Annotated in this window: 54 protein-coding genes (2 of these 54 running past the window's edge); 39 read left to right on the top strand and 15 right to left on the bottom strand. The window is 61.5% G+C overall.

Annotation, left to right across the window (positions count from 1 at the left end):
- The 5 genes from KUG85_RS16775 to KUG85_RS16755 all read right to left on the bottom strand — a co-directional run.
- A protein-coding gene (locus KUG85_RS16775) for an ABC transporter ATP-binding protein (RefSeq protein WP_223006145.1) crosses the window boundary here: on the bottom strand, window positions 1-626 show its 5' portion. It extends 463 nt beyond the left edge of the window; only the first 626 of its 1089 coding nucleotides appear in the window; its start codon is at window positions 624-626; its stop codon lies beyond the left edge, outside the window.
- On the bottom strand, window positions 623-2311 hold the full coding sequence (gene bglA / locus KUG85_RS16770; protein ID WP_223006144.1) for a beta-galactosidase BglA: 1689 nt from the start codon (window positions 2309-2311) through the stop codon (window positions 623-625). Before bglA ends, KUG85_RS16775 begins: the two co-directional genes overlap by 4 nt.
- Window positions 2312-2319: 8 nt before the next feature.
- Window positions 2320-3456 carry a carbohydrate ABC transporter permease gene (locus KUG85_RS16765; RefSeq protein ID WP_223006143.1) on the bottom strand — a complete coding sequence of 379 codons (1137 nt, stop codon included), beginning with the start codon at window positions 3454-3456 and terminating at the stop codon, window positions 2320-2322.
- A complete protein-coding gene (locus KUG85_RS16760) occupies window positions 3453-4607 on the bottom strand; it encodes a carbohydrate ABC transporter permease (protein ID WP_255606461.1) in 1155 nt (384 codons plus the stop codon). Before KUG85_RS16760 ends, KUG85_RS16765 begins: the two co-directional genes overlap by 4 nt.
- A gap of 79 nt (window positions 4608-4686) precedes the next feature.
- A complete protein-coding gene (locus tag KUG85_RS16755; protein ID WP_223006142.1) occupies window positions 4687-6057 on the bottom strand; it encodes an ABC transporter substrate-binding protein in 1371 nt (456 codons plus the stop codon).
- Window positions 6058-6338: 281 nt separating this feature from the next.
- Here KUG85_RS16755 and KUG85_RS16750 point away from each other — a divergent pair, with 281 nt between their 5' ends.
- Window positions 6339-7397: a LacI family DNA-binding transcriptional regulator gene (locus tag KUG85_RS16750; protein ID WP_223006141.1), complete on the top strand. Its 1059-nt coding sequence runs from the start codon at window positions 6339-6341 to the stop codon at window positions 7395-7397.
- Window positions 7398-7436: 39 nt separating this feature from the next.
- Complete coding sequence (locus KUG85_RS16745; RefSeq protein ID WP_223006140.1) at window positions 7437-8792, top strand: GH1 family beta-glucosidase; 1356 nt, start codon at window positions 7437-7439, stop codon at window positions 8790-8792.
- A 20-nt stretch (window positions 8793-8812) separates the two neighbouring features.
- On the opposite strand, the gene KUG85_RS16740 is transcribed toward KUG85_RS16745, so the two are convergent.
- Complete coding sequence (locus KUG85_RS16740; RefSeq protein WP_223006139.1) at window positions 8813-9589, bottom strand: SDR family oxidoreductase; 777 nt, start codon at window positions 9587-9589, stop codon at window positions 8813-8815.
- A gap of 347 nt (window positions 9590-9936) precedes the next feature.
- On the opposite strand from KUG85_RS16740, the gene KUG85_RS16735 reads away from it, so the two are divergent.
- The 9 genes from KUG85_RS16735 to KUG85_RS16695 all read left to right on the top strand — a co-directional run bounded on the left by KUG85_RS16735 (window position 9937) and on the right by KUG85_RS16695 (window position 18719).
- Entirely contained in the window at window positions 9937-11493 is a 1557-nt protein-coding gene (locus KUG85_RS16735; protein WP_255606460.1) for a glucan biosynthesis protein, read from the top strand.
- Entirely contained in the window at window positions 11477-11632 is a 156-nt protein-coding gene (locus KUG85_RS16730; RefSeq protein ID WP_155983348.1) for a hypothetical protein, read from the top strand. The genes KUG85_RS16735 and KUG85_RS16730 overlap by 17 nt, the downstream gene beginning before the upstream one ends.
- Before the next feature lie 57 nt (window positions 11633-11689).
- The gene (gene mdoH, locus KUG85_RS16725) at window positions 11690-13486 is read left to right on the top strand and encodes a glucans biosynthesis glucosyltransferase MdoH (RefSeq protein WP_223006364.1); all 1797 of its coding nucleotides are present in this window, start codon (window positions 11690-11692) and stop codon (window positions 13484-13486) included.
- A 9-nt stretch (window positions 13487-13495) separates the two neighbouring features.
- A complete protein-coding gene (locus KUG85_RS16720; RefSeq protein WP_223006137.1) occupies window positions 13496-14674 on the top strand; it encodes an OpgC family protein in 1179 nt (392 codons plus the stop codon).
- Window positions 14675-14905: 231 nt separating this feature from the next.
- Entirely contained in the window at window positions 14906-15580 is a 675-nt protein-coding gene (locus tag KUG85_RS16715; RefSeq protein WP_222473790.1) for an amino acid ABC transporter permease, read from the top strand.
- Window positions 15577-16248 carry an ABC transporter permease subunit gene (locus tag KUG85_RS16710; RefSeq protein WP_223006136.1) on the top strand — a complete coding sequence of 224 codons (672 nt, stop codon included), beginning with the start codon at window positions 15577-15579 and terminating at the stop codon, window positions 16246-16248. The genes KUG85_RS16715 and KUG85_RS16710 overlap by 4 nt, the downstream gene beginning before the upstream one ends.
- Before the next feature lies 1 nt (window position 16249).
- Window positions 16250-16984, top strand: coding sequence for an amino acid ABC transporter ATP-binding protein (locus KUG85_RS16705; protein WP_223006135.1), 735 nt, complete (start codon window positions 16250-16252; stop codon window positions 16982-16984).
- A gap of 3 nt (window positions 16985-16987) precedes the next feature.
- On the top strand, window positions 16988-17905 hold the full coding sequence (locus KUG85_RS16700; protein ID WP_223006134.1) for an isoaspartyl peptidase/L-asparaginase: 918 nt from the start codon (window positions 16988-16990) through the stop codon (window positions 17903-17905).
- Window positions 17906-17924: 19 nt separating this feature from the next.
- Window positions 17925-18719: a transporter substrate-binding domain-containing protein gene (locus tag KUG85_RS16695; RefSeq protein ID WP_223006133.1), complete on the top strand. Its 795-nt coding sequence runs from the start codon at window positions 17925-17927 to the stop codon at window positions 18717-18719.
- 65 nt (window positions 18720-18784) lie between these two features.
- Here KUG85_RS16695 and KUG85_RS16690 read toward each other — a convergent pair whose 3' ends face one another.
- Window positions 18785-19786, bottom strand: coding sequence for a LacI family DNA-binding transcriptional regulator (locus KUG85_RS16690; protein WP_223006132.1), 1002 nt, complete (start codon window positions 19784-19786; stop codon window positions 18785-18787).
- A 22-nt stretch (window positions 19787-19808) separates the two neighbouring features.
- On the opposite strand from KUG85_RS16690, the gene KUG85_RS16685 reads away from it, so the two are divergent.
- Both KUG85_RS16685 and KUG85_RS16680 read left to right on the top strand, forming a co-directional pair.
- Entirely contained in the window at window positions 19809-20759 is a 951-nt protein-coding gene (locus tag KUG85_RS16685) for an ROK family protein (protein WP_322098569.1), read from the top strand.
- Window positions 20743-21480: a copper homeostasis protein CutC gene (locus tag KUG85_RS16680; RefSeq protein ID WP_223006130.1), complete on the top strand. Its 738-nt coding sequence runs from the start codon at window positions 20743-20745 to the stop codon at window positions 21478-21480. Before KUG85_RS16685 ends, KUG85_RS16680 begins: the two co-directional genes overlap by 17 nt.
- Before the next feature lie 24 nt (window positions 21481-21504).
- On the opposite strand, the gene KUG85_RS16675 is transcribed toward KUG85_RS16680, so the two are convergent.
- Together KUG85_RS16675 and KUG85_RS16670 are read right to left on the bottom strand one after the other, a co-directional pair.
- Window positions 21505-22155 (bottom strand): TetR/AcrR family transcriptional regulator, encoded by a 651-nt coding sequence (locus KUG85_RS16675; protein ID WP_223006129.1) that lies wholly within the window; start codon window positions 22153-22155, stop codon window positions 21505-21507.
- A 114-nt stretch (window positions 22156-22269) separates the two neighbouring features.
- Complete coding sequence (locus KUG85_RS16670; RefSeq protein ID WP_223006128.1) at window positions 22270-23214, bottom strand: nucleoside hydrolase; 945 nt, start codon at window positions 23212-23214, stop codon at window positions 22270-22272.
- A 98-nt stretch (window positions 23215-23312) separates the two neighbouring features.
- Between KUG85_RS16670 and KUG85_RS16665 the strand changes: the two genes are divergently transcribed.
- The 4 genes from KUG85_RS16665 (at window position 23313) to KUG85_RS16650 (ending at window position 27090) form a co-directional block, all read left to right on the top strand.
- Window positions 23313-24329, top strand: a complete 1017-nt coding sequence (locus KUG85_RS16665) for an isopenicillin N synthase family dioxygenase (RefSeq protein WP_223006127.1) — start codon at window positions 23313-23315, stop codon at window positions 24327-24329.
- Window positions 24330-24437: 108 nt separating this feature from the next.
- Complete coding sequence (locus KUG85_RS16660) at window positions 24438-25298, top strand: ABC transporter substrate-binding protein (RefSeq protein WP_223006126.1); 861 nt, start codon at window positions 24438-24440, stop codon at window positions 25296-25298.
- A gap of 38 nt (window positions 25299-25336) precedes the next feature.
- Entirely contained in the window at window positions 25337-26287 is a 951-nt protein-coding gene (locus KUG85_RS16655) for an amino acid ABC transporter permease (protein ID WP_065815694.1), read from the top strand.
- Window positions 26284-27090: an amino acid ABC transporter ATP-binding protein gene (locus KUG85_RS16650; protein WP_272491836.1), complete on the top strand. Its 807-nt coding sequence runs from the start codon at window positions 26284-26286 to the stop codon at window positions 27088-27090. Before KUG85_RS16655 ends, KUG85_RS16650 begins: the two co-directional genes overlap by 4 nt.
- A gap of 38 nt (window positions 27091-27128) precedes the next feature.
- Here the strand turns inward: KUG85_RS16650 and dgoD are convergent, their stop codons facing one another.
- Window positions 27129-28277, bottom strand: coding sequence for a galactonate dehydratase (dgoD, locus tag KUG85_RS16645; RefSeq protein ID WP_223006125.1), 1149 nt, complete (start codon window positions 28275-28277; stop codon window positions 27129-27131).
- Window positions 28278-28296: 19 nt separating this feature from the next.
- Window positions 28297-29019, bottom strand: coding sequence for a FadR/GntR family transcriptional regulator (locus KUG85_RS16640; protein ID WP_036539206.1), 723 nt, complete (start codon window positions 29017-29019; stop codon window positions 28297-28299).
- 214 nt (window positions 29020-29233) lie between these two features.
- On the opposite strand from KUG85_RS16640, the gene KUG85_RS16635 reads away from it, so the two are divergent.
- The 21 genes from KUG85_RS16635 (at window position 29234) to KUG85_RS16535 (ending at window position 52767) form a co-directional block, all read left to right on the top strand.
- Window positions 29234-30217 carry an arabinose ABC transporter substrate-binding protein gene (locus tag KUG85_RS16635; protein WP_065815691.1) on the top strand — a complete coding sequence of 328 codons (984 nt, stop codon included), beginning with the start codon at window positions 29234-29236 and terminating at the stop codon, window positions 30215-30217.
- A 105-nt stretch (window positions 30218-30322) separates the two neighbouring features.
- Window positions 30323-31834 carry an L-arabinose ABC transporter ATP-binding protein AraG gene (gene araG, locus KUG85_RS16630; RefSeq protein ID WP_223006124.1) on the top strand — a complete coding sequence of 504 codons (1512 nt, stop codon included), beginning with the start codon at window positions 30323-30325 and terminating at the stop codon, window positions 31832-31834.
- A gap of 11 nt (window positions 31835-31845) precedes the next feature.
- A complete protein-coding gene (araH, locus tag KUG85_RS16625) occupies window positions 31846-32796 on the top strand; it encodes an L-arabinose ABC transporter permease AraH (RefSeq protein ID WP_223006123.1) in 951 nt (316 codons plus the stop codon).
- A gap of 83 nt (window positions 32797-32879) precedes the next feature.
- Window positions 32880-33668: an SDR family oxidoreductase gene (locus KUG85_RS16620; RefSeq protein ID WP_065815688.1), complete on the top strand. Its 789-nt coding sequence runs from the start codon at window positions 32880-32882 to the stop codon at window positions 33666-33668.
- Between the two features lie 10 nt (window positions 33669-33678).
- Entirely contained in the window at window positions 33679-34599 is a 921-nt protein-coding gene (locus KUG85_RS16615) for a 2-dehydro-3-deoxygalactonokinase (RefSeq protein WP_223006122.1), read from the top strand.
- Window positions 34600-34601: 2 nt separating this feature from the next.
- The gene (locus tag KUG85_RS16610; RefSeq protein ID WP_223006121.1) at window positions 34602-35240 is read left to right on the top strand and encodes a 2-dehydro-3-deoxy-6-phosphogalactonate aldolase; all 639 of its coding nucleotides are present in this window, start codon (window positions 34602-34604) and stop codon (window positions 35238-35240) included.
- Window positions 35241-35514: 274 nt separating this feature from the next.
- The gene (locus KUG85_RS16605; RefSeq protein WP_223006120.1) at window positions 35515-36453 is read left to right on the top strand and encodes a DUF6963 family protein; all 939 of its coding nucleotides are present in this window, start codon (window positions 35515-35517) and stop codon (window positions 36451-36453) included.
- Window positions 36440-37096, top strand: coding sequence for a TetR/AcrR family transcriptional regulator (locus KUG85_RS16600; protein WP_065815684.1), 657 nt, complete (start codon window positions 36440-36442; stop codon window positions 37094-37096). Before KUG85_RS16605 ends, KUG85_RS16600 begins: the two co-directional genes overlap by 14 nt.
- Window positions 37097-37100: 4 nt before the next feature.
- Window positions 37101-38765, top strand: a complete 1665-nt coding sequence (locus tag KUG85_RS16595) for a thiamine pyrophosphate-dependent enzyme (protein ID WP_223006119.1) — start codon at window positions 37101-37103, stop codon at window positions 38763-38765.
- A complete protein-coding gene (locus KUG85_RS16590; protein ID WP_223006118.1) occupies window positions 38762-40027 on the top strand; it encodes a D-amino acid dehydrogenase in 1266 nt (421 codons plus the stop codon). The genes KUG85_RS16595 and KUG85_RS16590 overlap by 4 nt, the downstream gene beginning before the upstream one ends.
- Before the next feature lie 70 nt (window positions 40028-40097).
- Entirely contained in the window at window positions 40098-41696 is a 1599-nt protein-coding gene (locus KUG85_RS16585) for an ABC transporter substrate-binding protein (RefSeq protein ID WP_223006117.1), read from the top strand.
- Window positions 41697-41703: 7 nt separating this feature from the next.
- Window positions 41704-42645 carry an ABC transporter permease gene (locus KUG85_RS16580; protein WP_065815681.1) on the top strand — a complete coding sequence of 314 codons (942 nt, stop codon included), beginning with the start codon at window positions 41704-41706 and terminating at the stop codon, window positions 42643-42645.
- An 8-nt stretch (window positions 42646-42653) separates the two neighbouring features.
- Window positions 42654-43565 carry an ABC transporter permease gene (locus tag KUG85_RS16575; protein ID WP_223006116.1) on the top strand — a complete coding sequence of 304 codons (912 nt, stop codon included), beginning with the start codon at window positions 42654-42656 and terminating at the stop codon, window positions 43563-43565.
- Window positions 43562-45217, top strand: coding sequence for an ABC transporter ATP-binding protein (locus tag KUG85_RS16570; protein WP_223006115.1), 1656 nt, complete (start codon window positions 43562-43564; stop codon window positions 45215-45217). The genes KUG85_RS16575 and KUG85_RS16570 overlap by 4 nt, the downstream gene beginning before the upstream one ends.
- Window positions 45214-46698, top strand: coding sequence for an N-acyl-D-amino-acid deacylase family protein (locus KUG85_RS16565; protein ID WP_223006114.1), 1485 nt, complete (start codon window positions 45214-45216; stop codon window positions 46696-46698). The genes KUG85_RS16570 and KUG85_RS16565 overlap by 4 nt, the downstream gene beginning before the upstream one ends.
- Before the next feature lie 99 nt (window positions 46699-46797).
- Window positions 46798-47937 carry a M20 aminoacylase family protein gene (locus KUG85_RS16560; RefSeq protein WP_223006113.1) on the top strand — a complete coding sequence of 380 codons (1140 nt, stop codon included), beginning with the start codon at window positions 46798-46800 and terminating at the stop codon, window positions 47935-47937.
- A complete protein-coding gene (locus KUG85_RS16555; protein ID WP_223006112.1) occupies window positions 47937-48845 on the top strand; it encodes a LysR family transcriptional regulator in 909 nt (302 codons plus the stop codon). The genes KUG85_RS16560 and KUG85_RS16555 overlap by 1 nt, the downstream gene beginning before the upstream one ends.
- 107 nt (window positions 48846-48952) lie before the next feature.
- Window positions 48953-49840: an NAD(P)-dependent oxidoreductase gene (locus tag KUG85_RS16550; RefSeq protein ID WP_223006111.1), complete on the top strand. Its 888-nt coding sequence runs from the start codon at window positions 48953-48955 to the stop codon at window positions 49838-49840.
- Window positions 49833-51377 (top strand): aldehyde dehydrogenase family protein, encoded by a 1545-nt coding sequence (locus KUG85_RS16545; RefSeq protein ID WP_223006110.1) that lies wholly within the window; start codon window positions 49833-49835, stop codon window positions 51375-51377. Before KUG85_RS16550 ends, KUG85_RS16545 begins: the two co-directional genes overlap by 8 nt.
- A gap of 86 nt (window positions 51378-51463) precedes the next feature.
- Window positions 51464-52288, top strand: a complete 825-nt coding sequence (locus tag KUG85_RS16540) for a DUF3100 domain-containing protein (RefSeq protein ID WP_223006109.1) — start codon at window positions 51464-51466, stop codon at window positions 52286-52288.
- Between the two features lie 2 nt (window positions 52289-52290).
- Entirely contained in the window at window positions 52291-52767 is a 477-nt protein-coding gene (locus KUG85_RS16535; RefSeq protein ID WP_065815672.1) for a hypothetical protein, read from the top strand.
- Between the two features lie 197 nt (window positions 52768-52964).
- On the opposite strand, the gene KUG85_RS16530 is transcribed toward KUG85_RS16535, so the two are convergent.
- The 4 genes from KUG85_RS16530 to KUG85_RS16515 form a co-directional block, all read right to left on the bottom strand.
- A complete protein-coding gene (locus KUG85_RS16530) occupies window positions 52965-53750 on the bottom strand; it encodes an ABC transporter permease (protein ID WP_223006108.1) in 786 nt (261 codons plus the stop codon).
- Window positions 53750-54544, bottom strand: a complete 795-nt coding sequence (locus tag KUG85_RS16525; RefSeq protein WP_065815670.1) for an ABC transporter ATP-binding protein — start codon at window positions 54542-54544, stop codon at window positions 53750-53752. Before KUG85_RS16525 ends, KUG85_RS16530 begins: the two co-directional genes overlap by 1 nt.
- The gene (locus KUG85_RS16520; RefSeq protein WP_223006107.1) at window positions 54541-55545 is read right to left on the bottom strand and encodes an ABC transporter substrate-binding protein; all 1005 of its coding nucleotides are present in this window, start codon (window positions 55543-55545) and stop codon (window positions 54541-54543) included. Before KUG85_RS16520 ends, KUG85_RS16525 begins: the two co-directional genes overlap by 4 nt.
- 116 nt (window positions 55546-55661) lie before the next feature.
- On the bottom strand, window positions 55662-56492 hold the full coding sequence (locus KUG85_RS16515) for an IclR family transcriptional regulator (protein WP_223006106.1): 831 nt from the start codon (window positions 56490-56492) through the stop codon (window positions 55662-55664).
- 68 nt (window positions 56493-56560) lie between these two features.
- On the opposite strand from KUG85_RS16515, the gene KUG85_RS16510 reads away from it, so the two are divergent.
- A protein-coding gene (locus KUG85_RS16510) for a cupin domain-containing protein (RefSeq protein ID WP_223006105.1) crosses the window boundary here: on the top strand, window positions 56561-56746 show its 5' portion. Its footprint extends 762 nt past the window's final position; only the first 186 of its 948 coding nucleotides appear in the window; it begins with the start codon at window positions 56561-56563; its stop codon lies off the right edge, out of view.

The raw sequence follows: 56746 nt of genomic DNA, 5'->3' as shown, positions 1-56746 counted from the left end.
GACAGAACCACGATGCGGTCGGCAAGCGTCATGGCCTCCACCTGGTCATGCGTGACATAGATCATGGTGGTTTCAGGCATGGAGCTTTTCAGCTTGGCGATCTCGATGCGCGTGGCGACACGCAGCGCTGCATCCAGATTGGAGAGTGGCTCGTCGAACAGGAACACTTTCGGATTGCGCACGATGGCGCGTCCGATGGCGACCCGCTGGCGCTGACCGCCTGACAGCGCCTTTGGCAGCCGGTCAAGATAGGGTGTCAACTGGAGAATGTCGGCGGCCGCCTGCACGCGTTTGTCGAATTCCTCCTTCGGCGCTTTGGCAATCTTCATGCCGAAGGCCATGTTGTCGTAGACTGTCATATGCGGATATAGCGCGTAGGACTGAAACACCATGGCGATACCGCGCTGTGAGGGCGGTATGTCGTTGACGCGCTGGCCGCCTATGAACATATCACCGCCGGTGATGTTTTCCAGCCCGGCGATCATCCGCAGCAGGGTGGACTTGCCACAGCCCGACGGACCGACGAAGACGACGAACTCCCCATCCTCGATCTTCAGGTCGATGCCGTGAATGACACGGGTTGCGCCGTAGCTCTTGTGGATGTCTTTCAGGTCGAGCGCCGTCATTGTCCCACTCCCCTGCTGCCGAACCAGTATCCATAGGCCGGCAGCTTCAATATGCCGTTTTCCGCGGCTCCGCTGCTTTCCGCGTCCTGCATGGTCGCGTATGCTCCAGCATCGAACGCGAGCTCAACCGGATGACCGGCCATGTTGATGGCCACCAGTATCGAATGCGCAGCCATCGAGCGTTCGAAGACGATAACGTCCTCGCCGGCATCGCGAAACGCTATATCGCCCTTGGCGAAGACCGGGTGACGGGCGCGGAAGGCAAGCGCCCGGCGATAATGAGCGAGGAGGGAGTTCGGCCCGTCCTGTGCCGAGACTGCCAGGTGGAGGTGCTCCGGCGGGACTGGGAGCCAGGGCTTTGCCGCCGAAAAGCCTGCATTGACCTGTGTTTCCGACCAGACCATCGGCGTACGGCAGCCGTCACGCCCCTTGAAGGTCGGCCAGAACTGGATGCCGTAGGGATCCTGCAGATCCTTGAAGTCGAGCACCGCTTCCGTGAGACCGAGCTCTTCCCCCTGATAGAAGCAGACCGAGCCGCGCAGCGACAAAAGCAGTGTTGTCGTCATCTTCAGGAAAGCCGCGCGGTCGTGCACCTGGTCGGCCCAGCGCGAGGCGTGACGGACCACGTCATGATTGGAAAAACTCCAGCATGACCAGCCATCCGGAGCCTTCTCTTCAAAGGCCTCAAGGACGTCCCGCACGCGCTTCGGTGTGAGCGGTTCCTGCGAGAGGAAATCGAAGGAATAGCACATATGCACCTTGTCGCCGCCACTCGTATATTCGGCGACGATGTCGAGGCCACGCTGCGCGTCACCCACTTCGCCGACGGCCGTGGTGCCGGGGAATTCATCGAGCAGGGCGCGGAAGCGCTTCAGAAACTCCAGGTTTTCCGGCTGGTTCTTGTCGTAGAGATGTTCCTGGTAATTGTATGGATTGACCGCCGGTGCGATGGAGGCGTTGCGCTCGTTCTGTTCAAGCGGCGGATTGTCTTCCAGACCGGCCGAATGAACATAGAAATTGATCGTGTCGAGACGGAAGCCGTCGACGCCGCGCTCGAGCCAGAAGCGCACCGCGTCGAGCAGCGCATCCTGCACGTCCGGATTGTGAAAGTTGAGGTCGGGCTGGCTGGCCAGAAAATTGTGCAGATAGTACTGGCAGCGGCTCGTGTCCCACTGCCAGGCCGAGCCGCCGAAGATCGACAGCCAGTTGTTGGGCGGGCTGCCATCTGGCTTCGGGTCGGCCCAGACATACCAGTCGGCGCGCGGATTGGTGCGGTTCTGTCGACTCTCGATGAACCACGGGTGCTGGTCGGAGGAGTGGGAAATCACCTGGTCAATCATGACCTTGAGGCCGAGCCGGTGCGCTTCGGTGATCATGGCGTCGAAATCGGCCAGCGAGCCGAACATCGGGTCCACTTCCCTGTAGTCCGATACATCGTAGCCGAAGTCGAGCATGGGTGATTTGAAGAAGGGCGAAATCCAGATCGCGTCCACACCGAGCGAGGCGATGTAGGGGAGGCGCTGGGTGATCCCCTTCAGGTCTCCGATCCCGTCTCCGTTGGAATCCTGAAAGGAGCGCGGATAAATCTGGTAGATGACCGCGCCGCGCCACCAGTCGGTGTCTTCCGCATGGCGGCTGATGGCTCCAGGGGCATGTTCGAAGGGAACATCGTGCAGGACATTCATGGGAGCGGTCAGCCTCCTTTGACGGACCCGGCCAGAAGGCCGCGGACCAGGTAACGTTGCATTGCGAAGAAAACGAGAATGGGTACCACGATGGCCACGAAGGCCGAGGCGGTGAGGATTTCCCAGTTGCCACCGCGCGAGCCGAGCAGTTCGCGCAGGCGACCTGTCAGCACAAGCTGTTCCTCATTGTTGCCAAGGAAAACCGTGGCAACGAGCAGGTCGTTCCACACCCAGAGAAACTGGAAGATGGCGAAGGAGGCGAGTGCGGGGAAGGACAGCGGCAGAATGATCTTGCGAAAGATTTCGAAATCCGAGGCGCCATCGACGCGCGCGCTCTCGATGATTTCGCGCGGCAGGCCGGCCATGTAGTTGCGCAGGAGATAGATGGCGAGCGGCAGGCCGAAGCCGGTATGCGCGAGCCAGATGCCGATGAATGACTTGCCGATGCCGACCGTGTTGTAGAGGCGCAGGAGCGGGATGAGCGACATCTGAAGCGGCACGACAAGCAGGCCGACAATCGCGGCAAGCAGAAGCGCGCGGCCGGGGAATTCCATCCAGGCCAGGGCATAAGCCGCATAGGCGGCTATCAGAATCGGGATGACGGTGGCTGGAATGGTCACGGTCATCGTGTTGATGAAGCTCTTGCCGAGCCCTTCGGAGAACAGGACGTTCTCGTAATTCTCCGTGGTGAAGCGCGGCGGCTCGACGGAACTCACGAAAATGCGCTGGCCGCGCCCGGGTTCGGGCTCTTCGGCATAGGCAATCGTGTAGTCGCCATTGGCCTCGACGGTAAGTGTGGCGCCACCGCGCAGCTCGGCTTCCTCGCCGACTGCGAAGGCCGACGGGTCGCGTGAAGAAATGCCAAAGCCAGTGACCTCTCCGCTGCCGCCCTCGAACACGTTACCGGTCAGCACATAGCGGCCACCTTCCAGCGTGGCATTCTCCGGCGGTGCCGCGCGTGCGACCAGGTTGCGCTCGGATGAGGTCAGTGCCGTCCACCAGCCGCTGACGGCGAGTTGATCCTTGTCGCGCAGCGAAGAGACGAGAATGCCGAAGGTCGGCAGTGTCCAAAGGGCCACAAGCAGAATGACGGAAATGTTGACGACCCATGCGAGCGCGGGCCGGGAACCGACGGGCGTGCTCATTTCATGTCCTTCCGTGCTTCGCGGATGTTCCACACCATGATGGGGGTGACCATGGCCATGATGACCAGCGCGATGGTGGATGCGCGGCCGAAGTCCAACCCGCGGAACATCCAGTCGAACATGTAGTTGGCGAGCACCTGGCTGCCCCACTGGCCGTTGGTCATGGCCAGAACGATGTCGAACACCTTGAGAACCAGAATGGTGATCGTGGTCCAGACAACGGCGATGGTGCCCCAGATTTGCGGTACCTTGATCTTGTAGAAGATCTGAAAGGGAGAAGCGCCGTCGATGATGGCGGCTTCGATTGTTTCCTCCGGAATGCCGCGGAGGGCGGCGGAAAGAATGACCATGGCAAAACCGGTCTGGATCCAGATCAGGATGACCATCAGGAAGAAATTGTTCCAGAAGGGGATGGTGATCCACGCCTGCGGCTCTGCCCCGAAGAAAGTAACGATGGCGTTGAGGATGCCGATCTGATCGGAGCCTTCGGCGCGGTAGTCGTAGATAAATTTCCAGATCACGCTCGCGCCGACGAACGAGATCGCCATGGGCATGAAGATGAGACTTTTGGCGACGTTGCCCCAGCCGATGCGGTCGGTCAGGGCGGCTGCGATGAGCCCGAAGAAAGTGGCGGCGGCAGGCACGACGATGAGCCAGAGAATGTTGTTGCGCATGCTCTCGCGGAAGGCCGCGTCCTTGGCGAGCCAGGCGTAATTGGCCCCGCCGACCCAGGTCTCGCCGCTCGGTCCGTGGAAGGACAGGACGATCGAATTGATAACCGGATAGACCAGATAGATGCCGAGAATGACAACCGCGGGTCCAAGGAACAGCCACGGTCGGATGCCGTTGGCCGCGTTGATGTTTTCGGCCACCCGGCTGCCGCGGGGCGGGTAGATTACGTCGAGCAGCCGGTTGGAGCCCCAGAAATAGCCGAAACACGCCGCAACGCCGAGCACCATGACCAGCACCGCCTGGACAAGCTTGATGTCGGGGAGGACCGTGTTGAGCGCGGCAAAGACGGCGACGGCACACAGCACCGCGAAGACGATGCCAGCCACCATGATGACGAGCGCAATCGCCAGATTCAGAAAGAAACCACCGGGGCCGGGAGAGCCGGCGGGCGGGGCTGTTTCGGTCGAGGAAATTGCCATGACTGCCTCCTTGGGCGCATGTGCACGGTTTGGCCGTTTCCCGCCGCCTTCGGGCGGCGGGTTCGTCAGGTGTTCGCGCCTATTTGATGGCGTCCCATTCCTTCTGGATGTCGCCGGCGACATCCCCGGCCGACTTGCCGCCGACATAGTCGATCATCCCGGTCCAGAACGCGCCGGCGCCGATCTTGCCGGGCATCAGGTCCGAGCCGTCGAAACGGAAGGTGGTCGCACTGGTCAGGATTTCACCCTGTTTACGAAGGGCATCATTGGCGTAAGCCTCGGGGTTCACACCCTTGTGCGGGGTCAGGAAACCGGCCTGCGCCATCCATATTTCATGCGCGATGGGCGTTTTCAGGAACTCGATGAAGGCGCGCGCCACTTCCGATTCCTTCGTGATGGCAAACACCGTGCCCGCACCGAGCACCGGTTTGCCGAGGTCCTTGCCTGCATAGGCCGGCAGGTAGAAGAAGTCGGCATCGCGGCCAAGCTGTGTCCCTTCCGGGAAGAAGGACGGGATGAAAGATGCCTGCCGGTGCATGTAGCATTTGGGCGGTACGGCAAAGAGCCCCTTGGGGCTGTCGCGGAAGTCGGTTGAGGCGACAGCGCCCGCGCCGCCATCCACATAATCGTCGTTGCGGGCAAACGCGCCGAATTCCTCGATCGCAGCAACGACGCGCTCGTCGTTGAACGGAATTTCATTGGTCACCCACTGGTCGTAGACCTCGGGTGCCTGTGTGCGCAGCATCATGTCCTCCACCCAGTCGGTGGCAGGCCAGCCGGTCGCGCCACCGGAGCCGAGGCCAATGCACCAGGGTGTCTCGCCGTCGGCGACGATCTGCTCGGAGAGGGCCTTCAGCTCTTCCATGGTCTGCGGCACTTCATAGCCGGCATCCTCGAAATTCTCCGGGACGTACCAGACGAGGGACTTCACATCTGCCTTGTAGGGAAAAGCGAAAAAAGCTTTGGTCCCGTCCTGATTCTCATAGGTGCCAAGATCCACCCAGGATTGACCGGCTGCATAATTGTCCTTCATCCAGTCAGCGGTGTCGCTGCCGAGCGGCACGAGCAGGCCTTTGGAGGCAAGGTCGGCGGCGAGGCCCGGTTGCGGAAAGACGGCGACATTCGGCGCACTGCCGGCCTGTGTGTCGATGACGATCTGCTGCTCGAAGGAATCGGAACCCGAATAATTGACCTTCGCGCCCGTGGCCTCTTCGAAATAGGCGGTAACGGATTCGATCAGATCCTTGTCGGCGCTGAGCCAGGGGCCGAACAGGCTCATCTCCTGACCGGAGAGGTCGTTTGCGGCCTTGAAATCCTCAAAACTCTGCCAGTTGAAGCGGGCATCCTCGCCCGGAGCGAACTTCAGGTCGGCGGCCCGGGCTGTCGTGACGGCGGCGGCGGTGCCGGCCAGCGCCAGGGCAAGCGCGCCGATTAGCATGGACGTCTTCATGGTTCCTCCACTTTGCGGCGCAAGGCCGCTCCTCCTCGGGTCTCTGCAGGTCCGGCGCAATGACAACGATATAAACAAAATTCAAAGCGCTTTGGATATGTTCAGCATCAATCTGTGACGCTCGCGAGTCAAGAGGACAAGGCATCTGTCGACGAAATTTCGGAAAAATACCGATTTAATGGCGGTTGTTCTGGAAATTGTTGCTCCTTGAGAGAGAAGGGCTTGATCTGCCTGAAAGGCTATGACACCAATTTTTTAAAGCGCTTTGAAAAGGAAATGTGTTGCCTGCCCGTAAAGCGATCAATCTGAAGATGCTCTCGGAAGCTCTAGGACTGTCCCAGACGACCGTCTCTCGGGCGCTCAATGGCTTTCCGGAGGTGGCCGAGAAAACGCGCGTCCGGGTGATAGAGGCGGCGGAGCGGCTGAACTATCGCCCGAGCCCCAGCGCGGCGAGCCTGGCCACAGGCAAGTCGCGCATGATCGGCCATGTGGTAAGTCTGTCCGAACATATCATGATCAACCCGCATTTCGCCGACTTCATCGCCGGCGCGGGCGAGGTCTACGGCGAGAACGGTTACGACATTCTGCTGCGGCTTGCCTCACTTGAGGAGCAGGAGGGCGTCTATCGCGATCTGGTGGATGATCAGCGTGTGGACGGCGTGGTGGTCCATGGCCCGCTCACCGGTGACAGCCGCATCGGCCTTCTCAATGCCCTAGGGCTTCCGTTCGTCGTGCATGGGCGCAGCGACGAGGAGGGAGCGGACTATTGCTGGATGGACGTCAACAACCGCCGCGCCTTTCATCGCGCCACGAAGTTCCTGCTCGATCTGGGACATCAGCGCGTTGCGCTTGTCAACGGCCTTGAAACGATGAACTTCGCGGACCGGCGCAGGCAGGGCTATGAGGTGGCGCTCGAGGAGGCGGGTATCGTGCCTGATGAGCAACTGCTGCACAGTGCAGACATGGTTGAACCCTATGGCTATCACGCCACACGCGCACTGATGGACCTTGCAGAACCGCCGACAGCGATCCTCGTGGCGAGCGTTCTGCCCGCCATGGGCGTGACGCGGGCACTGGCCGATCTCGGCCTGCGTGCAGGCGAAGACGTGTCGATCATCGCCTTCGATGACTGCCTCTCCTTCCTGCAGTCCGGTTATAAGGGCAGGACGCCTGACATTCCTTATTTCACGGCGGTTCGATCCTCCATTCGCGACGCGGGCAAGCGCGTGGCCCAGATGCTGCTTGAGCGCATCGAGAATCCTGCGGGACCGTTGCAGAGCGAATTATGGGAAGCCGATTTTGTAATCGGCCAGACCACCGCACCGCCGCGTCGGCGCTGACGGCGAGCAAAACACTACGATAGAAACCGGGAGACCCTCATGTCCGCCACCGACACGGAAACCATGGAGCTTGAGTTCTCCCGCACGGATTTCCCGGACGATTTCGTCTTTGGAACGGCAACCTCGAGCTACCAGATCGAGGGTAGCCGGTTTGGCGGCTGTGGCACATCGCATTGGGATACCTTCGCCGCCACCCCCGGCAATACGGTGCGTGGTGAGGACGGGGCGACGGCCTGCGACCATTACCACCGTTGGGAGAGCGATCTGGACCTGGTGCGCGATGCCGGGTTTGACTGCTATCGTTTCTCGACGTCCTGGTCGCGTGTCCTCCCGGAAGGGCGCGGTGCGCCCAATGCTGAAGGGCTCGATTTCTACGATCGTCTCGTCGACGGCATGCTGGCACGGGGGCTGAAGCCTTTCGCCACGCTCTACCATTGGGATCTGCCGGCGCCGCTTGCCGATCTTGGCGGCTGGCGCAACCGCGACATTGCCGGCTGGTTTGCCGATTATGCAGAAGTGGTGATGAAGCGCATCGGTGACCGGGTGGCGACGGCGGCCACCGTCAACGAACCCTGGTGTGTGGCCTGGCTCAGCCATTTCATGGGCGAGCACGCGCCGGGCCTGCGCGATATTCGCGCCACCGCGCGTGCCATGCATCATGTGCTTCTGGCGCACGGGCGCGCGACGCAGGCCATGCGGGCGCTGGGCATGGGCAGTCTCGGCCTCGTCACCAATTTCGAGTATGCAGCACCTGCCGATGACAGCGAGGCGGCGAAAAAAGCAGCCCGCCTCTACGATGGAATCTACAATCGATGGTTCCTGGGCGGCGTGTTCGACGGGGCCTATCCGGAGGACGTGCTGGAAGGCCTTGGCCCCCACATGCCGGAAGGCTTCGAGAACGATTTCGACATCATCGGTACGCCGGTCGACTGGCTCGGTATCAATTACTATACGCGCAAGCTGATTGCGCCGGACGGCTCAGGCCAGTTCCCGGCGCTCAGGGAAATCGAGGGGCCGCTGCCCAAGACGCAGATGAACTGGGAAATCTATCCCGAAGGTCTGCACCATTTCATCACCTGGGTGCATGATACCTACACCAAGGGTCTGCCGATCTATGTGACGGAAAACGGCATGGCCTCGCCCGATCAGGTGCTGAACGGAAAGGTGGCGGACCCTTCCCGCATCGACTTCCTGAATCGACATCTCGGCGCGGTGCGGCGCGCGATGGCCGGGGGCGCTCCCGTGAAGGGCTATATCGTCTGGTCGCTTCTCGACAATTACGAGTGGGCGCTTGGCTATGAGAAACGCTTCGGTCTCGTGCATGTCGATTTTGAAACGCTGGAGCGCACGCCCAAGGCATCGTGGCATGCGCTCGGGCGTGCGCTGAGACGCTAGGTTCTGACCCAAAGGCCTGCTCAGACCGAACGGGTAGCGCCGCCGTCGATCCGAACCTTTGTTCCGGTGACATAGGAGGCGCGCTCGGAGGCGAGGAAAACGGCCATGTTGGCGAATTCCTCCGGATCGCCGTAGCGCCCTATCGGAATGGTTTCCGCTGCTGCCGCGGAAACTTCCTCCACCGGTTTGCCGGAGCGGCCGGCCGCGGCGGTGTCGAGTTCGACGACGCGCTGCGTGTGGATACGCCCGGGCATCAGGATGTTGACCGTCACGCCATCGCGGGCGACTTCCGTGGCCAGTGTCTTCGACCAGCCGACGATTGCCGAGCGGATGCCGTTCGACAGCGCCAGAACCGGAATCGGCTGCTCCACGCCAGACGAGGTAACCGTCAGAATGCGGCCCCATTTGCGCTCGCGCATGACCGGAAGGAGACGCCCGGTCAGGTGAAAGATATTGGCGGCCATCGTCTCGAAATTCGAGATCCAGTCGCTGCGTTTGGCATCGACGGCGGTGGAGGGGGGCGGGCCGCCGGTGTTGTTCACAAGAATGTCGACGCCTCCATCGGCCAGAAGCCTGTCAGCGAGATCGTCGATCGCTGTCTGATCGGAAAGATCGAGCTCATGAGCCTCGACCGAACCTGCCGGCAGGTCCCTGGCCCAGGCCTCGATCTTGTCCCTGCTGCGTGCGGCTGCGACCACGGTCGCGCCTTCCTTCGCCAGCCCCTGGGCGATGGCGGCGCCGAGGCCGCGGCTTGCGCCGAGCACCAGGGCGCGCTTGTTCTTCAGTCCTAGATCCATCGGCAAATTCCCGGATTAATGCACCGCCGGCCGCATTGTTGTGAACCGGCTCTGGCGCTGGATGGTGGGTTTTCTCACCCTGGGTGAGGTGGCACGATTGGGCACGATTCAGAACAGGATTGCAAGTCTCGAGGGGACGCTGTACAGCGATCCGCCGCTCTGCGCTGTGCCTTCAAATCTTGGTAACGGACAGTCTCCGAATGTTATGTCTACTGCCGAAACTAAACCGCAATTAATGCGTTGAAAGCGCGTGGCTTGTGCCGCGGCTTCACCCTGAGTTTTCTTGCATACGAGTTCCATATATGGACCGACGATCCTTCCTTGTTTCCTGCCTGTCAGCGTCGCTGTTGGGCACGTCCAGCCTGACGGCCCTTGCAACCCATGCGCGCGCTGAAGACGTTGCCGCGCAAGGTGTTGATGTGAAGGGAGAGGCGCAGCCATTTTCCTTCGAGGCGCTTACGGAGGCGATGAAAAACAAGGCTTCCGAACCCTTCGCCAAAGCCGAATTCAAGCTCCCCGAGCAGATTGCCGGGCTGACCTACGACCAGCACCGGGCGATTCGTTTCCGGCCCGACCACGCATTGTGGCAGGGTGAGGCCCCGTTCGAACTGCAGGCCTTTCACATGGGCTGGCTGTTCAAGGAGCCGGTGCGTCTCTACGCGGTGGAGGGAGAGGCTGCCACGCCGATCCTCTTCACCGGTCGCGATTTCGAGTATCGCAAGCCGCTTGACCCCTCCCGGTTTGAAGATCTGGTCATGGAGGGGGAGGCGGGTTTCCGCCTGCATTATCCGCTTAATGCACCCGATGTGATGGATGAACTGGTGTCCTTCCTCGGCGCGAGCTACTTCCGTGCGCTCGGCCGGGACACACTCTACGGATTGTCCGCGCGTGGACTGGCCATCGGCACCGCGACAACCAGCGGGGAAGAGTTTCCGCGCTTCACCGACTTCTATATCGAGAAGCCAAACCGGCGCAGCAAGGAAGTGACCGTCTATGCCGCGCTCGACAGCGAAAGTGTGACGGGTGCCTATCGCTTTGTGATTGCGCCTGGCCGCAACACGGTCATGACCGTGACGGCTCGCCTCTTCGCCAGAAAGGCCATCGGCCGGCTCGGCGTCGCACCGATGACATCCATGTTCCTCTTCGCCGAAAACAATGACAGCGCGTTTGATGACTACCGTGGCCAGGTTCACGACAGCGACGGGCTGAAGATCGTCCGCAAGGATGGTGACGAGCTGTGGCGCAATCTGAACAATCCGTCCGAGCTTGCCACGTCGTTCTTTTCCGAAGACAGCCCACAGGCATTCGGCCTCTACCAGCGCGATCGTGATTTTGCGCACTTCCAGGATGCGGGCGCTCATTATGAACGCCGGCCGTCGCTCCTCGTGGAGCCGCTTGAAGCCTGGGGACGCGGCAACATCACGCTTGTCGAGATACCGACCGATCTCGAGGTCAACGACAACATCGTCGCGTTCTGGGTTCCTGAAAAGGACGTTGAAGCGGGAGATGCGCTTGAGTTCAACTATCGCCTGACCTGGGGTGCCATCGATGAGCCGACCAACCGGTTTGCACGGGTCATGGCGCTTCGCAGCGGCGAGGGCGGTGTCTCCGGTGTCAAGAACGAGGAGGGGCTGCGCAAGTTCGTCGTCGATTTCGATGGCGAGGTTCTGCGGAACCTTCCGGGCGATTCAAACATTGAAGCAGTTGTGAATGTCAGCCGTGGCGAGATTGCGCATTCGGCGGTTTCCCGCATCGACAGCAATGGCATGTGGCGTCTCGTGATCGACCTGAAACCGAGCGGTGCGGGACCTGTTGAAATGAGCGGTCACCTCAAGCTCGACGACAAACGCCTTTCTGAAATCTGGAGTTATCAGTGGAGAGATACAGATGACGCACGTTCGTGAGACGGATAGCCAGCCGATGACGTATGGCCGTCACGCTCTGCCGGTTGCGCCCATGGCGATGCCCGAGCAGGTGCTGGAACGCCGGCGTGCGCGCCCCGCGCTGTTCTCCGTGCTGCTCAAGCGACTGGCCTGGAAGTGAAATTACGGGCCCGATTGAGAGACGGGAATGGTGGTCGGTGAACCCCATGAGAGTGTGATGGTCAGTGTAAGACGCGTATTGTCGATCCTTTTCTGCCTGCTTATGGCAGGGCTCGTCGCCTCGCTTGCCGTCGGCTATTTTTCAGCCGATGGCATTCAATGGATCGACGCCGTTCGCATCGTGCTGCTGGCCGCCAGCACAGCGTGGCTCGCATGGGGTGCGGCCTATGCGTTCAACGGGCTCTTAAGCCTGCCCTTCAGGGAGAAAAAGCAGTCATTCGAACTGACGCCGACCAGCGCACGGACGGCGGTGCTCGTCCCTGTCTACAACGAAGATCCGGTCAAAACGTTTTCGCATGTTGCAGCGATGATCGGCAGCCTTCACACGCTTGGCGTTGCCGGCCGCTTCGATTTTGCGATCCTGTCTGATACGCGTGACGAGCGCGTTGCAGCGGAGGAAGAGCGCTGGTTCGAGCGCCTGCAGGCGGAATGCGGCGCGCACACGGCTATCTATTACCGGCGGCGGGAGCAAAACACGGGCAAGAAAGCCGGCAATGTTGCCGATTTCATCCGGACGTCCGGCGCGATCTACGATTACATGATCGTGCTCGATGCCGACAGTCTGATGGAAGGCGCGACGATGGCCGAGATGGTGCGGCGCATGGAGGCGGAACCCAGGCTCGGTCTCCTGCAGACCCTGCCGAAAATCGTCCATGCGCGTTCGTTCTTTGGCCGGGCGATGCAGTTTTCCACCAGCTATTACTCCCCGGTCTATACGCGTGGCCTGGCCGCGCTGCAGGGAGAGTCCGGGCCGTTCTGGGGGCACAATGCGATTGTCCGTACACGTGCTTTCGCCCAGAGCTGTGGCCTTCCCGAACTCTCCGGCGCGCCGCCATTTGGCGGGCATATACTGAGCCACGACTATGTCGAAGCAGCGCTTTTGTCCCGCAATGGCTGGATCGTGCGGGTCGATCCCGATCTTGCTGGCTCCTATGAAGAGGGACCGGACAATGTTGTCGACTTCGCCAAGCGCGACCGTCGATGGTGCCAGGGCAATCTTCAGCATGGCCGCGTGATGGTGGCACCGGGCCTCAAGCCCTGGAGCCGGTTCGTGTTTGTCCAGAATATAATGGCTTATGTGTCGTCACCACTCTGGGCGCTGTTCATCATTGCCTCGATCGCCGCGCCGCTGCTGAAGGGCGTTCCGGACTATTTCCCCGAGCCGGGGCTTTTTCCCGTGTTTCCACGCGTTGAGCAGGGGCTGGCGCTAACATTGCTCGTCGGCGTTTTTGGCCTGTTGATCGGCCCCAAGCTTCTGATTGTTCTGCGTGGCGCACTGAGTGGCGTCAACGAGGCGTTCGGCGGCACCGGTCGCGCTCTTCTCAATACGTTGACGGAGATTCTTTCCACCAGCCTGCTTGCGCCGATCATGCTGATGTACCAGTGCCGGGCGGTGATGGAAGTGTTTCTCGGCATGGATGGCGGCTGGCCCGCCACCGATCGGGAAGCCGGCTCTGTCAGCCTTTCAGAAGCGTGGTCTGCAAGCTGGTGGATCAGCGCCACCGGTCTGGTGACACTGGGGCTGGCCTTCCAATTTGCTCCGGAATATGTCGGCTGGCTGCTTCTGGTGGCAGGGCCGCAGGTCTTCGCACCTCTCCTGATCCACGTCAGTTCGCGGAGCGCGCTCGACGCTGCGGCGGCCGGGCTTTTCCAGACGGCGGATGACCGCGACCCTTCACCGGTGGTCCTTCGTCAGGAAGTCATACTTTCCCGTTGGCGCGGCGCCGCAGAGACTGCGCCTGCAAGCCAGCCGGTGGCGGAACCGGCACTCGAGCCCGCTGACGCGGAACAGTGAGGCCGCCTCATGAACGCCCCCTTCATTCCTTCAAGCGCTGGCCGTGACCAGCGCCTGGACGTGTTCCGTGGTCTGGCGCTGATCACGATCTTCATCAACCACGTGCCCGGCAATCTCTATGAGAACCTGACGTCGCGCAATTTTGGCTTTTCCGACGCGGCCGAGGCTTTCGTGCTCATGTCTGGCATTGCCGTGGGGCTCGCCTATTCGCGCGGGTTTCGCGGAGGAGCCTTCTTCGCCTCATGCATGAAGGTCTGGAGGCGTGCCGGACTGCTCTATGTGACGCACATCGTTACGTCGTTCATGGCCATTGCCCTTGTCGCCGGCGGGGCGCTCTATCTCGGTGTCTTCGAGATGCTCAGCCGGATCAATTTCGGGCCACTTCTCACGAAACCACTGCAGACCATGGTCGGCGTGCCGCTGCTTGGCCATCAACTTGGCTATTTCAACATTCTGCCGCTTTACGCCATGCTTCTGCTGATCTCGCCGCTCTACATCATGATCGGACTGCGCAGTCCGCGGGCGCTGATCGGCGTGGCCGTTGGTGTCTGGCTTCTTGCGGGTGCTTTCCGCCTGAACCTGCCGAATTATCCGAACCCGGGTGGCTGGTTCTTCAACCCGATAGCCTGGCAGCTCATCTTCGCTGTCGGCATCGCCGGCGGGCTTTGCATGCTGGAGGGGAGAAAGCTCGTTCCCTATCGTGCCTGGCTGTTCTGGCTGTGCACTGCCTTCCTCGCATTCTCCTGTGTCTGGGTTTCGCTCAGGGCAGGGGCGCTGCCGGGACGCAAGATGCTGCCGTTCTTCATTGCCGGGTTCGACAAGACTTTCCTGTCGCTGCCGCGCCTTCTGCATGCGCTGGCTCTCGCCTATGTTCTGACCAATGTCGCCTGGGTGGTGCGCGCATTTCAATGGCCTGTGTTCCGTCCGGTCGAACTGATGGGCAGGAACGGCCTCGCTGTCTTTGCGACCGGTTCGGTTCTGGCGATCGCGCTGCAGATCCTTCGTTTGCGCCATGAGACCAGTTTCGCTTCCGATGCAGTCCTCCTGAGTGCCGGTATCGCCATTCAGTATGCGGTCGCCCGCTTCCTTTCCTGGCAGAAGTCAGGGAAGAAGGACGCGCCTCGCGCGGCGGAACGCAGGTTCATGCCAGGTCCGGCGGAGAAAGAGCGCCTCAGCGAGACCGTTTGACAGTCTGCCGGACGCTGTATTTTGCGCGGCGCATAAACCCACGGGCATGTGTTCCTGATCTGAACGGTGGTCGTTTCTGGTCCGTCGGTTCTGGCTGTATGCCGACTTGTGTCCCTTCTTTGCGCGGGTAGCGAAGCCGCGGAAACCTGGTGGGTCTTTCCCAGGCACCCTTGACAGGGCGCGCAACTCATCCATTATGAAAGCGCTTTCACTTTGAGGAGAGGGGGGACGTTGAATCAGCTCTGGGTTACGCTTCGGCCGCACCTGCCCTTCATGCTCGACGGGTTTCTGCTCACCGTGTTCGCCTGTACGCTGGCGATCATCGGGGCGGTCCTCATCGGGGCATTGATGGCGTCGCTTCGCACGTCCGGAAACCGGATCGTGCGCGGGGTTGCGTTCGCCTATAGCGACGTGTTTCGCAACACGCCGTTCATCGTTCAGCTTTTTTTCTTCTTCTACGGCCTGCCGGAAATCGGCATCTATATCGGCGCGTTCGAGACCGGGGTGATCGCCCTGTCGATCATCGGCGGCGCGTTTGTTTCCGATGTCATTCGCTCGGGCATTCTGGCGGTGGATCAGGGGGTGATCGAGGCGGCGAAGGTGAGTGGCCTCAGCCGCTGGACCATTTTTACCAAAATCGTTCTGCCGATTGCGCTGCGCACCTCCGTGCGCCCGATGGGCTCGGTGCTGATCAACATGGTTCTGACCTCCTCGATCCTGTCGACCATCACGATCAATGAACTGACGGGCACCGCCAAGATCGTGGCTTCGACCACCTTCAAGCCGTTCGAGGTCTATCTCGTGCTGCTCGTTCTCTACGCCTCGCTCACCTATGCGCTGTCGCTTCTGATCAATACGGTTCACAGGCGGCTCAACCGGGCGATGGATACGGGAGGCGCGGCATGAGGTATGCGGACTTCACGCCCTACGATCTGGTGCTGCTTGCGCAGGGGCTGGGCGTCACGGTGGGGCTCTTCACGCTCACCACGCTTGTCGGCCTCCTGATCGCGGCGCTTTTCACCCTGGTGGACTATTACCGCGTGCCGGTGCTGCGGCAGGTGATTGTCACCATCAGCGAAGCGCTCAAGAACTCGCCGGTTCTGGTTCAGCTCTTTCTGGTTTTCTTCGGGCTGCCGGCCTTCTTTCACATCAACATGACGCCATTCGTGGCGGCATCGCTCACCATCAGCCTGAACACGGCGGCGTTCGCATTCGTGATCTTCCGCTCGGGCATCGATGCGGTGGAGGCGGAGCAGGTGGCGGCGGCAAAGGTCTTTGGGCATTCGCGCTGGCAGATCCTGCGCTTCGTGCTTCTGCCGCAGGCTGCCGCGTTCTCCATCGGGCCGCTGGTCGGCCTTCTGGTGAACCAGCTTCAGGTCACATCGCTGATCTCGGTCATCGGCGTGTTCGATCTGACCAAGATCGGCAACATTCTCAATCTGCGTACGCTCGAGCCGTTCATCGTGTGGACCGTGGTGGGGCTCCTCTACTACGCGCTGGCAAAGCTTCTGGCGAGTGTGGGCGCGCGCATTGAAAAGCGGCTGCGCAGGTCGGTCGTCTGGGAAGGAATCTGACATGATTGTCATTGAAAACGTCGAGAAGCGTTTTGGCGAAACGACGGTCCTCAAGCGCATCAACCTGACCATCGAGCCGGGCGAGGTGGTGACCATTCTGGGCTCGAGCGGTTCGGGCAAGTCGACGCTGATCCGCTGCATCAACGGGCTGGAGGCCCTCTCTGGCGGGCGGATCACCGTCGATGGCAATGATGTGTCCACCAAGGCGGGGCTCGCGGCGGCGCGCCGCCGTTCGGCGACGGTGTTCCAGCTGTTCAATCTCTACCCGCACATGACGGCGCTGGAGAACATCACGCTGGCGCCGATCAACGTTTTGAAGAAGCCGCGCGCGGAAGCCGAGGCGCGGGCGCGCGAACTCCTGAAGCTGGTGGGGCTCGCCGATCTCGCGACGGCCTATCCGCAGCGCCTGTCGGGCGGCCAGCGTCAGCGCGTGGGCATCTGCCGGGCGCTTGCGATGGACCCGCGTTACCTGCTGCTGGACGAGGTGACGAGCGCGCTCGATCCGGAGATGACGGGCGAGGTTCTGGACATTCTGGCCGAGCTTGCGCGCGGCGGCACAACGATGCTGTTCGTGACCCACGAGGTCGAGTTTGCGCGGCGCATTTCCAGCCGCATCGTTTTTCTGGAGCATGGCGAGCTCATCGTCGACATGCCCACCGAACGTTTCTTTGCGGAGGATGGCGGCTTTGCCGTGCCGCGCATCCGCCAGTTCCTGACCAAGATGAAGAAAGACTGACGCGTGATACTTCTTGCCAATTGCGAGGCCGAAGCCGGATTTTCCGAATCCATTGCCGACCTGAAGAACGGGAAATCCGCCGTGGATGCGCTGGTGCGCGGCATCGGCTTCGTGGAGGCCGATCCGAAGGTGCGCAGCGTCGGCTATGGCGGCTGGCCCAACATGCTGGGCGTGATGGAATGCGACGCCGGCGTGATGGACGGAACGACCCGCACCGTGGGCGCGGTGGCCGCCGTGCCACGCACGCTGCATGTGGCCGCACTCGCCTGCGAGGTGATGCGCCGACTGCCCCATGTGATGCTGACCGGAGAGGGCGCGCGCAGGTTTGCAGATGAAATCGGTTTCACGCCCGACGATATGCTCTACCCGGACAGCAAGCGCGTCTGGTGGGAAAAGCTCGACGGCCTGATGACCGAGGAACAGAAGGGCGCTTTCCCCGACACCCCGCTGGCGGGGCTTCTGGGCGCGATCACCGACCCCGAGCGGGTGCGCGACACGACCGTGTTTCTGGGGCAGGACCAGACCGGCGGGATCGCGACCGTCACCTCGACTTCGGGCTGGGCGTGGAAATATCCGGGCCGCGTGGGCGACAGCCCGATCCCCGGCGCAGGCTTTTACGCCGACAGCCGCTATGGCGCGGCGGCGTGCACGCATACCGGCGAGATGACCATGCGTTCGGCGACGGCGCACGCAATCGTGCACGGCATGAAATGCGGCCTGTCTCTCGATGACGCGATCCAGAGCGCTGCCGACGATCTGCTCGCGCTCGACACCGGTTTCATCGGCGAGGTGGTGATCCACGCGCTCGACACGCACGGCAATCACCGTGTCGTCAATCTCCATGGCCAGGGCACCGTTGCCTACTGGTTCTGGGAGCCTTCCATGGCCGCTCCGGAAAAGCGGCAATCGCAACCGATTTAATCCAAGAAGGAGGAGTTCAATGAAATCACTTGTGAAGAAAACCATCGTGGCGCTGGCGGCCTGTGCCGCGCTCGCCGGACCGGCGGCAGCCGGCATGCTGGATGACATCATCGAGCGCGGCAAGGTGCGCATTGGCGTGTCGCTGGGCGGCGAGCCCATCGGCTTCCGCGACGACAAGAACAACCCCGTCGGCTACGACGTGGACGTGGCCACCCTGCTTGCCGAGAAGATCGGCGTGCCAGTGGAGTTTACCGACGTTTCGGGCGATGCGCGCGTTTCGATGCTGGTTTCCGGCCAGCTCGACATCGTGGTCGCAAACACGTCTGCAACGCTGCCCCGCGCCAAGGCGGTGAGCTTCTCGATCCCCTACAACCGCGCCGGCCTGCGCGTGATTGCCCAGAAGGATGCAGGGATCAACACCCTTGCCGATCTCGACGGCAAGCGTGTCGTCGTGGGGCGCGGCACCACGGGCGAAGCGTTCCTGAAGCGTGAAGTGCCGGGCGCGGAGCTGGTCTATACCGACACGTTCTCGCCGGATGGCGTTCTGCTTCTGCGCCAGAAGCGCGTTGACGCCGGCATCGAGGATTCCTCCATGCTCGACTATCTGGCGGCAAAGGAAGAAGGCCTGGTCACGGTGCCGGGTCTCTATTCCAACGATCCGATCGGCATTGCCGTCGCCAAGGGCGATCCGGACTTCGTGCGCTGGCTCGACATGTTCGTCTCGGACTACATCCAGTCCGGCGCCTATGAGGCGAACTACAAGAAGTGGTGGGGCGAGGACGCCAACCCGCCGGAGCTGAACCCGCTCTGGTAAACCCGAATGGCCCGCCGGCGAGCAATCTTGCCGGCGGGCATTCTCATTGATCGAATGTCAGTTTGTCAGCCGGTGCTGCGCTCCACGAAACGGGTGTGCAGCTCATGCACTTCCGGGTGGTCGCGATAGCCGGCCGGATCTTTCAGAAACATCGAAATCCCATGGATCAGTTCCGCCTTGTCAAAGCCGATCGAGGAAATGTCGAAGGCATTGAAATTGGCGTTCACCACGGCGTCGAACCCGTAAAGACGATAGTCGCGCGGCGGCAGAAGATCGCGCGCCCTCAGCCCGTCCATCATGCCCATGGCCATGGCGTCCGAGGTGCAGAAAATCGCATCGGGAAGGCTGGCGCCGTCGATGCGGCCGGCAAGGGCAAGCCCCGACGCGTAGGAATAATCGCCCTGCAGTTCCTGAACGAGATCGAGGCCCGCCCCGGCGCAGATGTCGCGATAGGCCTGAATGCGGGCCTGCTCGATGAGCGAGGTCTGACGGCCGGTGACCAGCGCGCCGGTTTTCGCCCCGCGTTCCAGCGCGCGGGTCACGGCCTCGCGAATGCCCGCCGCCTCATCGATGGTGATGTAGGCGGATTTGGCGTCGAAGCGCCCGTTGAGCATCAGCACATTGTCGCTGTGGAACAGTGTGCGCACGCCTTCGGCGTCGGCGAAGTCGGAAAAGACCAGCGCTGCATGAACGTGAAACGCGGCGCTGTTGCGCAGGAAATCCTCGATCTTCTCGGTGTTGCCGACACGAATGATGACCGCCTGCTTACCAAGCGCCTGGATCGCTTCGAGCAGCGGGTCGAACAGGTCGAGATCGGAAAGATCGGTGATGTGGTTGACGATGACCGCCACCATGTCGAGCGAATTGGTGGCCAGGCCGCGCGCCAGCGGGTTCTGGTTGTAGCCAAGCTCCGCGGCCGCCTTCAGAACCCGTTCGCGCTTCTCGCGCGAGACCGGACGGCGCTCCGGCGAGAGCGCACGGGAGACGATGGTCGGCGCCACGCCCGCCCGCTTTGCGACATCGGCAATCGTCGGCCTTTTGCGTCGCGCGGGTTTGTCTTCGGGCATGGATTCTTCCGGTTTTCTTGTAATGTTCTGGCCTTCGCGGCCTTATGCCATCAAACACGAAAGAATTGAAATGATATGTTGTTTTGACATCGGCGGGTCCAAGGCCGTCGTTGCCGACATGGGGTCGGACAACAGGCCGGTCATTCGCGACAGGCAGGCGACGCCCGCGCGCGATTACGACGCTTTCCGCGAAACGGTGAAGGTGATGGCGGGCGAGGGCGATGCGCCGGTCGGCATCTCCATTGCGGCGGTGATCGATCCCGTGACCGGGCTTGCGCGCAGCGCCAACATTCCCTGCATCACCGGCCGCAACGTGGCGGAGGATCTGCGCGAAACACTCTTGCGTCCGGTTTATGTCATCAATGATGCGAATGCCTTTGCGCTCGCTGAAGCGCTGACGGGCGCAGGCGTCGGGCACCGGCAGGTGCTCGCCGCAATCATCGGAACGGGCATTGGCGGCGCGGTGGTGATCGATGGCCGGGTGATGACGGGCGCGACCGGCAATGCCGGCGAATGGGGTCACGGCCCGGCAAGCGCCATGCGCACGGGCACCTTTTTGCCGGCGATTGAATGCGGCTGCGGCCAGGTGGGCTGTGTCGACACGCTGGGGGCTGCGCGCGGCATCGAGCGGCTTCACCGGCACCTGCATGGCATCGAGAGCGACAGCGTGACGATCCTCGCGCAATGGCATGCCGGCGAGGAATGGGCGACACGCACGGTTGATGTCTTTCTCGACATTGTCGGCGGCGCGCTGGCCAACATCGTCAACATGGTCGATCCGTCCATCATCCCGGTCAGCGGCGGGCTGGCGCAGGATGAAACACTCGTCGAAGCGCTCGATGGAGAGGTGCGTCAGCGCTGCCTGATCGAGCGCAGCGAACGGCTGCTTGTTCCGGTTCAGGGCGGGGCGGAAAAGGCGCTGGTGGGCGCTGCAATCTTTGCAAGGGAGGCACACAATGCGGGCAACGCTTGAGGTTTGTGTGGACACGCTTGAAGGCGTGGAAACCTGCGTCGAGGGCGGGGCAGACAGGATCGAGCTGTGCTCGGCGCTGCCACTTGGCGGGCTAACGCCTTCTTACGGGCTGATGCGGGCGGCGGCGGGTTGCGGCGTACCGGCCTATGCGATGATCCGGCCGCGCCAGGGCGATTTCTGCTTCAGCGAGCACGAAATCGCGCTGATGGCGGATGACATCGCGGCGGCGCGGGATGCCGGCCTTGCCGGTGTGGTTCTAGGTGCTGCGACCGCTGATGGCGTTCTCGACGAGCGAACGCTTGCGGCGCTGTGCGAAGCGAGTGCGGGTATGGGCCGCACACTACACCGTGTGATCGACACGGTGGAGGATTGGCTGGCGGCAATCGAGACTGCAGTCGCGCTTGGCTTTGAGAGGATCCTGACCTCCGGCGGCGCCCTGACGGTGCTGGAGGGCAAGGATACCCTTGCTGCCATGAAAACCCATGCGGACGCGCGCATCGAGATCATGGCCGGGTCGGGTGTCTCGACTGAGAATGTCGAAACGATCGCGCGCTCAACCGGCATCCGCTCGTTTCACGCCTCCTGCAGTGAAGCATTGGCCGCCGACGACAGGCTCGCCCGCTTCGGTTTCACGTCGCCCGTAGAGCGGCGAACGTCGGCGCGGCGTATCCGTGAGATGAAGGCTGTTTTGCAGCGCATTTCCAGACCGAAAGAGACCTGAGCCCCGGGCTTCGGACACGCGGGCCTATTTGTTCTCCGTGTCCTGCCAGTCCTTCGGCAGGTTGGGCTCCTGCACGAGCGGTGCAAGGAGAACCTTGCCGTAGATCGGGCCATGGCGCCTGCGCTGTTCAGGGTCTTCCTTGAAGGAAAGCGCGTACTGGCCGATCTGATGGAAATAGGTCAGCCGGGCACGCACAAGGCTTTCCTCCGGGCCATAGCCCATTGCACGGAACGCGCGCTGCAGAAGCGTGATGCGCAGGTCGTCCATGGCCGCCACTTCTCTGCCGAGCGCTTTGGAAGTGCGCGACCAGTCGCGTACGGCAAGATCCAGCAAGGGGCTGAAGGGCTTTTCGTCCACCCAGATATGAACGATCTCTGTGAAGAACTGCAGGCCATCGATGTCAGTGACGTCGCGCTTGGCCTCGAAGGGCGCGCAGTTCGCGCGGCGCCATTCGTTCAACAGTTCGTCGTGGAGATCCTTCAGGCTGGAGAAGTGGAAATAGAAACTGCCGCGCGTGACCTTGAAGTGACGGGCTAGCCGGTCGATCTTGACCTCGGCGATGCCGCGTTTTTCCAGGACCTTGCGCGCGGCCTTGACCCAGGCCTCGCGGTTCAGCGTCTGGCGCGGGGAGGACTTTGGGTCCGAGGCGGGCTTTGCAATCGTCTTTCTTGCCAACGCTTTCTCCACTTCGGATGGGTTGTCGGGCCCAGGGCCTGACAGGAACGCAAATTTGGACCATAGCGACCCGGCTTCCGCTAGCAGAAGTTGCGCGCGCGGTCATCCCATGCCTTATGGGAGGGCGCTGATGCGCTCGAGCATCAGGTCGAAGAACGGCGCCGGTTCGATGCGTCGGAGGACATTGACATTCTTCTCCTTTCCGGTGACGTGCCACCAGTCGACGACGGTCATGCCGATGGTCTCGGATGATGAAATATCGACGGTGACATAGCACTGGCGCTGTTCGTAAATCTCCGGGGAAAGCAAATAGCCCGTCACGCAGGCATCGTGGATCGGCCGCGCTTTGGTGGGAAATTTGTGGTCGCCATACTGGCAATAGAATTCAGCCATGTTGGCGGCTTCCAGGGCCGCGCGGCTGCCCGTGGCGCGCAGGGTTCCAAGCCACTCCGGTGTCATCTGCGCCGTGTAGGTGCAGTCAATCGGCGCCATGGTGACCGGGACGCCCGAATGGAACACTTTGTGAGCTGCGTGTGGATCGACGAAAATGTTGAACTCCGCCGCAGGCGTCGCATTCCCTCCTTCGAAGAAACCGCCCCCCATCAGCACCACTTCGCGGATGCGCGGGATAATACGCGGCTCCATGGTCATGGCCATGGCGAGGTTGGTCATCGGCCCAAGCGTGCATACGGTGATCTCGCCTTCGGACGCGGCCATAATCGTGCGCACCATCCAGTTGACTGCATGTTCGTCCTGTACGGGGGTCGCCGGTTCGGGCAGTTCCGCGCCGTCGAGGCCGGTCTCGCCATGGACGTATTCCGCCGTCATCAGCTTTTTCACCATGGGCGCCGGGCACCCCGCGAAGACGGGGACGTCCGGACGCTCCGCCAGTTCCACGACCTTGAGTGCGTTTTTTGTGGTCAGCGAAAGGGGCACATTGCCGCCGACGGTTGTGATGCCAACCACTTCAAGATCCTGAGGGGAGCCCAGCGCGAACAGGATTGCAAACGCGTCGTCCTGTCCCGGGTCGGTATCGATGATGATTTTCCGTGGCGTCATGCTCGTTATCCAATTCCGTCTGCTGCGGCTATTGCCGACCACAATCTGATATGCATAAATACAGTACTGTATGGTATCTTCAAGCTGGGATGGTGGTCATGTCAACGAGTACACGCGGCGAGTTCTCCGAAATTCCTGTTCTCGACGTTTCCGGTCTCTATGGAGGCGATGAGGACGCGGTGCGCGCGGTTGCTTCAACCCTGCGCGGCTATCTGGAGAATATCGGCTTCCTCTATATCGTGGGCCATGAGATTTCTCAGTCCGACATCGAGGCCGTGCGTGAGGTGAGCAAGCAGTTCTTTGCCCTTCCGGAAGAGGAAAAGCTGAAGCTGCGGATCGACAGGAATTTCCGCGGCTATCTGCCGTTTGCCGGGTCCACGATCGTCACCTCTTCGGTCGCTACCGTCAGCAAGCCGAACCAGAGCGAATCGATTTTCTTCATGCACGAGGTCGATGCAAACGACCCGCGTGTTGCTGCAGAAAAACCGCTGCAGGGGCCCAACCAGTGGCCGGACGCCGCGCTGCTGCCGGAGTTCCGTGAGACCATCGAACGCTATGTCGCGCAGATGACCACGCTGGCCCGCAAGATGGTCGGTGCGATCTCGATCTCGCTCGGTCTGTCGCCGGACGAACTGAACGCCCATTTCGACGATCCGACAACCTTCCTGCGGCTTCTGCACTATCCCACGCAGAAGGCGGAAGAGGGGCTTTTCGGCTCTGCGCCACATACGGATTATGGGTTCATAACGCTGCTCGCGCAGGATGACGTCGGGGGACTTGAAGTGAAAAACAAGGCCGGCGACTGGGTGCCGGCGCCGCCGATCGCCAATTCCTTTGTCATGAATGTGGGCGACATTCTCGCCCGCTGGTCGAACGACGTCTTTGTCTCCACGCCCCACCGCGTGATCAACCGTTCGGGCCGCGAGCGCTATTCGCAGCCCTTCTTCTTCGACCCGTCGATGGAAGCTCTGATTGAAGCCCTGCCGGCCTGTGTCGCGGAAGGTGCCACACCAAAATACGAGCCGGTGCTCTATGGCGACTACCTGATGGAGCGGATCGACAAGAACTACCATTACCGCAAGAAGCAGGCAGCCCAGGAGAGCGCTGCGCGCTGACAGGCGGGGGGATACGGCCCTGACGGTCCCAAGGGACGCCAGGGCCGTTTGCAAAGGGTTATGCAGCCGAGCTTCGGCATATAAGAATGGATTGAGAGGAGAACGGGTATGAACAGGCATCTTAAGCAACTCGCAGGCGCTGGTTTCGCCGCCCTGCTTGGCGGGTGGAGCGTTTCGGCGATGGCTGCCGATGTTTCGAAATCGCCGGAGGTCGAAGAGACGGGCAAGCTAACGGTCGCCAACACGATCGACTTCGCGCCATTCGAATATCTCGATGCCGATGGCAAGCCGACCGGCATCATTATCGAACTGGCTGGCGAAGTGGCCAAGCTTGTGGATGCCGAGCTCGACGTCCAGCGAACCCCGTTCCCGTCGATGATCCCGGGGCTTGCTGCCGGCCGCTTCAAGATTGCCTGGGAAACCTTCTCGGCCAATCCTGATCGTTTGAAGCAGGTCGATTTCGTGATGTTCATCAAGGCCGGCATTGCCGCCTCCACATCACCGGAAAAGAAGGATGAGTTCACAGGGGAACTGCCCCTTTGCGGCAAGCGCGTCGGCGTTTCGGCCGGCAGCGCGTCCGACTTTCTGGTCGACAAGCTGACCGCCGAATGCACGGAGGAGGGGCTGGAGCCGATCGACAAGTCGGTGTTCAATTCCTCGACGGACATCATTCAGGCCGTGCTCGCGGACCGCGTTGATGCGCGCATGGACGATGCCACCGCCTCCAGCTATTTCGAGGTTACGAGCAAGGGCCAGCTTGTCGTTCTGCCGACTCTCTATGACGTTGCGCCGCTCGGCCTCGCCATCGCCAAGGACGACAAGCCGACCGCCGACATGATGGTTTCGGCCCTTTCCGCACTGTTCGAGAACGGCACCTACCAGTCGATCCTCGAGAAATACGGAATGGGCGCCTATGCGATCAAGGAACCCTATTTCGTCGGTGACATGGAAGCGCTGCGGGCCGAGTGATCGGCCCATAGCGTCATTGCAGTGAATTTGGAGAAACGATGAGCAAGGTCGACGCGAGCGAAACTCGCCCCCAGCCATCCTCTCTGGTCGCGGATGTCGACCGTCTCGTCGTGGTGCCGCGCCGCAATTATGGCATATGGATCGGTACGGCACTCACCCTGGTGCTCTCGTTCTTCATTCTGCGCGCTTTCGCCGTGAACCCGGCTTTTGGATGGGAGACAGCCGCAGGCTATCTCTTCCATCCCTCTATCATGCGCGGTCTGCTGAACACGCTGATCCTGACCGTGGTGATCATGGCGCTGGCCATCATTATCGGCACGGTGGTGGCCGTCATGCGGGTTTCTCCGAGCCCGGTCCTGCGCGGTTTCGCGGGGGCTTATGTGTGGTTCTTTCGCGGTGTCCCGGCGCTGATCCAGCTCATCTTCTGGTTCAATCTGGCGCTTCTGGTACGCGAATTTTCGCTGACGCTGCCATTCTTCGGCGAGGTATTCTCGATCCGCACGAATGACTTCATGACGCCGTTTTTCTCCGCCGTTGTCGCCCTGTCGCTCTGTGAAGCGGGGTATATGGCCGAGATCATCCGCGCGGGCATCAAATCGGTGCCTTCGGGGCAGTCGGAAGCGGCAAGCGCGCTCGGCATGCCCTATCGCAACATCCTGAAACGCATTGTCCTGCCGCAGGCCATGCGTTTCGTCGTGCCGCCCACGGGCAATGAGGCGATCAATCTTCTCAAGATGACCTCGCTTGTGACCTTCATCGCGGTCGATGACCTGTTCTATTCGGCGCAGTCGATCTACGCGCGCACCTTCGAGACCATCCCGCTGCTGATCGTGGTCGCGTTCTGGTATCTGGCGGTCGTCTCCATCATGTCGGTGGGGCAGCATTTTCTGGAACGTCATTTCGGCCGCAGCGAGACCCGAACGGATTCATGGGCTCTGCGCGTCATTCGCAATGCATTCGGATCCCGCGCCAAGGAATTTTCAGCATGAGCAACACGCCAAGCGAAAATCGCGCGCGCTTTGGCGTGCCGGAAAACTCCATGGTGTTTGCCCGCGGCGTGCGCAAATCCTATGGTCCGCTTGAGGTGCTGAAGGGCGTGGACATCGATGTGCCAACCGGTTCGGTTGCCTGCATCATCGGCCCGTCCGGCTCCGGTAAGAGCACGTTTCTGCGTTGCATCAACCATCTGGAAAAGCTCACCGGTGGCATTCTTCTCGTCGATGGCGCCTTTGTGGGGTACGACCTGCGTGACGATCGTCTCTATGAGGTGAAGGACGACGAGCTTTGCCAGCGGCGCGCCGAGATCGGCATGCTTTTCCAGTCGTTCAATCTGTTCTCTCACATGACGGTGATGGAGAACCTCGTTGAAGCGCCCATCCATGTGCGTCGTTTGCCTGTCGACCAGGCGAAAGCCGAGGCTCTGGAACTGCTGGCGCGCGTGGGGCTGTCCGACAAGGTCGACCGGTATCCGCGAGAATTGTCGGGCGGTCAGCAGCAGCGGGTGGCCATCGCGCGCGCCATGGCAATGAAGCCCAAGGTGCTTCTGTTTGATGAGCCCACCTCTGCGCTCGATCCCGAGCTCGTGGGCGAGGTGCTTCAGGTCATGCGCGACCTTGCCGAAGCCGGCATGACCATGGTCGTGGTTACCCATGAGATCGGTTTCGCCCGCGAAATCGGCGATCAGCTTATTTTCATGGATGGCGGCGTGATCGTCGAGCAGGGAGACCCGCGCGAGATGATCGCCAACCCGCAGTCGCCGAGGACGCGGGAGTTCCTCTCAAAGGTTCTCTGAGGGGCTGCCTTTCCGAAACACGTTCTGTGCGAGCCCGGTCACCATTCGGCGATTGATCCGTCCTCGTGACGCCACACAGGTGCGCGCCAGCGGTGCCCGATCTCCGCCTGCTTTTGCACAAACTCCTCGTTCACCCGAATGCCGAGGCCGGGTCCCCTGGGGATTTTCAGAAAGCCATCCTCCAGTTCAAAACCATGACCCGGCTCGAGATAGTCGGCCATGTCCTGCGTGGCGTTGTAATGAATTCCGAGACTCTGTTCCTGGATGAAGGCGTTGTGACAGACGGCATCCACCTGCAGGCAGGCGGCCAGCGCGATCGGTCCCAGCGGGCAGTGCGGTGCAAGGGCCACATCATAGGCTTCGGCCCAGTGTGCGATGCGCAGCATTTCGGATATCCCGCCGACATGTGCGGTGTCCGGGTTGATTACGCTTGCTGCCCGCTGTTCGAACACCGGCTTGAAATCGAAGCGCGAATGCAGCCGTTCGCCGATGCATAGCGGGATCGACGTTTGCCGGGAAAGATCGGCCAGCGTGCCGATATGAGCGGAATCGACCGCGTCTTCGATGAAGATCGGCCTTAGATGCTCGATTTCCTTCAGCAACTGCTTCGACATCGGCGCGTGAACCCGGCCGTGGAAATCGAAGGCGAGATCCATCTCGGTGCCGACAGCAGAACGCAGATCCGACAATTGCCGGACGACGCCATCCAGCTTCTTATAGCTGTCGATGATCTGCATTTCGGCGCAGGCATTGAACTTGCAGGCAGTGAAGCCGCGGTCCATCAGGTCTTTCGCGCCGGCGACGAGATCCGAGGGGCGGTCGCCGCCGATCCAGCAATAGCTGCGGATCCTGTCGCGGACAGCACCACCCAGAAGATCATGCACCGGTGCGTTGTAATACTGTCCCTTGATGTCCCATAGCGCCATGTCTATGCCCGACAGGGCGCTCATGAGAACCGGGCCTCCCCGGTAGCAGCCATTGCGGTAGAGCATGTGCCAGATGTCTTCGATCCGCATGGGATCGGCGCCGATCAGGAAATCGGAGAACTCCTCGATTTTGGCAGCAAGCGTTGCCGCATGGCCTTCCAGAACAGGCTCGCCCCAGCCGGAAATGCCCTCGTTCGTCTCTATCTTGAGAAAGAGCCACCGCGGCGGAACGAGGAACGTGGTGAGTTTGGTGATCTTCATGAAAACGTGTCTTTTCCCGTTATGGCTTGACGGACCGGGCCGCGCTCACATCGTGCTTTGCCTTGGCGATCAACGCGAGGGCGAGCTTGCGTGCTCCTTCAGCGTCCCTCAGGCGCAGCGCCTCGACCAGCGCGCCGTGCTGGCCGATTGATTCTTCAAGGTTTTCTGCCGAATGCGCCGAGGTGGAGAGCATGAAATTCAGCGCCGGATCCATGAGCGCGCCGAACTGCTGGAAAATGCGGTTGTGGCTGGCCTTTAGAAGGTGCTCATGAAACACGATGTCTGCGGCGATGAAGGCTTCGACATCGTTGCCGGCAGCCGCCATCGCCTGCCACGCCGCTTCAATGTCTGCGATCTCCTGCATGGTGGCGCGCCGGGCCGCCAGCTCAGCGGCCATCGGTTCGATGGCACCGCGCGCTTCCAGAATGCAGTCCACCAGCCCCATCCTGTCGAGATTGGGGCCTATCCATTCGAGAACCTGAGTGTCCAGAATGTTCCATTCATCCTGTCTGCACACGATGGTGCCAATGCGTGGGCGGCTCACCACCAGCCCTTTCGCTTGAAGGATTTTCAGCGTTTCGCGAATAACCGTGCGGCTGACGCCGTATTCTTCGCAGAGATCGTTTTCACGCGGCAGGTTCGTCCCCTCGGCGAATTTTCCAGAAAAGATGTCCCGGGCGATGGATTGAGCGACAGACAGGCGGACGCGCGGTCGGGTTGACCTGCCTGCTGGGACTTCCATGGTCGAAACGGTCACTGTCCGGTTGCCTCCGCATTGTTGCCCGCCCGCTTTTGACAAAGCCGAGTGTGGATTTTGTCGGCAGTCATGGCCGTCTTTTCTACATTGTCAAACCAGTATCATTATTTATCATACAAATGCAATTGACTAATATGATGATTGGACGTAATTTTCCCACGCTCTCAGGAGGGCGTCGCAGAGCAACAGGGAGGTTCTCATGCGCTTTTTGAAAACTGCAGCGATGGCTGCGATTGCCGGCACGCTTTTGGCCGGGTCGGCGCTGGCCGATGACGTGAAGATCGGCTTTCTGGTCAAGCAGCCGGAAGAGCCGTGGTTTCAGGACGAGTGGAAATTCGCCGATATCGCTGCTTCGGAAAAAGGCTTCACGCTGGTCAAGATCGGTGCCGAGGATGGTGAAAAAGTCATGTCCGCCATCGATAATCTGGGCGTTCAGGGCGTGCAGGGGTTTGTCATTTGCACGCCCGATGTGAAGCTCGGGCCGGGTATCGTCGCCAAGGCGGCGGCCAATGGCCTTAAACTTATGACTGTCGACGACAGGCTGGTCGGTTCCGACGGTGAGCCTCTCGCCGAAGTGCCTCACATGGGTATTTCGGCCGTGAAGATCGGCGAGACGGCCGGTGAAGCCATCGTTGCCGAGATCAAGAATCGCGGTTGGGATATGAGCAAGGTCGGGGCGATCCGCGTTTCCTACGATCAGCTTCCGACTGCAGTCGATCGGGTCGAAGGCGCGATTGCGAAGCTCAAAGAGGCTGGCTTTCCGGAAGCCAACATCTTCGATGCGCCGCAGGCACGTACGGACACCGAGGCCGCTCTCAATGCTGCGACCGTGGTTTTGAACAAGAACGCGGACATCAAGCACTGGGTCGCCTTCGGTCTGAACGACGAAGCCGTTCTCGGCGCGGTGCGGGCTGCGGAAGGCGTGGGCATCGGAGCCGACGCGATGATCGGTGTCGGTATCGGCGGTGCGGATTCGGCGATCAACGAATTCAAGAAGCCCGAGCCGACCGGCTTCTTCGGAACCGTGATCATTTCACCAAAACGCCATGGCTATGAAACTGCGCTCAACATGTATGACTGGATCGTTGACGACAAGGAACCGGAGAAGCTGATCCTGACGTCCGGTGCTCTGGCCCTGCGCGACAATTATCAGGACGTGCGCAAGGACCTTGGCATCGAATAGGCAACCGTTCATGTAGCGCCGGCGCGTGAGCCGCGCCGGCGCCATTCTTCCCGTCCGTGAGGGCGGGTTTCCGACACTGGCTATGCTTTGGAGGAAGCCGGCTTTATGTCTGCCTATCTCGAATTCTCCGGCATTTCGAAGAGTTATCCCGGCGTCAAAGCGCTTTCCGACGTCTCCTTTGGGGTTCGGAAGGGGGCGGTTCACGGGCTGATGGGAGAAAACGGAGCGGGGAAATCCACTCTGATCCGCATTCTCTCCGGTGACGCCGCTGCCGATGAGGGCACGGTGCGTCTCGATGGCGAGACGCAGCACTATCAGTCGACCCGCGATGCTTTCGATGCGGGCGTGGTGGTCATTCACCAGGAACTGCAGCTCGTGCCCGGGCTCACCGTTGCAGAGAATCTCTGCCTTGGGCGGTTTCCGGCAACCGGCGGCGTGATCGGTTTCAGCGCCATGTATGAGGATGTCCGGCGCAAGCTCGAGCTTGCCGGCATCTCGGTCGATCCGACGCGCAAGGTTGCAGAGCTTTCCATCGGCGAACGACAAATGGTCGAGATCGCCAAAGCCGTCATGCTCGATGCCCGCGTGATCGCACTGGATGAACCGACCTCCTCGCTTTCCTCACGCGAGAGCGAGATCCTCTTTTCCCTGATCGACAGGTTGAGGGAGGATGGCCGCGTCATTCTCTATATCTCCCATCGGCTGGACGAAGTCTTCCGCCTTTGCGACAGCCTTACGGTGCTGCGGGATGGCCGGCTGGCGGCGCACCATGAGACGATCAAGGGGGTGACGCGCGATCAGATCGTGTCCGAAATGGTCGGGCGGGAAATCAGCGACATCTGGGGGTGGCGCTCTCGTCCCGTCGGGGCGGTCGAACTGGAAGTGGACAGTGTTCATGGCGAAAAGCTGCCTGTTCCTGCCTCCTTCGAGGCGCGTCGGGGTGAAATCCTCGGCTTTTTCGGTCTGATCGGGGCAGGTCGCTCGGAGCTGTTGCGCATGATCAGCGGTGCCGATCCGCGCGCCGGCGGCCATGTGCGTGTCGGTGGCGTGGAGATCGCCTCCGGCCAGCCGGCGGAGGCGATCCGCAAGGGGGTCGTTCTGTGCTCCGAGGATCGCAAGTTCGACGGCATCATCCAGGGCCGTTCGCTCGAAGAGAACATCCTTATCTCTTCGCGCCGGCATCTGACACGCTTCGGTGTGCTGGATCTGCGCCAGGAAGGGCAGGTGGCCGAAACCTTCCTGAAAAAACTCAGGGTGCGCACGCCCTCGCGCAAGCAAGACATCATCAACCTGTCCGGCGGAAATCAGCAGAAGGTCATCCTGTGCCGCTGGCTCTCGGAAAAGGGTGTCAGGGTTCTGCTCGTCGACGAACCGACGCGCGGTATCGATGTCGGCGCCAAATCCGAAATCTACGACATTCTCTATCAACTCGCGGAGGAGGGGATGGCCATCGTCGTCATCTCCAGCGAACTGCCCGAAGTCATGGGCATTTGCGACCGTATCCTCGTGATGTGCGAAGGGCGGATCAGCGCAGAGATCGAGCGGGCTGACTTCAACGAACAATCCATCCTCGCCGCCGCGCTGCCGGACGAGGTGACCGCCGCGTCGGTCGGTTAAGAGGCTTCACGATGACGACTTCCATCAAAAAGCTCATCCTGGGCGACCAGGGACTGCTTGTAATCTTCATTCTCGCCTTCGCGCTCGTGTCGCTGACGGTCCCCAACTTCCTAACCGAACGCAACATGCTCGGTCTTTTGCAGTCCGTGGTTACCGTCGGCGTGATCGCCTGCACCATGATGTTCTGTCTCGCGGCGCGGGATTTCGACCTGTCCGTCGGCTCCAACGTCGCTTTTTGCGGCATGGTGGCGGTTATGGCGTCGAATGCGACCGGCTCCATCTTTCTGGGCATCCTAACGGCGCTGGCTGCGGGCGCGCTCGTCGGGCTTTTCAATGGCGTGGTCATCGCCAAATTTCGCATCAACGCACTGATCACGACGCTGGCAACCATGCAGATTGTGCGCGGGCTTGCGCTCATCTCGTCGGATGGGCGGGCTGTGGGCATCGACGATCCCGGTTTTTATCAGCTCGCCCTGTCCAGGTTTTTAGGCGTGCCGACACCGATCTGGGTTCTGGCGGCACTGTTCATCGTTTTCGGCTTTGTCCTGAACCGCACGGTTTTCGGCAAGAACACGCTCGCCATGGGCGGCAATCCCGAGGCTTCGCGGCTTGCGGGCGTCAATGTCGACTGGATGCGAATCTGGATTTTCACCCTGCAGGGATTCATCTGCGCGGTGGCTGGCATTCTGCTCGCCTCACGCATCACCTCCGGCCAGCCCAACGCGGCGACGGGGCTTGAGCTTTCAGTGATATCGGCCTGTGTTCTGGGCGGCGTATCGCTGGCCGGCGGCCGCGCCACGATGACCGGCGTGATCGTCGGGGTCATGATCATGGGCATAGCCGAGAACGTCATGAACCTTTTGAACATTCAGGCCTTCTATCAATATGTTGTGCGCGGCTTCATCCTCCTGCTCGCTGTGCTGCTCGACAATATGCGGTCAAGCGCGATCGGGCGGCGTTGATTCAGGGGTGGCTGTTTGAACAAGAGGTCTGGCCGGACGTGCGGGAAACGGGCGGCAGCGCATCGGATATGGGGAGGCATCGCATGACATCCGGACAGGGGCGGCTGAGCGGCAAGCGCATCTTTTTGACAGGTGCTGCCCAGGGCATAGGCCGGGCCATCGCCGAAGCCTGCCTGCGTGAAGGGGCCTCTCTGTTTCTGGTGGACCGGGACGCGTCGCTTCTGGAGCAGACGGTTGGCGAACTCGATGCTCCCGACGGGCGGCTCGCACATGCCGCTGCCGACATCTCGGATGCCGCGGCAATCCGGGCTGCTGCCGGCGAGGCCGGGAAGACCATTGGCGTTCCCAACGCACTCATCAACAATGCCGGTGTCAACGTTTTCCATGAACCGCTTGAGACCGACGATGAAGAATGGGCACGCTGCTTCGATATCAATCTGAAGGGGGCATGGCATTGCTGCCGTTCGCTGCTTCCCGGCATGATTGAGGAGGGGGGTGGCGCCATTCTCAACATTGCCTCGACCCACAGTTTCACGATCATTCCGCATACGTTTCCCTATCCGGTGGCCAAGCACGCGCTTCTGGGCATGACGAAAGCGCTGGCGCTGGAATATGCGGGCAGGGGGGTGCGTGTGAACGCAATCGCGCCGGGCTATGTGGAGACACAGAAAAACGTCGATTACTGGAACAGTTTTCCCGATCCGGCGGCTGCGCGCGCCGAGACGCTGGCCATGCATCCGGGCGGTCGCATAGCAACGCCTGGCGAGATCGCCATGGCGTCGGTTTTCATGATTTCCGACGAATGTCCCTTCATGAATGCCGCCTGCCTCGTTATTGATGGTGGCCTGAGCGTTTTGCAGCATCCGGCCTGAGTTCATTTTCATGACTGACCATTCCCGTTCGTTCTGCGCTGCCGTTGACTGGGGCACGAGCAGTTTTCGCCTCTGGCTTCTGGATGATGAGGGCACTGTCATCGCCTCCAGCAGCAGCAATGAGGGGATGATGCACTGCGCGGGCACAGGCTTTGCGCCGGTTCTCGACGCTCATCTTGCAAAAGTGGGTGCGCCTGCGGGCACGCCTGTGTTGATCTGCGGTATGGCGGGTGCAAGGCAGGGCTGGCTGGAGGCCCCCTATATGGAGGTTCCCGCAAGCCTCATGGCGCTTTCGGCACAGGCAGCGCGGGTTTTGGATGCCGAGGGCGATGTGCGCATCCTGCCTGGCCTTTCGCTCAACGATCCGCAGGCGCCAAATGCGATGCGTGGCGAAGAGACGCAATTGCTGGGCGCGGTGGGCGAGAATGGCAATGCGCTGGTGTGCATGCCCGGCACGCACAGCAAATGGGTGAAGATTGAGAACGGCACGGTAACCCATTTCAGCAGCTTCATGACCGGAGAGCTGTTCTCGCTTCTGACGAAGCACGGAATCCTTCAGCACGCGATTGAAGCAGATCGGGCCGTTTCGGCGGATGATGCGGCGTTCCTGTCCGCGCTCGAGCGCACCACGGCACAGGCGCATGCCGCGCTCTCCGGTCTCTTCGGGGTCCGCGCGGCACAATTGCTGGGGTTCGAGGCACGCGCTGATGGCGCTGCACACCTTTCCGGTCTTCTGATCGGTGGAGAAATATCCGCTGCGCGGGGGCTCTACGGGGAGGGCCTGGAGGTCACACTGATCGCGTCTCACCCGGTCGATGCGCTATACCGGACCGCCCTGGAACGTCAGGGCTTCAGCGTCGCGTTGAAAGACGCTGGCGAAGCCTCACGGGCCGGGCTTTTCAACTCGGCGAAACGAATCTGGAGCCAGTAATCATGACAGAACGAGATATTATCTGGCCCGGAAATAAACGGGCCCTGGTGGCAATCCTGCGTGGCATTCGTCCCTCCGAGGTCGCGGCCATGACCGAGATGCTCATCGACGAAGGCATCACCTCCATCGAGGTGCCGCTGAACTCGCCCGACCCCTTCCAGTCCATCGAAACGGCCATTGCTGTTGCCGGAGACCGGGCGCTCATTGGCGCCGGCACCGTGCTCACCGTCGAGGATGTCGACCGGCTGTCGGACATCGGCGGCCAACTGGTCGTCAGCCCGAACACGGATCCCGATGTGATCCGGCGCAGCGTGACGCTTGGCATGGTCTCCATGCCCGGCGTCTTTACGCCCAGCGAAGCGCTTCTCGCGCATAAAAGCGGTGCCTCGGCGCTAAAATTCTTTCCGGCGTCCGCATTGGGTGTTTCCGGCATTTCAGCCATCAAGGCAATTTTGCCGGAAGAAGCGGTTGTCTGCGCTGTTGGCGGTGTTTCCGATGCTTCGTTCGGCGACTATTTCAAGATCGGCGTGCGCGCCTTCGGTCTTGGGACGGGCCTATACCGGCCTGGTGATGCACTCGACGCTGTTCGCGTCAGGGCTCGCAAGACCGTCGAAGCCTATGATCGCGCCTCCGCAGACTGAGCTTCATTGAGCGGCTGCCGGGTCGATCTCGGCAGATAATATCCGCGCCGACCGGGCCCCTGGTGGGGGCCCTCTCATTCGGCTGGTCATGCGTACCACTGCCCCGGCAGACCCGGTTGCAGCATGCTCGATCTCTGTTCATCAAACACATCATCATTCGCTTTGATCGATTGACAAGGCTGTGAGTTTAGCACTAGCTTTCAAATGTGACCAGGTGTTCACATTTTGGCAAACGGGAGGTATCGCCCTCCTGAAAATCGGCTGAGGTTCGGTCTTGACCATCGGAATTGCGGCATATGGCAAAGGCTCAGTGGCGGCCATTCAGACAGCCGTTTCAGCGGCGGAGCTCTGTGGCCGTGGAGCCATTGGCGGCTTTGCCGTGCTGGCGGTTATCGAGGCCGATGGTTCGGTTGCTTACAGAACCACGCAGAATGGCGGAATCTCCTCGCTCGACATTCCCGAGGAATGGTTTCGGGCCCCCTGTGCGGCTGTGATCTCGAGCGGACCCGACCGCCCTGAGCCTTTGACCCAGTTCCTCGTGGGGCGGGCCGGCTCCGGTCTCGTGACCGGGCATCGTCTTCCCAACAGCGTTTCGGCCGATGGCGTGTCCGTCAACAATGCCGTTCTGGAGAAACTGGCTGGTGGTGAGGCGCCGCAGGGCAGTGTTGACACGGTGCTCGCCCAGGATCCCGAGATCGATGCCGGGTTGATCGCCGTAACCATCGATGGACGGCTAGGAACCGGAAATTCCGGCAGAGTGTTGCGGCGTGGCGATCTCGGACAGGCGCACCGCGAAGAGGGGGGCTGTGGATTTTCGCTGCTTCACAACTCAATTTTCGCAGCCACCGGGACGTGTCAGGCGCTTGCGGAGATTCTCGGTGAGCTTGCGTGGCAGGAACTGACCGGAACACAGGCCGGCCACGCGATCATCCGGCTGGAAGCGCCGGTCACCGTCGAGGCTGCCGCGCGTGACCGCGTCCACATTGATCTGAACGGCCGGATTGTTGCGCTGCAGAGTGCGGACCCGCGCGTGTGTGCGGCTCGCCGCCTGGGGACGGCTGTCTACCTTTCCACCGAGGTCTGGCAAGAAGGGCAGCCAGTCGGCTTCGCGGAGACGGAACTGGTTGCCCGTCTGGCGGGTGGACTGGCTCATCCTCACGGTTTGCCCGTTCAAAGAAGCATGATGATGAGGAGAAGCCATGTCACGGCGTGAGCGGACCGAGCGGTCCATCCTTCAGGCGCTGGAGGAGCAGATCTGCGAGACCGGCATGGCCGGCGTCGGAGTTAACTCCGTGGCCAAGCGCGCCGGTGTCAGCAAGGAGCTGATCTATCGCTATTTCGACGGCATGCCGGGTCTCATGCTGACCTGGATGCAGGAGCAGGATTTCTGGACCAAGAGCTCAAGCGTCGTGAAGGGCAACGAATCGAGCGAACGCCCGCCGGCTGATCTCATCCTGACGATGCTGCGCGAGCAGATCGATGCGCTGGCCAACAATCAGCCGCTTTGCGAGGTCCGCCGCTGGGAGTTGATTGAGCGAAACGATGTCAGCGCCAAGCTGGCGGATCGACGCGAAAGCGCCGCACGCGCCTTCATCGACCGTGTCGACGGTCTGACGGAGGAAGCCGATGTGCCCGCCGTGGTCAGCATCATGCTGGCCGGCATTCTCTATCTGATGCTGCGCGCAAAAACCGAAGAGTACTTCCTCGGTGTCCCCCTTCGCACGCCGGAGGGCTGGGACCGGCTCTGGAAGGCTGTCGAACACCTGACAGCGTCTTTGCCCGAGGATCTGAAAGCAAAATCGCTCCGCACGCTGGAGGGCAAACGCCCATCCGCTGACACCGGGAAGGATAGGTAAATTGATGAAGCGTGCTGCCGACCTTCTGGTGGAATCGCTCAGGGTGCACGGCATAGACCGGGTTTTCTGCGTGCCTGGCGAGAGTTATCTCAGCGTGCTTGACGCTCTTGTCGAACAGCCAGCCGTTTCGGTCGTGACGACAAGGCATGAAAGCGGTGCAGGCTTCATGGCGCTGGCCGATGCGCGGCTTACGGGCCGTGCAGGCGTCGCTTTTGTAAGCCGCGGGCCGGGCGCCATGAACGCGGCGATCGCTGTTCACTCCGCCCAGCAGGATGCCGTTCCTCTGGTGCTGTTCATCGGGCAGGTGGAGCGCGCGCATCGACAGATGAACGCGTTTCAGGAAATGGATTACGGCAGGGTCTTCGGCTCGGTCGCGAAATGGGTTGTCGAAGTCAATGACGCTGCCCGCCTGGTCGATACCGTGGCCACGGCATTCCACGCCGCATCGAGCGGTACGCCCGGGCCGGTGGTCGTCGCCCTCCCTGAAGACATGCTGGAAGATCTGGTTGAAGCGCCCGCCGTTCAGGTCAACCGTGTTGCCCGTGCTGCTGCCTCACAGCAGGACATGGTCGATCTCCGGGATATGATCGCGGATGCCGAACGGCCACTGCTGATCGCTGGAGGGCTGCTCAAATCCGATGCAGCGCAAACGACCCTGAAGGCCGTGGCGGAAGCGTTTGCCATCCCCGTTGCAACGGCTGTGCGGCATGCCGACGTTCTGCCAAACGATCATCCGCAGTTTGCGGGCCATCTCGCCTATGGCGCTCCGGCTGCGCTTGCCGAAGCCGTTGCAAAGGCCGATCTCGTCATCGGCGTCGGCACAAGGCTCGGTGATGTGACGACGCAGGGCTACACTTTTCCGGCCGCGCCTCTGCCGGCGCAGAAGGTGGTGCAGGTCTGGCCCGATGCTATGGCGGTCGGCCATGTGCGGGGTCTCGCAATGGGGCTGGCGGCGGAGCCCCGGATATTTCTCGAACAGCTTCTTGCCATGGCGCCCGATGCGCCGGCATCGCAACACACCGACTGGAGTGCAGCGCTTCACGCGGTTGCCTGCTCCCTGCGCGAATGGCGGGGTGCCGGGGATGTGGAGGACGGCGTTGTTTTCGGTGACTTTGTCGCGGCTGCCGACCGCTTGCTGGCCGACGATGCGATCATCACCATCGATTCGGGAAACTTCGGTGGCTGGGTCCAGCGCCTGATGCGTTTCGGTGGCGGTCGCTTGATGCTGGCACCCGCCTCCGGCGCCATGGGATATGGCGTGCCTGCGGCGGTGGCCGCAAGCCTGCGGCATCCGGAGCGGCAGGTTGTCTGCTTTGTCGGAGACGGCGGCTTTCTGATGACAGGCAATGAACTGGCGACGGCCATGCATTATGGCGCGAAGCCGATTGTGATCGTGTCGGACAATGGCTCCTACGGCACCATTCGCATGCATCAGGAGAAGCATTTCCCCGGCCGGATCGGCATGACCGGCCTGACGAACCCGGATTTTCCGGTCTTTGCATCCTCTTTCGGAACGCTGAGCCTCACGGTGGACAACGCCTCGCAGATCGAGGGTGCCCTCAAGGCCGCGGTCCAGGTCCGGTGCGCAGCCGTCATCACCGTTCGCACGAGCCTGGAGCACATTTCAGCGGCTGCTACGATCGCGGCGTTGCGCGGGAGCGCGGCATGAACGAAGGGCACAGACACGTCCTGGTTATCGGCGCCGGCATTGTTGGCCTGATGACCGCCTACTTCCTGAGGCGCGACGGTCACACAGTGACGGTGGTGGACAGGAACGCTGAACCAGGACTTGAGACGAGCAGGGCCAATGGCGCCCAGTTGAGCTACAGTTTTGTCGCGCCGCTTGCCGATCCGGCAGTCCTGCCTAAATTGCCGTCCTGGTTGATAGACAGGGATGCACCGCTGAATTTCCGGCTGCGTGCCGATCCTGCACAGTGGCGCTGGGGACTGGCATTCCTCAAAGCGTGCCGTCGGGAGACGGTTCACCGCACGACCCGCGACATGCTGGAGCTCGGGCTCGCGAGCAGGGCGCTTCTGCGCGAGATGGTTGCACGCGAAGGTTATGCCTTCGACTTCTCCTCCACCGGAAAGCTGCTCGTCTATCAGGATCACGCAGCTTACGCTCTCGCCTGCCGGCAGTTGCAGATGCGCGATGCCACAACCGGTGGGCAGCGTATTTTGAGCCGGCGCGACTGTCTGGAAATGGAGCCTGCCTTACAGGCAGGCGGTCATGGAATCGTCGGCGGCATTTTCATGCCCGAGGAAGACGCAGGCGATTGCCTCAAGCTGTGTGTTCAGATGCACCGCCAGCTTTCGGCCGCACCGCACAATGTAACCTTTCGCTTCAACACCGAAGTAAGGGGCTTTCGCTTCAGCGGGCAGCAGGTCGTCGGCCTCGAGACCGATGGGCCCTCTCTGTCTGCGGATGCCTATGTCATCGCAAACGGGCTCGGTGCGCAGAAACTTGGCTTGGCGGCGGGCTTCAACCCAATGATCCATCCGCTCAAGGGATACAGCCTGACCTATGAACTGACGGAAAAGAGCCGTGCGCCCGCCCGCAGCGTCAGCGACATTCACAGAAAAGTGGTCTATGCCCGCCTTGGCAATCGGCTGCGTGTTGCCGGCATGGTCGATATCGGGGATCGGGATCCCGGCGTGACCGCGCGGCGTATCGATCTTCTCAAATCCCAGGTGAACGCATTGTTGCCGGAGCTTGCCCCGGCTGCTCAGCCGAAGGTGTGGGCGGGGATGCGTCCCGCCCGGCCAGACAGCACACCGCTTATCGGTGCGACGCCGTGCGGCAATCTCTGGATCAATGCAGGTCATGGGATGCTCGGTTTCACCCTTGCTGCGGGAAGTGCCCGGCTCCTGGCCGATCGCCTGGCCGGCCGGCCCTGTGCCGTTCAACGACATGCTTTCGCGCTCCATTAGCGCGTTTGACGAGATCCGCCCGGCGAAACCGGGCGGCGGAATTGGAATGCAACCACAAAGGGGAATAATGATGATCTTGTCTTGCAAGAGTTTGCTACGCGGAAGCCGTGCCCTGCTTTGCGCCGCTTCCGTGCTTGTTCCAGTCGCGGCCTCGACGGCGGCGCAGGCCGAGACGGTGAAGGCCGTGATGATGTCGGGCCTCCGCGTGATGGATCCGGTGATGAGCACTGCTTTTCTCACGCGTGATCATGGCTACATGATCTACGACACGCTTCTCGGCGTCGACTCGGAGTTCAAGGTGCAGCCGCAGATGGCGAGCTGGACTGTTTCCGACGACAAGAAGACCTACACTTTCACACTGCGTGATGGTCTCAAATGGCATGACGGCGCGCCGGTGACGTCTGAGGACTGCATTGCCTCGATCAAGCGCTGGGGTGGGGTCGACACCACCGGACTGGCGCTGATGACAATGGTTGAGGACATCACCGCGACCGACGACAAAACCTTCGTCATCAAGCTGACGCAGCCGACGACGCTCCTGCTATCGGGCCTCTCCAAGCTTAGCTCCCGCCCCGCTTTCATGATGCCCAAACGCGTGGCAGAAACGCCGGGCTCTCAGCCGATCACAGAATATGTGGGCTCGGGCCCGTTCCGGTTCATCGAAGAGGAGTTCCAGCCGGGCGTGCGTGTGGTCTACGAAAAGAACGGGGATTATGTGCCACGGGATGAGCCGCCGAGCTGGACCGCCGGGGGCAAGGTGGTGAACGTCGACCGGGTCGAATGGGTGACAATGCCCGACCAGATGACGGCCATTAATGCGCTGCAGAATGACGAGATCGATTTCATCCAGCAGATCCCCTTCGACCTTCTGCCTCTGGTAGAGGCCGCCGATGGCATCGATGTGAAGGTCATCGACAAGCTTGGTTCTTGGACCTATTTCCGGATGAATCATCTTCACCCTCCTTTCGACAACGAACTGGTCCGCCAGGCCGCCATGGCGGCGGTGGGGCAGGAAGATGTCCTGCGTATGCTTGTGGGGAACCCGGAATATTTCCAGACCTGCGCGGCGGTCATGGGCTGCGGCAATCCCAATGAAGACACTTATGGCGAAGAGTGGGTCGTCAACGCGGACATTGAGCGCGCCAGGGATCTTCTGAAGGAGGCCAATTACGATGGTACGCCGGTCGTGCTTCTTCAGCCAACCGACATTGCCATGCTGGCGGCACAGCCCATTGTCATGGCCGATGCCTGGCGCAAGGCCGGGTTCAATGTCGACCTCAAGACCATGGACTGGCAGACGGTGGTGACCCAGCAGGGCAACCAGAAATCTCCGGAGGAGGGCGGCTGGAACGCCTTCTCTACCTACAGCATTCTGGCAACCAGCGGTGACCCGTTCGGCAACACCACACTGTCGACGGCGGGTCGCAAATCATGGGCCGGCTGGCCGGACGTGCCGGAGATCGAGGCGCTGCGTCTTGACTACGCACGAGCGGCGGATGCGGAAGAGCAAAAGGCCATTGCCGCCAAAATCCAGAAGCTTGCCATCGACAAGGGCGTGGTGGGGCCGCTTGGCCAGTTCCGCATTCCCGCCGCCTATGACAGCGAATGGACCGGATTTCTGGAGGCGCCGGTGACCCTGTTCTGGAACATTAAGAAAGCGGCGGAGTAGCAGCCTGATGTTTTCCTATGTCATCAAACGGGCAGTGGCGACACTGCCGGTGATGGCCATGGTCGCGGTCGTGGTTTTTGCCATGCTTCGCCTGACGCCTGGCGATCCGGCCGCCATCCTTGCCGGTGACGACGCCTCCGGTGCGCAACTGGAGGCGATCCGCCGCAGCATGGGGCTGGATCAGCCGATCATGGTCCAGCTCTATGTATGGATGAAGCAGCTCGCCCAGGGAGACCTGGGCGTGTCGCTGCTCTCCGGCACGCCGGTTCTCGAGATGATCGGCGGCCGTATCGGGCCGACGCTTTCACTCGCGGTCCTGACCATACTGCTGACAATCGTCGTTGCGATCCCGATGGGGGTGGTCGCCGCGCGCAATCCCGGCGGGTTGCTCGATCGCACGGTGATGACCTTCTCCGTGCTCGGGTTTTCCATTCCGACATTCGTCATCGGATATCTTCTGATCTATCTCATGGCGCTCAAACTCGGATGGTTTCCCGTGCAGGGGTACAGTTCCGTCGATAAGGGTCTGTGGCCGTTCTTCCAGCGCCTTGTCCTGCCAACGCTCGCCCTGAGTGGCATCTATATCGCGCTTGTGGCGCGCATGACCCGCAGCAGCGTGATCGACGTGATGGGCGAGGATTTCATCCGCACCGCCCGTGCCAAGGGCGCGAAGGAGACCAGCGTGCTCCTGCGCCATGCCCTGCGCAATGCGGCAGTGCCCATCGTCACGGTGATCGGCATCGGTGTTGCGTCTCTGATCACGGGCGTGGTGGTCACTGAATCCGTGTTCAATCTTCCCGGGCTCGGGCGTCTCGTCGTGGAGGCGGTTCTGGCCAGGGATTATCCCGTCATTCAGGGACTCATCCTGCTGTTTTCGTTCACCTACGTCCTGATCAACCTGGTGGTGGATATTCTCTACACCGTTTTTGATCCGCGCATCCGCTACTGAGGATCACGATGAGCAACAATACAATTCAGGGCGATCTGCTTGCAGAACCGGCAGCGCGCGCGCCGGCGCGCAGCGACAGGTCATCCTTCGCAGCGCAGATGCTTCTTTCCCTCAGAAGTGTTCCCGTTTTCCTGGCCTTTGTCGTGCTGACGGTGGTGGCGCTTCTGGCCGTCTTCGCGCCGTTCCTGATCAGGGCGGATCCGATTGCGATCGATCCGCTGCAGCGCTTTGCAGGCGTTTCGGCCGAGCACTGGCTGGGCAATGATGCATTCGGGCGCGATGTCTATTCGCGTCTGCTTTTTGGCGCGCGCGTTTCGCTGATCGTCGGTCTGGGCGCGGCGGCAGCCAGCCTTGTGGTCGGCCTGATCATCGGCGTGGTTGCGGGTTACATCCGTTTCGCCGACACCCTCATCATGCGGGTGATGGACGGCATCATGGCGATCCCCAGCATTCTGCTTGCCATTGCGCTTGTTTCCCTGACGGGTGCATCGCTGGTGACCGTGCTCGTGGCCATCACCGTGCCGGAGATCCCGCGTGTGGTTCGGCTGGTGCGCAGCATCATCCTCAATGTGCGCTCCGAAGCCTATGTGGAAGCCGCAATCTCGCTCGGTACGCCGACCTATCGGCTGCTGATCCGCCATATGGTGTCGAACACGGTGGCGCCGCTGATCGTGCAGGGGACCTTCATATTCGCCTCCGCCATTCTGACGGAAGCAACCCTTAGTTTCCTTGGAGCCGGCCTGCCCACGGAAATCCCCTCCTGGGGAAACATGATGGCCGACGGTCGCATGTATTTTCAGCTTTATCCGAGCCTCGTCCTCTATCCCGGCATCATCCTGGCGTTCACGCTGTTGAGCGTGAACATTCTTGGCGATGTGCTGCGTGACGTGCTCGATCCCAAGATGGCGAAGAGAACATGAGCAATCAGAAAAACGATCTGGCGCCGACCGGGAGGCCAGTGCTCGACGTCCGCAATCTTGCCGTCAGCCTTGCTGGAAATCCCTCGGCGAAGGTGGTGAGCGACGTGAGCTTCACGGTGCATCCGGGAGAGACGGTCTGCGTGGTGGGAGAATCCGGATCGGGCAAATCTGTCACAGCCTTCTCCATCATGGGGCTTCTTTCGCGCGAAGCGCTGCACTGTTCAGGCGGGCGCATCGAACTCGATGGCGAAAACGTACTCGAAGCGGATATGGAACGCCTGCGTGCCCTGCGCGCAACCAGAATGGCGATGATCTTCCAGGAGCCGATGACAGCGCTCAACCCAGTCGAGACCGTAGGAGAGCAGATCGATGAGGTGCTGCGCATCCACAAACGCATGGGCAGGAAGGCCCGGCGCGAGAAGGTCATGGAGATGCTCGAAGCCGTGCATTTGCCGGAGCCGGAACGCATCTACAATTCCTACCCGCATCAGCTCTCCGGAGGGCAGCGGCAAAGGGTGGTGATCTGCATTGCGCTGATCCTCGAGCCCAGGCTTCTGATCGCGGATGAGCCGACCACGGCACTCGATGTCACCACCCAGAAGCAGATATTGCTGCTGATCCGCGAACTTCAGGAAAAGCACAACACGGCCGTGCTTTTCATCACCCATGATTTTGGCGTCGTGGCCGACATCGCCGACCGCGTGGTGGTGATGAACCGGGGCGAAGTCGTCGAGGTCGGGACGCGGGAGAAGATATTGTCCGCCCCGGACAAGGACTACACCCGAATGCTGGTATCTTCGGTTCCAAGCCTCGTGCCGGAAGCGCGGGAAGCCAATGACGGCGACATCGTGCTCTCGGTCAAAGGGCTGGGCAAGGTCTACGCGCAGAAGAGGTTCCTCGGTGCCAGGCGTGAAGTGGCGGCGGCGGTGGATGTCGACCTGACCGTGCGCCGGGGTGAGATTCTGGGCGTGGTCGGTGAATCCGGGTCCGGAAAATCCACGGTCGCGCGCTGCATCGTGCGTCTTCAGGACCCGACGCAGGGCGAGGTTGTCGTTTGCGGAGAAAACATTGCCGCCGTTCGAGGCTCGGCGCTGCTTTCCGTACGCAAACGCATCCAGATGGTTTTTCAGGACCCGTTCCGCTCCCTCAATCCTCGCCTGACCGTTGGCGAATCCATTATCGAGGGGTTGACGAATTTCGGTGTGGCCCGGGCGCAGGCGCTGCGCCGGGCGGGCGAACTGATGGGGCTGGTCGGCCTGCCGGCGGATGCCCTGAAACGCTATCCGCACCAATTCTCGGGCGGTCAGCGCCAGCGCATCTGCATTGCACGCGCGCTGGCACTGGAACCGGACGTTCTGGTGGCCGATGAAGCAGTGTCCGCGCTCGATGTGTCCGTTCAGGCGCAGGTGCTCGAGCTTCTCGACGATATTCGCCGCAAGACCGGTGTCGGTGTTCTGTTCATCACCCATGATCTGAGAGTGGCTGCACAGATCTGCGACACGATCATGGTTATGCAGAAGGGGAAGATCGTCGAGTTCGGCCCCGCCGCCGACGTGCTGACGTCCCCAAAACAGCCCTACACCCAATTGCTGCTGGAGGCCGCGCCGGGCCGCCATTGGGATTTCCAGAACTTCCGCCCGCTCCCACTATGAAGGAAAACACCATGCCGCAGGGCTTCGACATTCTGATCCGCAACGCGCTTGTCATCGACGGAACGGGCGCCGAGCGTTACGCGGCCGATGTCGGCGTTTCGGGCGACCGTATCGCTGCCATAGGGAACCTTGCCGGTGCCCGGGCGGAAGCCGAGATTGATGCGACCGGTCTCATCCTTGCTCCCGGCTTCATCGATTCTCACACGCATGACGATCGCATCCTGCTTTCGGCTGGCGATATGACGGCCAAGGTCAGTCAGGGCGTCACCACTGTTGTGGGCGGCAATTGCGGCATTTCGCTTGCGCCCATGCCCGAACCGGTGCGCAAGCCGGTGACCCCGCCGCTCGATCTGCTTGATGAGACCGGTGACTGGTATCGCTACAGGACTTTCGCTGACTATCTCAGCGCGCTCGAAGAGCAGCCGGCGGCGACGAATAGCGCAATGCTCGTCGGCCATACGACCTTGCGCGCCATTGCCATGGATGACCTTAACCGCGAAGCGACGCCCTCGGAGATTGCGGCGATGCAGGCGCTTGTGCAAGAGGCAATGCAGGCGGGTGCCATCGGTGTTTCGACGGGGCTGGCCTATCCACCGGCGCAGGCGGCAACCACCGAGGAGGTGATTGAGGTTTGCAGGCCCATGGCCGCTCATGACGGGCTCTACGCAACACACATGCGCGACGAGGGCGATTACACGATTGAGTCGCTTGAAGAATCCTTCCGGATCGCATCCGAGGTCGGGGTGCAGCTTTTGATTTCGCACCACAAGCTCGCGGGCGTCAACAATCATGGCCGGTCGGTCGAAACCCTGGCCCTGATCGACAAGCAGATGAAGGAGCAGCCCGTTTGTCTTGATTGCTATCCTTATACCGCATCCTCGACCATCCTTACGGCCGATCACGCGCGCAACTCGCCAAAGACGGTCATCACCTGGTCGCGGCCGCTGCCGCAATATGCCGGCCAGACCCTCGATGACGTGATGGAAGTCATGGGCTGCGCTTTTGAAGAGGCCGTTCAGCGCCTGCAGCCGGCCGGTGCCGTCTATTTCCGGATGCACGAGGATGATGTTCAGCGCATCCTCAAATACGTACCGACCATGATCGGGTCGGACGGCCTGCCGCATGACGAGAACCCTCATCCGCGGCTCTGGGGAACTTTCCCGCGTGTGCTCGGACATTATAGCCGCGATATCGGGCTCTTCCCGCTTGAGACGGCCGTGTTCAAAATGACCGGTCTCACCGCGCTTGAATTCGGCTTTGCGGATCGTGGCGTTGTGCGGGAAGGGACGTATGCGGATATCACCCTTTTCAACCCGGACACCGTCATCGACTGCGCCACGTTTGAAAACCCCAAGACGCTTGCCAGAGGCATAGAGGCGGTTCTGGTCAATGGAACGATTGTCTGGCGGGAGGGGCAATCAACTGGCGCGCGCCCTGGCCGTGTGCTGCGACGATCCCGAAAGGCTGAGGCCACCGCCTGAGCGCTTACCGTTCTTGACAATTCCGGGCTCCTCTTTCACGACCATTCGGGTGCGTCGCGGTCGGCGGCGTTCTGCCGACATTGCTGAAAGGGTGAGAGAATGTTCGAAAGCGCTCATATCGACGAGGCTGTTGCGTGGCGGCGCGACCTGCACCGTCATCCCGAATTGGGGTTTCAGGAAGAGCGCACCTCGAAGCTGATCGCCGGCCTGCTGGACGGCTGGGGGTGGCAGGTTCAAACAGGGCTCGCGCAGACCGGCGTTGTGGCCCGACTGGGCGAGGGAAACCGTTCGGTCGGTTTGCGGGCGGATATCGACGCCCTGCCCATCGCGGAAGCAACGGGGCTCGATCATGCTTCGACCCATCCCGGCAAGATGCACGCATGCGGGCATGACGGGCACACCGCGATGCTGCTTCTGGCAGCGCGCCAGATGGCGACCGACGGGGTGAGCGGCGGAAACGTGACGCTGATCTTCCAGCCGGCGGAAGAAAACGATGGCGGCGCACGGGTGATGATCGAGGACGGCCTTTTCCGTCAATTTCCGTGCGATATGGTTTTTGGCATTCACAACTGGCCGGGGCTCGCACCCGGCCGGCTTGTCGCCCGCGACGGTGAGATGATGGCAGCCTTCGCCATTTTCGAGATCACGATCGAAGGGCGTGGCGGGCATGCTGCCATGCCCGAACAGAGTGATGGTGTGGTGGCCGCCGCTGCGCGGATGGCCGCCGCTTTGCAGGAGCTGCCGGCGCGACGGCTTTCGCCACTGGTGCCGGGCGTGGTTTCGGTGACACAGATACACACCGGGTCCGCCTTCAACGTCTGCCCGGACCGCGCCGTGGTGCGCGGCACGGCACGCTGGTTCCAGTCGCAGGCGGGGGATGAAATCGAGGCGCGGCTTTCTGAAGTGGTCCAGGGCATCGCTGCGGCACATGGCTGCCGGGCGAATATCGATTATCAGCGACGTTATCCGGCAACGATCAACAGCGCGGATGAGGCGGCGCTGGCGAGACGCGTTGGCGGGGCCATGGGGCTCGATACAGGCGAGGCAGGGCCGAGCATGGCATCGGAGGATTTTGCCTTCATGCTGAACGAGAAACCGGGGGCCTATATCTGGCTGGGCGCGGCGCGTGAGGGGGAGAATCCCGGGCTCCATTCACCGCATTTCGATTTCAATGACGATGTGCTGCCGACCGGTGCCGAGTTCTGGGTGCGGCTGGTGCGGCAGGCCCTGTCAGGCTGATGGACGCGCTGGACAGCCGCTTTCTGCGGGCGTTTCTGGTCGTTGCCCGCGAGGGCTCGATCCGTCGCGCTGCCGAACGGCTGAACGTGGCGCCTTCGGCGATCAGCCGCAGGCTCGCCGAAGCGGAGGCGCGGCTGGGCGTTGCCCTGGTGGAGCGCAGCGCCCAGGGCATCGTGCTGACGGATGCGGGGCGCCTGGTTCGTGAGCATGCGCTTGTCCGGCAGGACGAGGAAACGTTCCTGCTCGATCAGCTTGGCAAATTCAGGGACACGGGCGGTCAGGTGGTGCGCATCGCCGTGGGCGAAGGGTTCGCCGCCGATTTGATGCAGAATGGCCTTGGACCGCTCGGGAGCAAGCATCCTCATCTGCGCTTTCGCATCGACATTGCCGGAACCGAGGAAATTCAGCGCCGGGTGATCGAAGGGGACGCGGATTTGGGTATCGCCTACAATCCCGTTCCCATGGAGGCAACGCGCTCCGTCGCTCTTGCCAGACAACCGCTCTGCGGTGTTGTTCCCGTGGGCTCCCCGCTCGCCGAACGCCGGTCTGTACGGCTTGCAGAGATGCTTGATCATCCCTTTGCCATTCTCGATACCCGACACGGCATCAGGGCTCTGGTGGCGCGTGCGGCCGGTGACCTCGGACTGGCGCTGCGTCCGCAGGTCGAAACGTCTTCCATCGCCGCTCTGATCCGCTATGTCGGTGCAGGCATGGGCGGCAGTTTCCTTCCGCGCTTCTCCGTTTCCATCCAGGCTGAGCGGGGCGAAGTCGCAATCATTGACCTCGACGAGGAAAGCCTGCGGCACGTCAGTGCGCATCTCATGGTGCGGGCGCGCCGGCGTCTGCCGCAGTCCGCTGCGGTGACGATCGACTATCTGGCCGCAAACATGGTGGCATTTCAAAATTAGATCGTTCGGTGTTGCCAAAATGGCAACGCTACGTACCTGAATCGCTATCTACAAAACAACACGCTGTCACCGCAGTGTCATGAATGCCAAGTGAAACGGGAGGTATCATGACGCAGTCGGTCGGTGTGATCGGTCTTGGAGCGATGGGAATGGGCATGGCCCGCTCCCTTCTGGCCAAAGGGTTTTCGGTGGCAGCTTTTGATCTTGCACCGCAGGCCATGGCAAGAGCCGCAGAAGCCAGCATCGCTACCCATGAGACGCCGGCCGGTGTGATCGAAGCGAGCGATGTGATCGTGCTTTCGCTGCCTCTGGCCAGCCATGTGAAGGCGACGATCGGGGCCGGACTGGCTGCCGGTGCTTTCAAGACCCCGAAAATCATTGTCGACACGTCCACCTCCGAGGCGTCGGTAAGCCGTGAACTGGCGGCGAAACTTGCCGATCTTGGTCATGGCTTCCTCGATGCGCCTGTCAGCGGTGGTCCTCAGGGTGCGGCCAGCGGCTCTCTGTCGGTGATGCTGGGCGGCGATGCGCAGTGGGTCGCGCAGGCGAAACCGGTTCTGGATGCACTTGCCTCCAGGGTGATCCATGTCGGGCCAAGCGGTTCCGGCAATATCGCCAAACTGGTCAACAACATGCTGGTGGCCTGCCACATGCTGACCACGGCCGAAGGCCTGCGCCTTGCCGAGGCATCGGGCCTGCCGGCGGAAGACGCGCTTTCCGTCATCAACAGCGCCACGGGTCGCAGCGCGCTTAGTGAAATCCATTTCCCCAACTGGGTGATGAGCGGCAGTTTCGACAGCGGATTCTCCGCCGGGCTGATGCGCAAGGACGTGCGGCTGGCGCTCGAACTGGCGCAGGAAAGCGGCTGCGCCATGCCGGTTTCGGAACTCGTCGCCAGTCTCTGGACCGAAGAGAGTTCGGGCGTTTCCGACAATCAGGATTTCATGCTGCTCGGCCGTGTTGAGGCCGCGACGAAAGAGAAGACCAATGGCTGACGACATGATTCCCGCAACCGATACGCGCGTCGAAGTCGCACGGTTGCTGACTGAGCTTCTGGGCAGTGCCGACGTGCAGAACCATGTGGCAGGACAGCTGATGCGGGGCGATGGCGAAACCCTTGCGCTGACCGACCCTGCCACGGGCAAGATTTTCGCCGAGTTTCCGGATGCCGGTGCGGCGGTCGTGAATGCCGCGGCCGAAGCAGCCATCGCAGCGCAGCGAGAATGGTGGGGCAAGACGGCCTCCGAGCGCGGGCGCATCATGTTCGAGATTGCACGCCAGATTCGTTCCCATGCGGAGCCACTCTCGCGTCTCGAGGCGATCTCTGCCGGCCGCCCGATCCGAGACGCAGCCGGTGAGCCTGCCCGCATGGCCGAGATGTTCGAATATTATGCCGGCTGGTGCGACAAGATCACCGGCGACGTCATTCCGGTTCCGTCGAGCCATCTGAATTACACCCGTCATGAGCCCATCGGTGTCGTGACGCAGATCACCCCGTGGAATGCACCGCTCTTTACCTGCTGCTGGCAGGTTGCACCGGCGATCTGTGCGGGCAATGCCGTGATGCTGAAACCGTCCGAGCTCACGCCGCTGAGCTCGCTCGTCATTGCCGCCCTGTGCGTCAGGGCAGGTGCGCCGAAGGGGCTCGTCAATGTGATTGCCGGGCAGGGACCGACTGCCGGCCAGAAAATGATCGAGCACCCCGCCACGGGGCTGGTCGTCTTCGTCGGCTCGGCCACGGGTGGCGCAGCGATTGCTGCGGCTGCCGCCCGGCGTCTCATCCCGTCGATCCTGGAACTGGGCGGCAAGTCCGCCAATATCGTTTTCGCCGATGCGGATGTGGACCGTGCGGTGATCGGCGCGCAGGCGGCGATCTTCGCGGCGTGCGGTCAGAGCTGCGTGGCGGGATCGCGCCTCCTCGTACATCGCAGCGTGCATGCCGAGATGGTCGAGAAACTGGCACAGGCCAGCGCGCGCATTCCCGTCGGTATGCCGCTCGATCCGGCCACGCAGATCGGCCCGGTCAACAATGCGCGCCAGTGGGACAAGGTGGACACGATGGTGCGCAACGCCGTTTCAGAAGGTGCGCATCTGGCGACAGGCGGAGGTAAGCCGGATGCCCTGGGCGAAACCGGCGGTTTCTTCTACGCCCCGACAATTCTCGATCGCGTGTCGCGCGAGATGGAGATCGCCCGGGAGGAGGTGTTCGGTCCCGTTCTGTCGGTTCTCTCCTTCGACGACGAGGAAGAGGCTGTCGCGCTCGCCAACGACACACCCTATGGGCTCGCAGGCGCGGTCTGGACGCGGGATGTCGGGCGTGCGCACCGGGTTGCGGCGAAAGTTCGCGCTGGCACATTCTGGATCAACAGCTACAAGACCATCAACGTCATGTCGCCCTTCGGCGGCTTTGGCCAGTCGGGCTACGGGCGCTCTTCCGGCCGGGAAGCGCTTGCCGCCTACACGACAACAAAATCGGTCTGGGTCGAAACCGCAGCCGATCCGACGATCGGCTTCGGTTACGCGCCGGGCTGAACCGCATGGGCGGTCCCTCCAGGGCCGCCCTTTGTTCCATCCCGGCCCGCGTTAAGAATGGGACGGGCTTACGAGAGGGGATCTCTATGGAGAAGACGAAAGACATACTGCTGGACTGGCGCCTTCATCTGAGCGTGCTGGTCATTACCATCATCGCAGAGGCCATTGGCGTGGTCGCCGTGCCGATCGGCATCGGGTCGATCCTGCTTCTGCCTCTGCTCTACGCCTTCGTGATGGGGCTGGTTCTCAATCCCAATGTCATTCGCAAAGTCGAAGGCTGGATGGGAGAGCGCGAGGTTCGTGCCGCATCACCGCTGATCGTGATCGCGATCATGCCGTTCATCGCCAAGTTTGGCACGATTATCGGTCCGTCGATGGAAAAGATCATCGCTGCGGGACCGGCGCTGATCCTGCAGGAACTCGGCAATCTGGGCACCATTCTGCTTGCCTTCCCGGTTGCCGTTCTGCTTCTCGGCATGGGGCGCGAGGCGGTGGGCGCCACGTTCTCCGTCGCACGGGAGCCGAACATTGCGATCATCGCCGACAAATACGGGCTGAAATCCGCCGAAGGCGCAGGAGTCATGGGCGTCTATGTGATCGGCACGCTGTTCGGGACCTTTATCTTTGCCATTCTCGCCTCGCTTCTGGCGACGTCGGGCTGGTTCAGCATCGAGGCGCTGGCCATGGCGTGTGGCATCGGGTCGGGTTCGATGATGGCGGCCTGTTCGGGCGCATTGTCTCACGCTGTCCCGGCCATGGAAGAACAGATCCTCGCACTGGCCGGGGCCAGCAATGTGTTGACCTATGCGACCGGGCTTTACCTGTGCATCTTCGTCGCCCTGCCGGTGACCGAGAAACTCTATGACCTTCTGGGCCGAAAAGAGCCCGTAGCCAGCAACGCCGGAGAGTGATCATGAGCACTGCTGAACTTCCTGTGGACTACGAAGCGGAAACGAAGCCCGATCTGGCGCAGCACGCGGTGCTTCTCATCGCCGTTTCCCTCATCGCGCTGGTGGGCAATACCGTCGCCACGGACGCAACCGTCATGCAGGGGCTGGTCGGTCTGGCTGTCCTCTACGTGATCGCGATGGTCGGTCTCGTCCTGACTCATGTCGTGCCGGTCGGTCTGCCGTCGGTCGCCTGGATCTCGCTGGTTGGCATTCTTGTTACCCTGCCATGGACGCCCGGCAGTGCCTGGGTTCTGGACAAGGTCAGCCACGTCAACTTCCTGACGCTCGCAACGCCTTGCCTTGCATATGCGGGTATCGCCATCACACGCCGCGAGATTTCGATCGCCAGGTCTTCCGGCTGGAAGCTCTTCATCGTGGCCGTGTTCGTGATGACAGGCACGTATCTCGGGTCGGCAATCATAGCAGACCTGTTCCTTTGACGGCGTCTGCGGCTGCTGCCATGGTGTGGCAGCCGCAGAGCGTCAATTCAGTTGCGGGGCAGGGCCCCGAGCTGACTTTGGCCTGAGTTTCCATGCCAGACCGCCTCGGCGTTTCACGGTATCGATGAGGCGGTCTGGTTGGCGGTTCTCATGCTATTCGTGAAAGAAGAGCGGTTTCCGCGTTTCCTGGAACGGCTTTAACTATCCCGGGACTTACCCGCCACGGAAGCGTGCCAGGGGGTTAGCCAGCCACGCAGTTGGGCGATCAGTGTATACAGCGTGAGGCCGATCAGTGTCAGCAGCACGATAACGGCGAAAAGCCCGGGCACCTGCAGCTCCTGCAGCATGGCAACGGCGAGGTAGCCGAGCCCCTCATTGCCGCCGATAAACTCGCCGACAATGGCCCCGATCATTGACATCACCACGGCCACTTCCATGCCAGCCAGGACGACTGGCAGGGCGGTGGGCAGGTCGAGCATGGTGAAACGCTGAACCGGATTTGCCTGCAGCATGGTGAAGACGTCCCGATCACCGGGCTCGACCGAGCGGAACGCAACCAGCGCGTTCGAGAAAACCGGAAAAAAGGCGAGAGCCGCAGCAATGACGATCTTCGATTCGAGACCGAAGCCAAACCACAGTATGAAGAGCGGTGCGAGGGCGATCTTGGGGATCAGTTGCAGGCACACGATGAAGGGCTTGAAAGCCCATTCGAGCATCTGCACGCGGGCCATTGCCATTCCAAGCGAAATCCCCAGAACAACGGCAATGAGAAAGCCGGAAACGGCCTCGGTCACCGTGACGAGGGCGTGGCCCCAGATGTCCGGATCGCTTACGAGGCCGATGAAGGCCGAAACGATCTGCATCGGTGTGGGCAGGATGAATGCGGAGACCTCTGCGGTGTGCACATAAACCGTCCAGGCAATCAGGAAAGCAAAAACGGTTGCGGTCGGTAGCGCTATGCGGATGAACCGGTCGGTGCCCATCAGTGGCCTCCTGTCAGGCTGGCGCGCAGACGCACAAGCATGTCCTGAAACTCGGGTTTGCGTTGAAGATCAAGCGTGCGAGGACGCTCGAAGGGCATTTCGATCACCTCGGTGATGCGGGCCGGTCTGGACGCAAGCACCACAACGCGATCCGAAAGGAATGCCGCCTCGGTGATGGAATGCGTGACGAGAATGGTGGTGACCTGCGCCTTGGCGCAAACGGACATCAGCTCCATGTTCAGTGTGTCGCGCGTCATTGCGTCAAGCGCGCCGAAAGGCTCGTCAAGCAGCAAGACCTGGGGTTCGGTGATCAGTGCCCGTGCCAGCGATGCACGCTGGCGCATGCCGCCGGAGAGCGCGGAGGGGCGGGCCTTCTCGAAACCTTTCAGGCCCACCGTCTCACACAGCGTGTGTGCGCGTTCTTCCCGTTCCGCTTTTTTGACGCCCCGCAGGCGCAGGGGCAGGGCAACGTTCTCTGCCACACTGAACCAGGGGAAAAGACGCGCCTCCTGAAACATCATCGAGACGGGGCGTGTGGCTTCCGACGATCTTTTGCCGCCTTCCCAGACGGACCGGTTGCGCACGATGATTTCCCCTTCGCTCGGCTGTTCCAGGCCGGCGATGATGCGCAGGAGCGTGGTCTTGCCGCAGCCCGACGGGCCGAGCAGGGATATGAAATCGCCCCGCTGCATGTCGAGCGTCGCGTCACCGATGGCACGGACGGCGTTTTCGCCCTGGCCGAAGGTTTTGCCGATACCCACGATGCGGATATCGGCAGTATTCTCGATGTTCATGCTTTCAGAGCCTGGTCCAGAAGGTTGTTGGTGTAGAGCTCGCTCGCCGGTACGGCCTTATCGATGAGCTTGGCGTCGGCGAGCAGACCCACGGCGCGTTCCCACACTTCCGGAACGTTGCGCAGGATGTTTTCCTTGCCCTTGGAGGCCCAGTTCTGCGCATTGGTGTGCAGATCCTTCTGGGCGGTTTCCGTATTGTTGAGGCCGGTCACATCGTGCTTCTCACCGATTTTAGCAAGGATCGGCGTCAGGTCTTCCGCGTCGACGATCTCAGCAGCTGCACGGTGCGTTGCTCGCAGGAAGGAGATGAATTTGTTCGGGTTTTCGGCGATCTCATCGGGTCGCGCGACGTAGACTTGGCCGGGCATGCCGTCGTCGATGGGCATGACTTCGACGTCGTCGCGCGCCGAGCTGGCAATGATCATGGATGAGGTATTGCCGAGAAATGCACCGGCGCGGCCCGCTTCGATCAGCGCGAACGAGGCGGCGGAATCGGCGACCTTCACCTTGTTCACCGTGTCCGGTGAGGCACCGGCTCCTGTCATCATCAAGTCGAGCGTGCCTTCCATCGAGCCGCCAAGTGTCGCCATGCCGACTGTGCGTCCTTCGAGGTCAGCGATCGTCTTCACCGGATTTTCCTTGGAAGACAGAACGAAGAAGGGCGACCGCTGGGCGATCGTTGCGATCGAGATAAGCGGGGCGTCATTGTTCACGCGTGAAACGATATAGTTTGTGCCGCCGGTGCGTCCGGCGTCCATCTGCCTGGCGATCGTCATCTGGGCAGCGAGAGCCGCACCCTTGCCAGCCTGCAGGTTCATGGCCAGGCCTTCTTCGGCGTAGTAGCCGGCCGCATCGGCATAGATGACCGGCGCAAAGGCCAGTGAAAGCGTGAACGGTGTGATGAAGTTGAAGCTGTCCTGCGCATGGCTTCTGCCCGGAAAGGACAGCATGGCTGCACTCCCCATAGCACCCAGCATCAGGTTGCGTCTTGTCAGTTTCATGAGTTGCGCCCCTCTGTTCATATTTGAACGTAATGTTCAATTTAATCTAAGCCCAAATCGCAGGCCGTGGCAAGAGTGGGCTTGATCGGTCGGCACAACCGGGTGGCTCACCGCATTCAGGTGCCCGTGCTCTCCTGGAGGGGGTAGGCGGGCGTGCCACCCAGCAACCGTGTGATGGCGGCTGCGGTGCGCACCACCTCGTCTCGAATGCTGGTGTCAATGCTGTCGACACGGTCGGCGGAGGCTGACTGGGTGGCATTGATGGCGGCCACGACATTCCCCTCAATGTCGCGCACCGGTGCGGCTATGCTGGCAATCCCTGTTTCGAAACTACCGATCTGGACAATTGCCGGCGTGCCGCGATCCCGTTGCCACTGCGCGACGAGTTCGCCCAGACTGCGTGGGGTCTGGCCCGGCGCGTTCTGATAGGTCTCGTCGCGGTAAAGACGCACCAGGTCGCTTTCGCTGAGGTCGGCGAGAAGCACGCGACCCATCGTGGTGCCGGCTGCCGGAAGGCGGCTACCGACATGGACGATGCTTGCAAGGCCCATATGGCTGGGAACACGCAGCATGTAGAGGACGAAGCGTCCATCGCGTACACCCAGATGCGCCGACCAGTCCGTCCTGTCGCGGAGTTTTTCGAGTTCCGGCAGGGCCACTTCGACCAGCTCGCGGGTCGCAAGATAGCCGTAGCCAAGGCGCAGAACTGCAGGGCCGAGCGTGTAGCGCCCTGTCTGCGGGTTGTGCAGAAGGTAACCCTGCTGGGCGAGTGTGTAGACGGTGCGAAACGCTGCGGATCGCGTCGTTTGAAGTCGGCGGGCTATGTCGGAGAGTGTCATTTCACGATCTTCAGGGGTGAAAGACTGCAGCGCCTGTAGCCCGCGGATCAAACCGGGGACGAGATATTTGTCGTCGGAGTGAGACGGTGTGATAGGTGTTTTATCCATAAAACAGTGTCTAGCAGGTAAAATTCGCCTCCACTAGCCTTCTCGCACTTCACGCGAAAGGAAAGCCCATGACGATACATACGACCGCCACTTCGGCCCTGGCGCAGGAACTTGCAGCCCATACAGGCCGCTTTACGGACAAGACGTTTGACTGGAATGCTTTCCCGTCAAATGCCGGGTTCGATGATCTGGCCCGGGCACAGATGCGTTACATCGGTGCCGGAGGCTCTCCAAAGGTTGGCGACACGTCAACC

It is taken from the genome of Nitratireductor rhodophyticola, assembly GCF_019891355.1.
Lineage (GTDB): Bacteria > Pseudomonadota > Alphaproteobacteria > Rhizobiales > Rhizobiaceae > Nitratireductor > Nitratireductor rhodophyticola.
The sequence above is the reverse complement of the archived record's forward strand: the minus strand, read 5'-3'. Positions and strand labels throughout refer to the sequence as shown.

Excerpts from the sequence above, each read along its gene's own strand:
- bglA (WP_223006144.1), bottom strand. The coding sequence starts at position 2,311 with ATGAATGTCCTGCACGATGTTCCCTTCGAACATGCCCCTGGAGCCATC.
- KUG85_RS16765 (WP_223006143.1), bottom strand. The coding sequence starts at position 3,456 with ATGAGCACGCCCGTCGGTTCCCGGCCCGCGCTCGCATGGGTCGTCAAC.
- KUG85_RS16760 (WP_255606461.1), bottom strand. The coding sequence starts at position 4,607 with ATGGCAATTTCCTCGACCGAAACAGCCCCGCCCGCCGGCTCTCCCGGC.
- KUG85_RS16755 (WP_223006142.1), bottom strand. The coding sequence starts at position 6,057 with ATGAAGACGTCCATGCTAATCGGCGCGCTTGCCCTGGCGCTGGCCGGC.
- KUG85_RS16745 (WP_223006140.1), top strand. The coding sequence starts at position 7,437 with ATGTCCGCCACCGACACGGAAACCATGGAGCTTGAGTTCTCCCGCACG.
- KUG85_RS16740 (WP_223006139.1), bottom strand. The coding sequence starts at position 9,589 with ATGGATCTAGGACTGAAGAACAAGCGCGCCCTGGTGCTCGGCGCAAGC.
- KUG85_RS16730 (WP_155983348.1), top strand. The coding sequence starts at position 11,477 with ATGACGCACGTTCGTGAGACGGATAGCCAGCCGATGACGTATGGCCGT.
- mdoH (WP_223006364.1), top strand. The coding sequence starts at position 11,690 with ATGGTCAGTGTAAGACGCGTATTGTCGATCCTTTTCTGCCTGCTTATG.
- KUG85_RS16720 (WP_223006137.1), top strand. The coding sequence starts at position 13,496 with ATGAACGCCCCCTTCATTCCTTCAAGCGCTGGCCGTGACCAGCGCCTG.
- KUG85_RS16710 (WP_223006136.1), top strand. The coding sequence starts at position 15,577 with ATGAGGTATGCGGACTTCACGCCCTACGATCTGGTGCTGCTTGCGCAG.
- KUG85_RS16705 (WP_223006135.1), top strand. The coding sequence starts at position 16,250 with ATGATTGTCATTGAAAACGTCGAGAAGCGTTTTGGCGAAACGACGGTC.
- KUG85_RS16695 (WP_223006133.1), top strand. The coding sequence starts at position 17,925 with ATGAAATCACTTGTGAAGAAAACCATCGTGGCGCTGGCGGCCTGTGCC.
- KUG85_RS16690 (WP_223006132.1), bottom strand. The coding sequence starts at position 19,786 with ATGCCCGAAGACAAACCCGCGCGACGCAAAAGGCCGACGATTGCCGAT.
- KUG85_RS16685 (WP_322098569.1), top strand. The coding sequence starts at position 19,809 with ATGTTCTGGCCTTCGCGGCCTTATGCCATCAAACACGAAAGAATTGAA.
- KUG85_RS16680 (WP_223006130.1), top strand. The coding sequence starts at position 20,743 with ATGCGGGCAACGCTTGAGGTTTGTGTGGACACGCTTGAAGGCGTGGAA.
- KUG85_RS16670 (WP_223006128.1), bottom strand. The coding sequence starts at position 23,214 with ATGACGCCACGGAAAATCATCATCGATACCGACCCGGGACAGGACGAC.
- KUG85_RS16665 (WP_223006127.1), top strand. The coding sequence starts at position 23,313 with ATGTCAACGAGTACACGCGGCGAGTTCTCCGAAATTCCTGTTCTCGAC.
- KUG85_RS16660 (WP_223006126.1), top strand. The coding sequence starts at position 24,438 with ATGAACAGGCATCTTAAGCAACTCGCAGGCGCTGGTTTCGCCGCCCTG.
- KUG85_RS16655 (WP_065815694.1), top strand. The coding sequence starts at position 25,337 with ATGAGCAAGGTCGACGCGAGCGAAACTCGCCCCCAGCCATCCTCTCTG.
- KUG85_RS16650 (WP_272491836.1), top strand. The coding sequence starts at position 26,284 with ATGAGCAACACGCCAAGCGAAAATCGCGCGCGCTTTGGCGTGCCGGAA.
- dgoD (WP_223006125.1), bottom strand. The coding sequence starts at position 28,277 with ATGAAGATCACCAAACTCACCACGTTCCTCGTTCCGCCGCGGTGGCTC.
- KUG85_RS16640 (WP_036539206.1), bottom strand. The coding sequence starts at position 29,019 with ATGGAAGTCCCAGCAGGCAGGTCAACCCGACCGCGCGTCCGCCTGTCT.
- KUG85_RS16635 (WP_065815691.1), top strand. The coding sequence starts at position 29,234 with ATGCGCTTTTTGAAAACTGCAGCGATGGCTGCGATTGCCGGCACGCTT.
- araG (WP_223006124.1), top strand. The coding sequence starts at position 30,323 with ATGTCTGCCTATCTCGAATTCTCCGGCATTTCGAAGAGTTATCCCGGC.
- araH (WP_223006123.1), top strand. The coding sequence starts at position 31,846 with ATGACGACTTCCATCAAAAAGCTCATCCTGGGCGACCAGGGACTGCTT.
- KUG85_RS16620 (WP_065815688.1), top strand. The coding sequence starts at position 32,880 with ATGACATCCGGACAGGGGCGGCTGAGCGGCAAGCGCATCTTTTTGACA.
- KUG85_RS16615 (WP_223006122.1), top strand. The coding sequence starts at position 33,679 with ATGACTGACCATTCCCGTTCGTTCTGCGCTGCCGTTGACTGGGGCACG.
- KUG85_RS16610 (WP_223006121.1), top strand. The coding sequence starts at position 34,602 with ATGACAGAACGAGATATTATCTGGCCCGGAAATAAACGGGCCCTGGTG.
- KUG85_RS16600 (WP_065815684.1), top strand. The coding sequence starts at position 36,440 with ATGTCACGGCGTGAGCGGACCGAGCGGTCCATCCTTCAGGCGCTGGAG.
- KUG85_RS16595 (WP_223006119.1), top strand. The coding sequence starts at position 37,101 with ATGAAGCGTGCTGCCGACCTTCTGGTGGAATCGCTCAGGGTGCACGGC.
- KUG85_RS16590 (WP_223006118.1), top strand. The coding sequence starts at position 38,762 with ATGAACGAAGGGCACAGACACGTCCTGGTTATCGGCGCCGGCATTGTT.
- KUG85_RS16585 (WP_223006117.1), top strand. The coding sequence starts at position 40,098 with ATGATCTTGTCTTGCAAGAGTTTGCTACGCGGAAGCCGTGCCCTGCTT.
- KUG85_RS16580 (WP_065815681.1), top strand. The coding sequence starts at position 41,704 with ATGTTTTCCTATGTCATCAAACGGGCAGTGGCGACACTGCCGGTGATG.
- KUG85_RS16575 (WP_223006116.1), top strand. The coding sequence starts at position 42,654 with ATGAGCAACAATACAATTCAGGGCGATCTGCTTGCAGAACCGGCAGCG.
- KUG85_RS16570 (WP_223006115.1), top strand. The coding sequence starts at position 43,562 with ATGAGCAATCAGAAAAACGATCTGGCGCCGACCGGGAGGCCAGTGCTC.
- KUG85_RS16565 (WP_223006114.1), top strand. The coding sequence starts at position 45,214 with ATGAAGGAAAACACCATGCCGCAGGGCTTCGACATTCTGATCCGCAAC.
- KUG85_RS16560 (WP_223006113.1), top strand. The coding sequence starts at position 46,798 with ATGTTCGAAAGCGCTCATATCGACGAGGCTGTTGCGTGGCGGCGCGAC.
- KUG85_RS16555 (WP_223006112.1), top strand. The coding sequence starts at position 47,937 with ATGGACGCGCTGGACAGCCGCTTTCTGCGGGCGTTTCTGGTCGTTGCC.
- KUG85_RS16550 (WP_223006111.1), top strand. The coding sequence starts at position 48,953 with ATGACGCAGTCGGTCGGTGTGATCGGTCTTGGAGCGATGGGAATGGGC.
- KUG85_RS16545 (WP_223006110.1), top strand. The coding sequence starts at position 49,833 with ATGGCTGACGACATGATTCCCGCAACCGATACGCGCGTCGAAGTCGCA.
- KUG85_RS16540 (WP_223006109.1), top strand. The coding sequence starts at position 51,464 with ATGGAGAAGACGAAAGACATACTGCTGGACTGGCGCCTTCATCTGAGC.
- KUG85_RS16535 (WP_065815672.1), top strand. The coding sequence starts at position 52,291 with ATGAGCACTGCTGAACTTCCTGTGGACTACGAAGCGGAAACGAAGCCC.
- KUG85_RS16530 (WP_223006108.1), bottom strand. The coding sequence starts at position 53,750 with ATGGGCACCGACCGGTTCATCCGCATAGCGCTACCGACCGCAACCGTT.
- KUG85_RS16525 (WP_065815670.1), bottom strand. The coding sequence starts at position 54,544 with ATGAACATCGAGAATACTGCCGATATCCGCATCGTGGGTATCGGCAAA.
- KUG85_RS16520 (WP_223006107.1), bottom strand. The coding sequence starts at position 55,545 with ATGAAACTGACAAGACGCAACCTGATGCTGGGTGCTATGGGGAGTGCA.
- KUG85_RS16515 (WP_223006106.1), bottom strand. The coding sequence starts at position 56,492 with ATGGATAAAACACCTATCACACCGTCTCACTCCGACGACAAATATCTC.